Raw genomic sequence first — 55,382 nt, 5'->3', positions numbered from 1 at the left:
CCTTCCGTGCAGGCGGAGGGATGTCTTCTCGGCGTGGGAGGCCCGGCGAACCCACGAACGCGCAATCCACGGAGGCACCCCACGAACGCGAACGACGGCGGAGCGGCCGCACCTGACGGTCCGCCGCCTACGAACCGGACCTCGCGGCGGTCAACGATCAGACCCAGGGCAAGGGGTGGCTCGGCTTCTACCTCTTCTCCTGGCCGACCTCTCCGTACTGGCCCTACCGGGTCACCCAGGGGGTGCACGTCACGCTCGGCGTCGTGCTCGTGCTCCGGGCGCTGTACGCGGTCACCGACCTCGCCGTACAACGCGTCCTGGGAAAACCACCCGGGAGAGGTCCGGGGCAGGCCACGGAACGGGGTCAACCACGTCCGGGTGTCCGCCTTCGCCTTCGGTCTGCCGGCCGACGTCTTCCTGGGGCGGTGGCTGCTGGTCACCGCCTGCCTCTTCGCCGCCTCGGCGGCCGTCCTCGCCGTACGCCTCTGGAACGGCGGCAGGGACGCACGGAAGGCGCAGGCCCGCGCCCGCGCGTAGACCAAGGCCCGGGCGCGGCAGCGTAGAGCCGGGAAGTGAGGGCCTCGATCACTACGGCCGGATGGGGACTGGTGTCCATGTCGAGTTCGCCGGACACGGCCACGACGGTCCGGCCGGAGGAGACGGAAGTGACACGTCGAAGGCGCCAGGCATGGTCTGGTCCGCCGTTCACATCGGATCCCCTTACGGTCGGCTCCCTGAACGGGGCGGAGGAGGCCGTCGAGCGCGCGGCACCGAGTCGTACACAGCCGAGCAGGACCGCCCGCACCCTCCGTCGACCCGGTCCCATGCCGAGAGGGGCGCCCGACGCGTGTTTCGTCTGGTCAGGCTCCCCGGGCCTGCCCCTGGAAGAAGCCGAGCCTCTTCGGCGAGTACGACACCAGCAGATTCTTCGAGTGCTGGTGGTACACGCCTCGTGTTGCCGCTGACCAGCGGAAACGGCCATGATTCGGCCAAACTGCAGGTGGCTGGTCCGCGTATGGCCCGGATCTTGGTCGGCATGGAGGGGGCCTCTGGCCGATGGCCCGTGAGGGCGGCGAGTTGGCACACGAACAAGGGGCGGCCGACAGGTCTCCGCGGAGCATGCCTCGATCCAACGCGCCACGAGAGAGAAAGCCGCCAGGCTTGGACCGCGGAGCGGGCAACCCACCGGCTGTGCTACCGGAAGGCTGCTCCGCTTCACCGCGATCGAACGCAGCTAGGACGTGTATCGAAAACGCTGTTCGCGGTGTTCGTCGGTGACTACGTGCAGGGCTGGATGCACGAGCCGAGGGTCGTACGCGCCACCCACCCAGTCACAGAGTTGAACGCGTTCAACTAGCCTGACAGGGTATCTCTCCACGGCCCACCCCTATCGGTTGGCCGATACGGGCTGAGGGCGGGAGGCCCTGGTGGCGGGCGGAAGCAGGCTGCGTGCGTGGGGGCCCCTCGGCGGCTTGATGGCGGTTTTGGCCGCCCTGACGGCATGTGCCGGCCCCTGTCACTACTACGAGGGAACAGGGATCCACGAGACTACGACGGCCGAATCGCTGGGGGCTGGGAAAACGTCGAGGAGACCCGCGTGGTGCTCCGCAAAGACGGAACGGCTCTTCTCGAAAAGCTCGACGGGCAAGACTTCGACTTCGAGGACGGATGGCGCCTCTCCGGTACGGGAAGCTGGCAACTGACCGACGACGATGGCGGACAGGTCGTCCGACTCGCACTGACAGCCCGGACCCGACTGGAGAGCCGTTCCCCCGCGACGGCCACTGACGCCTCGACTCCCGAACCCCCATCGACACACTCGTGGTCCTTCTGTGTGGACCGCGATCAGCACGACGAGTTGAAGCTGTTCTTCTTCTACGGCGATCCCGACATCGGGAACACATACGTGATGACGCGCGAGACAGGTTCATAGCCATTCGTTGATCGCTGCGACCAGCACAGTCGCCTCATAGCGGACCGTGAGCTTGCCGTAACGCGTGGCGACCGCACGGTTCCGCCTGGTGGACACTGAAAGATCGTTCACGGAAGTGCGGACAGAACCGAATTCGACGAGTCCCATCATCACCAGCCGCTGCTCGGCGCGGGCGAGGCGGCGGGGGGCGACCAGGACGCTGGTTGGGGCGGCGGGGTCAAGTGACTGGGAAAGGGCAGCGAGGGTCTTCACACCGAGGTCGACGCCGGCGGTCCCACGCCGGCGCTGCCGCTGTGACGGCTGCTCGGGGACAGTCATGGCGACCTTGCGCAACACGGAGGCGTACCAGCGGTGGCCGGCCCGGGAGACAGTCGCGGACTGCACGACCGCCCGGCCGCGTTCGACGAGCCGGCCCAGGCGCTTGCCGGAGTCGTGCAGGCGGACCTCACCGATCGTCGGCAGCCGCAGCCTCCGGTACGTCGCCAACCGGATCGACGGCTTCTTCACGTCGTGGTGAAGACGGAAGGAAGCCCGGGCCCGTCCCTTCTTCTTGAACCGCAGGTAGCCGACCCTCCGCCCCGCCCGCACACCGCGCAGCGAATCGAGCCAGTTCCTCCACGCCCGGTCCACGTCCGCGAACGCCGACTGAAACGCGTACGTGCTGACCTCGTGCCACCACGGACACGGCCGCTCCGGACCGGCGTCCGCTTCTGGAAGGCTCTTCTCCGGCGGACAGTCACTCTTGTCGGTGCGTTTTCCCTGTTCGAGGGCAGTGTTGTCGGCGTACACGTAAGAAAAGGTTCGTACGCCGACACATGACTACTGGTGTGCCGGAAACACCGTCATGCCGGGATCGCCCAGGGCCCCATCGGAACGGTGCGGCTGCTGTGTCCGGCGGCGTCGAAGACGCGGCCCATGCGCTTGGCGGTGTGCAGGGCGATGGTCCGGTCCAGCACCGCGAGGGTCGGGCAGCGCGCGGCCAGGTCGACCTCCAGATGGTGCACCTCGTCGACCGAGCGCAGCCACAGAATCACCAGCAGGTTGTGGGTGCCCGCGGTGGTGGCGATGAAGCGGACGCTGGGGACGGCGGCCAGAGAACGGGCGACGCTGCTCAGGTCGGCGGCGGGCACCCGTGTCCACAGCGAGACCGTCACCGGGCGTTCGATCAGGGGCGCGGCCACGTCACAGCGCAGGGCGGCCTCCCCGGTGGCCAGCAGCCGTTCGCAGCGGCGTCGCGCGGTGGCCGCGCTGGTGCCCGTGCGTTCGGCGAGCTGCTGCCACGGCATCCTGCCGTCCCGGCTCAGCTCCGCGAGCAGCCTGCGGTCCAGCTCGGACAAGTGTCTGGCGGCCGGCCGTGCGGCCGCTGCCCCGAAGGAGCGGGGGAGCGCCCCGTGTGCGAGGGCCTGGGACTGGCCCGGGTCGAGCGCGTCGAGTCGCCACCGGCTCGCCTCGGTGACCACGGTGGTGGCGATGGTCACCGTGGACCCGACCACCCCAGGAAGCCGTTCGACCCGGTCCAGCAGATAGCGCGTGAACGCGCCGGGCCCTGGCGTGATCACTTCGACGAGCAGGTCGTGACTGCCCGCGGTGATCTCGACGGTGACGGCGGCCGGGTCGTCGACCAGCGCGGCGGCCACGTCCTCACGTCGCCCGGGCGCGCACCGGAGCGAGACGAACGCGACGAACGCGTCGGCCCGCGGGCCCGGCACAGCGGTCACCCAGGCCGTGCCGCTCGCCTGGAGCTGTTCCCAGCGCCGTGAGGCGGTCGCGGCGGTACAGCCCAGCACGGCGGCCAGCTCGGACCAGGTGGCGCGCGGCTGTACCTGGAGCGCGTGCACCATTGCCAGTTCTTCCTCGCCGATCATGCTCGTTCCTTGCGTTTGTCCGGTCATTTATGACTGATTCGGTCTGTGTGGGCCGTAGATGTGTCGTCACCCACATCATCGTCCCAACCGCCGAGCCCCTCCCCAGGGGAATGCCCGAGGGAACACGATGAACCTTCTTGACGACCTTCTCGACGACACCGGAGACATGGCCGGCGATCTGATCCGGCTGCGCCGGAGTCTGCACCGGGAACCCGAGGTCGGGCTCGCCCTGCCGCGGACTCAGGAGAAGGTCCTGGCCGCCCTGGACTCCCTGCCCGTGGCCGTCACCCAGGGCCGGTCACTGTCCTCGGTGACCGCGGTGCTGAAGGGCGCCAGGCCCGGACCGACCGTCCTGCTGCGCGCCGACATGGACGCGCTGCCGATCGCCGAGCAGACCGGCCTGCCCTTCGAATCGCGCTTCACCGACCGCATGCACGCCTGCGGGCACGACCTCCACACCGCGATGCTGGTCGGCGCGGCGCAGCTGCTCGCCCAACGGGCCGACCGGATGGCCGGCCAGGTGGTGCTGATGTTCCAACCGGGCGAAGAAGGAGGCCACGACGGTGCCGCTCTGATGCTCCAGGAAGGCGTGCTCGAGGCCGCCGGGGACCGGCCGGTGGCCGCCTACGCCCTCCACGTCAGCGCGCGGCACTACCCGCGCGGCCGCTTCGCGACCAGGCCCGGGCCGCTGATGGCCGCCTGCGCGCGGCTGGACGTCACCGTCCACGGCAGCGGTGGCCACGGGTCGGCCCCCCACCATGCCCGCAACCCCATCCCTGCGGCCTGCGCCATGGTCGGCGAGCTCCACGCCTACCTCTCCCGCGGCGTCGACCCGCTGCAGCCGGTCGCCCTGAGCGTGGGCACCATCCACGCCGGAACCGCGGCCAACGTCGTCCCGGCGACCGCGCACTTCCAGGCGACCGTCCGCACCTTCGACCCCGCCGTCAGCGACCAGCTGGCCCGCGCTCTACCGAGGCTGTGCGAAGCCGTCGCGGCCGCGCACGGCGTCCGCGCCGAGGCCCGCTACCTCGTCGAGTACCCGGCGACCATCCCCACCCCCGAGGAGTCGCTCTTCGCCGCGGACGTCACCCGCGAACTGTTCGGGGAGCGGCGCTACCAGGACATGGCCCAGCCGCTCACCGCGTCGGAGGACTTCTCCCGCGTCCTCGACCAGGTGCCGGGCACCATCGTGCAACTCGGCGCCGCACCGGCCGGGCAGAGCCTCGAACACGGGCCCGGCAACCACTCCCCGCACGTCGTCTTCGACGACCACCTGGTCGCCGACGGCGCCGCACTGTACGCCGGGCTGGCCCTGGCCCGGCTCCTCCGGGAACCCGGCCCCGCCGACCGCCCGCTCGGCTGACCCGAACCGCGCCAACCTCCGCCCCGTCACCCCGCCCCGTCATCCTGCTTCGTCACCCCGCCCCGCCACCCCGCCACTCCCACCCCGGTGTCGCCCGGTCGGCCGGCTCCCGGCCGCCCCGTGACACCCTCACCGCTGGAGACATTCATGGAAAGACAGCCCGGCCGAACCACCTCGGTCGAACAGCGCTCGATCGACCACGTCCCCGCCGAGGAACGCCACGGCAAGCCATGGCACCTCTTCACACTCTGGTTCGCCTCCAATGTGCAGATCACCGGGCTGGTCAACGGAGCCCTCGCCGTCATGGTCGGCCTCGACCTGCCCTGGGCAATCTTCGCGATCCTGATCGGCAACCTGCTCGGCGGCGTCTTCATGGCCTGCCACTCGGTCCAGGGACCGAGGCTGGGCATCCCCCAGATGATCCAGAGCCGCGCCCAGTTCGGCTTCTACGGCGCGATCCTGCCGGTGGCCATCGTGCTGGCCATGTACTTCGGCTTCGCGCTCGAAGGCGCGGTCATCAACGGCCACGCCGTCGCCGGCTGGCTGCACATCCCGTACGTGGCCGCCGTCGTGCTGTCCAATCTGGTCACACTCGCCGTCGCCGCCGCGGGCTACAAGCTGATCCACGCCGTCAGCAGGTACCTGTCCGTCGTCTCGGGTCTCGTCTTCGTCGCCCTCTTCGTCGAGCTGGGCACCCACCTGCCCGCGCACTACCACGGCACTTCGGTCAACGCAGGGACGGTCCTGCTGGCCGTCTCCATCTTCGCCTCCTGGCAGATCACCTGGGCGCCCTACGTCTCGGACTACTCCCGCTACCTGCCCGAGGACACCTCACCCCGGAAGACCTTCTGGTGGACCTACCTCGGCGCGGCCGTCGGCGGCTCCTGGGTCATGATCATCGGCGCCATGGCCGCCGTCATCGGGGCCGACGCGCTCGGGCAGGACGCCATCGGATTCCTGGCCCACCAGTTCCCGGCCATCTCCTGGCTGCTGGCCGCCGCCCTGATCATCGGCGGTGTGCCCGGCTCCGCCCAGAGCCCCTACGGCGCCTTCCTCACCGCCCTGAGCGCGGTGTCCCCCCGCGGGCGGACCAACGCCGGCCCGCGCGCCCGGATGGTCTTCACGGTCGTGTTCACCGCCGTCACCACCGTGCTCGCGATCCTGGTCGGCTCGGACACCATGACCCTGTTCGAGAACATCATCCTGACCCTGCTCTACCTGCTGGTCCCGTGGACCGCGATCAACTTGACCGACTACTACCTGGTGCGCCGCGGCGACTACGACATCGAGTCCTTCTTCCTCAAGGACGGCCCCTACGGCCGGTGCGACTGGGGAGCCGTGGTGATCTTCCTCCTGGCGATCGCGATCGAGTTCCCGTTCATCAACAGCACCGTCTACGAGGGCCCGCTCGCAAGCAACATGGGCGGCGCCGACCTCTCCTGGCTCGTCGGCCTCGTCTTCGGCACAGCCGCCTACTACCTCTACGCGGTACGGATCCGCCGGGCAGCGCCCCTCACCACGGCCGCTCAGACGGGATCGGCGGCGCCCGAAGCCGTCGGCCCCGCCGCCTGAACCTCCGACAACCTCCATCGCGGCAGGTCAGGGGCGCGCCGGAACGGCGGGACGCACAGTTCGCCGGTGAGGGCGAGCACCACGGCGAGGAGGAACAGCGCCTGGCCGACGGAGAGGCGGGAGCCGTAGGCCAGGCCGGCGGTCCGGCGACCGCGATCACTGCGGCCGCCACAAGCGCCACCACACGCCGGACAGCGTCAGGCGGAGGCTGAGTGACGCACCGTGGAACGCTCCCGCCAACCGCGCTGCCGCCGCGCTTGGCGCCACCTTTCCACCGCGCCCTGGGTGAGGGTCGCCGCGATGCTGATGCTGGTGGCCTGGGTGGTGTTGCTGGCGAGGCACCTTCTGCGCCGAGCCCGCGACGTAGGTCTTCTGAGTCGCATGAATCTGCACCCCGAAGGACGCCGAGGCCGGGGCCGGCCGCCCTTGAGGGCGGTCGGCCAGCGGTGTGAGATCGGCGGAGACCAGCTGGCCTTGGCGGGTTCCTCGGCTCGGGCCCGGTACTGGCGAGGCGGTGGGCGGTGATTCTTGAGCCGGCAGCTTGGGCCGTTGACCGCCGGCCAGCGACTGAAGCGTGGTCTTTCCTCGCGTATGTCTGGAAGGGTTGCTCAGAGAGTGTGGTGAGCACGGCCGAGTGTGGTTCATCGGGACCGCGGTTGCTCACCACCGCGCTTACCAGGGCAGCTTCCCGTGCCCGCGGGGATGGTCCCTACGACGACAGGCCCGCGTCGGCATGGCGGGGCTGCTCCCCGCCTGCGCGGGGATGGCCGCTGGTCGCGCAGGTTTTGAGCACGCTCCGGCACAGTTCCTGGGCACCGGTCGAGGAGTGTCACCGGGACCACAGCATGAGTTGGGGCAGCCCGCAGGACGGTTTGCCGGGGCAGCCCGAATTTCCGGGCACTCGCGCGAGCCGTGCTGGCATCGTATGAACCATGGCAGCGATAGACGACACATCCGAACCCGACAGCCCTGTCCGCAGCGCCTATCCGCCCCTGGTGGAGGCAGCGTGGCTGTACCAGGTGGACCAGGTGTCTCCGGAAGACCTGCCGATGACCGCCGCCCAGGCACTCGCAAGGGGAGTGGACACACCGGCCCTGTGCGAGCTCGCCGGTCTGCCGCGCCATGCGGACCCACGGGACATCCGTGACACATTCGAGCAGGCTCTCGAGGAACTGGGGATCACTCTGCCCGATCACCACCTGGCCCGGCGATACGCACTGCGCAGGCTGGCCACGCGATTCACCGCCGGGGAGGTGGATCTCGCCGAGTTGGCATCGGACGAGTGGTCGGAGACGGAGGTCGAGACTGCTGAGGAGCAAGCGTTCGTGGCGCTACTCCCGCCATGTGCGTGCTGCATCGAGTACACGCTGGAGCTCGACGCGGCGGCATGGGAAGCACAACTGCAGGTTGCGGCCTGTGCCTTGGTTTCGCATCCCACTGTCGGGCCGTGCTTCTGACGAGTGGGATCAGCCACTCGCGAACAAAGCCGGGGGATGGCCCCGGCAGGGGTGACCACCCCAGCGGACGTCCTGCTGCTCCCTGTCTGCGTCGGGATGGTCCCGGCGTACTGAGCATGCGCATCGCCGACGTCGTCCTCTGGGGCCTGAGCCCCACTTACGACCTGCGTGACCACCTCGACCGGACGGCCTGTCCGGTCGCCGGAGGCGGCCTGGAGCACGACGAAGGGGGCCGCTATCTGTCCACCTCCGGCTACCGGAACACCTGCCCCGACTGACGACCTTTCCAGGGGGCGCCCACCCGTCGCCCGCAGATCGCCGAGCGGACCCCGGGACGCCGGTGCGGTGTGGTGGGAGGGACGCATTCCGCGTGACGTACGACCGGATCCGCCGGAGAGATCGACTTCCTCGCCCATGCCCTCGCCGGCGACACGACCCGCAGGGAGGAGGCGGTCCGCGAGGCTGCCGAGACCATGCCCCGCTTCCGGCCGCTCGGGGCCGCCGACGTCGTCGAGAAGAACGGGCCGCACGACCCCGTCACCGTCGCCGACCGGGCCGCCGAAGGCGTACCTCACCGGCTCTGCCCCCTGCTCCCGCACCCGCGGGGACGGTCCCTTGCTCCCGCATGCGGGAGGTCTCTCCGGGAGGTCTCTCGCCTCCCGCGTTGATGCGCAGTCAGACGGTTCTGCGCATGCATGGTGGTGTCACGGCGCGGTGCCGGCGGGCCTTTGCCTCGGGTTCATGGGGGCCAGGCTCGGGTGAACTATCTTGGGCGGCAGTGAGATGAGAAGGAGACACTCCGTGGCATCCGGGCAGCAGGCGCGTGCACAGGCGGCAGCGATCACGCCGGGCAGGCGCTCGTCCGAGGCGAAGGAGGAGGCCGGGGCGGCCTCTCCCGCCGAGCGGGTGCGGGCGCTGTTCGGCGGGCACCGGCTGTCTCCCGCGCAGCGGCGTATCGCCCAGTTCCTGACCGATCACCTCACCGAGGCCGCGTTCCTGTCCATCACCGAACTCGCGGAGCGCGTGGGGGTCAGTCAGCCGTCCGTGACCCGGTTCGCCTCCTCGCTGGGATTCAGCGGCTACCCCGCGCTCCGGGAGGCGCTCCAGCCCCTCGCGCTCAGCGCGGTCGCCGGTGCACCGGACGAGGGGGAGGAGCGGCATCGTAACGAGCTCCAGTCGGCGATCGACGCCGAGATCGAGAACCTGGCCTCCCTGCGGCGTGTCCTCGCCGACCCCGACCGGATCGTCGGCATCGGCCGTGAGCTGGCCCGGTCCGTCCCCCTGACGGTCGTCGGCCTGCGGATCTCGGTCTCCCTCGCCGAGTACTTCGCGTACGCCGCGCGGCGCATCCACCCCGATGTCCGGGTGGTGACGCGGGGTGGCAGCGTCGCCTACGACGGGCTGCTCCAGGCGCGCGAGGCGGGCGGCACGTGGGTGCTGGCCTTCGCGATGCCTCGGCACGCCAAGGAGACCCTCGCCGTCGTGCGTGCCGCCCGTGGTGTCGGGATGCGCGTCGCGCTGATCACGGACCTGGCGCTCGGGCCGCTGGCCGACGAGGCCGACGAGGTGTTCACCGCGGGCACGGGCTCGCGGCTCGTCTTCGACTCGTACGCGGCGCCGGGGGTGCTGTCCGCGGGCATCCTCCAGGCCATGGCGGACGCGGACCCGGAGCGTACGCAGACCCGGCTCGAGAAGTACGAGCACGCGGCGGAACAGCACGATTTCTTCCTGAACGACTGAGATCAACCGAAACAACCGAAACGACCGAGACGGCTGGGCCGGAGTTCAGGTCTCTGCACGATCATTTGGCATGAAAATTTTCATGCACTTGCTTACTTGGCGGTATATATATTTACTACAAGGGCCCCACGGCCCGAACGGAACATCGAAGGCCACCCCCTCCTCCTCAGATGGCCCCGATGTTCCGACGGCCCGCGCCGCGTCATCGCGGATGCTCTGTGGCGGCTCCGATCAACCCCTGGGTCGGAGCCGCCGCACAGAGTCACACCCGGGCGGCCCCGCTCTCGTGGTGCACGCTGCACACCAAGGCCGGCGCCCTCCGCACCACCGCCCCCAGGGGCGTGTGATCACCCTCCCTGACGATGTTCAGGTCCTCGTCGAGACCTTCCACGACGCGTCGCATCGAGCGGGTGACGGCGCTGTTGCGGCGGGGCGAGCGGCCCGCGATGCGGGGGCGGCGATCAAGGTGAAAGGGGGCGCCGCGGTGCCTGGCGAAGCAGGTCTCCAGACCGGTCAGGAATCGAGAAGCCCCGGCCGCCGCGCAGCTCCTAGTGTGATGTTCATGGCAACCACCACTTCCTCCGCAGCCCACACGTCCCTCGCGTCCGTCACCCTCGAGGTGGCCGACCTCGACTCCGCCCGCCGCTTCTACAGTGCCTTCGGCGTGGACGAGCACGTACGCCTGCGGGCGTCCGAGGCGCACTCCACCGGGTTCCGCGGCTTCACCCTGGCGCTCACGGTGTCCGGCCCGGCCACCGTCGACGGCTTCGTCGGCGCCGCCGTGGACGCGGGCGCCACGGTGCTGAAGCCCGCCGCGAAGTCGCTGTGGGGCTACAGCGGCGTCGTCCAGGCCCCGGACGGGACGATCTGGAAGATCGCGACCTCGGAGAAGAAGCACACCGGCCCCGACACCCGCGAGATCGACGAGGTCGTCCTGCTGATCGGTGTCGAGGACGTGAAGGCCACCAAGGAGTTCTACGTCGGCCGGGGCCTGACCGTGGCCAAGAGCTTCGGTGGCAAGTACGCCGAGTTCGCCGCTGGCCAGGCCGGCCCCGTCAAGCTGGCGCTGTACAAGCGTCGTGCCCTGGCCAAGGACCTCGGCGTCCCCGTCGACGGCACCGGCTCGCACCGCATCGTCCTCGGCAGCACCGCGGAGGCCTTCACTGACCTGGACGGCTTCGCCTGGGAGGCCGCCGCACCGATCGCCCCCACGGCATCCTGACTCCCGGCGGAGCCGGGCGGGCCGGATCCGCGGTGAACCGCCGGCACAACAGATGAACCACCAGAACGACAGGAGAGATCATGAAGTTTCAGTCCCACGTCGAGCCGCCCGAGCCCATGCGGGGCCTGGAGGTCCCGCCCGAGGTGGTGGCGGCGCTCGGCGGGGGCGCGCGCCCGCCGGTGACCATCACGGTCAACGGGCACTCCTGGAGGAGCCGGGTCGCCATCCTGCGCGGCCGCCACCTGCTCGGCCTGAGCAACGCCAACCGGCACGCCGCCGGTGTCGAGATCGGCGAAGAGGTCGAGGTCGAGCTGGAACTCGACACCGAGCCGCGCGTCGTCGAGGAACCCGCGGACTTCGCCCAGGCCCTGGACGCCGACCCGGCCGCCCGCGCCGCGTACGACAACCTCACCCACAGCCGCAAGCGCGAGCACGTCCGCGCCATCGAGAGCGCGAAGAAGCCCGACACGCGCCAGCGACGCATCGAGAAGGCCATCGCCACCCTGCGGGGCTGACCCCCGAAGACAAAGACTCCGCACGGCACCGCAACCGCCGCGCGGAGGCCTGACCCTGCCCGACTCCCCTGAAGGAACAAGCATGTCGAAGCGGCTCATGACCGGTCTGTACTGGTTTTTGGCCTTCGAGTTCGCGCTGGGCGCCGTGACCAAGTACTGGCCGGGCGACACAATATTCAGCTCCGCGTACTCCGCGAAGTTCGTCGAGTGGGGCTACCCCTCCTGGATGCGCTTCGTGGTCGGTGCCCTGGAAGGTGTCGCAGCCGTCCTGCTGGTGATCCCCAACAAGCGAGCCCGCTTCCTGGGCGCCGCGACGCTGCTGTTCGTACTCACCGGCGCGGCCACCACCCACATCGTCAACCACGACCCGGCGGTGGAGAGCTGGGCCGCGCCCACCCACCTCCTCATCATGGGCATCCTCGCGCTGGCCAATTGGCCCGCCGACTGGCGGGACCTCCTGCGGGCTCCTACCGCGCCGACAGCCCGAGCACCACGGCCGTCCGACGAAATGACAAGGGTGCAGCACCTTGGAGGGAATCCCTGACCTGCACCGACCCGCGGTGCGCCCTCGCCGGACTGCCGCCGCACCGGCGCCGCCAGTCGTCGGCGAACCGCTTCCCGCACCTGTGGGGATGACCCTCTGGTCCACGGGTGTGTGCCATGCAAACTGCTGTGCTCTCCGTGGCCGGGGGTGCCCCCGCGTGCCGTCCGTACGCGTGCTCCTCACTCGTGTGGGGGTGGCCCTGAACCGGGGCTGCGGCGCCGTTCATCGAGATCTGCTGCTCCCGGCATCGGGGGGTGCTCCCGGAGTCGGGAGAGCTCAGCAACTTGTTGTTGCGGTGTCGCGGGCATGCGGCCTGTGTGGGGTCGGCTGTTCTGGTTGCCGGCCGGCGGGTTCGGCAGCCACACTCCGTGGGGTGAGGGCTTTGAGGCCGACTGTGAAGTGGAGGGTTGCTGTGTCGCAGGAGGCGCGTGATGCCAGGCTGGGCCTGACGGGCTTGACCGGTGTGGAGAGAGAAGCTCGTATACGGCTGCTGACGGAGCGAGTTGAGCGGGAGGCCGCCGCGGCGAGGGCGGCACTGCAGGCGAAACGAACGGACAGGGGTGCGGCAGCCGCAGCGTCTGCCCCGGCGCACATCACGGCAGAGGGCGCGGACGTGGACGTCTGAGGCAATTCTGGGCTGCGGCCGAAATCAGAGAGTCCGAATATCCGCAGGAACGCACGGCTGCTGCTCGAGGACATGCCACCGCAGCATGATGGGCTCTCCACTTGCGCGGGGATGTTTCGGAACCCGACTCCGGGGCTTTGCGCCCCGCAATGTTGGATGGCTGCGTGGCGAGACGACAGAAGAAGAAGCGACCCCCCTTCGGCCTGCCCAAGAGGATCGTCCTGCTGGCGACACCGGAGGGCTGGCGCCACAGCATCCTCACCGTGGACGGCGGCATGGTCTGCGGGCGTCTCAGCAACGAGTTGCTCGACCCGGAAGTGGCGCTGGACGCCGCTGCCACGCTGCTGAAGGAATGTGCGCGCGACTTCCACGACAACCTCGTTGAGGTGACGTGGGATCCACGCCAGGAACCCTGGACCTGGACTGGCGAAGTCATTCCTGTTTCCGGGGACGAGGCCGTCTCGGCTGACAGCGGAGGTTAAAAGACAAGCGGCCCCGACCCTTCGACGATGACGACGCCCTCGTCGAACTGCTCCCCGCCTGTATGGGGACGTTCCCATCAGGCACCAAGCAGGACGGGGAGGAGCCGGGTGCTCCCCGCTCGCGCGGGTACGGTCCCCCGAACGACGAGCCGCAGCGCTTCCAGGACGTGCTGCTTCCCACCCGGTCCACCTGCTGTGCCACGGACCAGCCCTGACATCTGCTCGGCAAACGTCCGCCGTCCGCATGAATCGTCCGGACAGAAGAACCTGCGGACCCGAGGGCAGAGGGTGACCAGCCGTCCCGCACTGGGTACGTCGGCGGGGAATCGCAGGTAGGAGCTGCGTATTCGGCTCGATCGGCGGCGGTGGCGATGGCGGTCAGCACGTGTTGGACGTGGGTTTTGCGGAGGCCGTGGTAGCGGCAGCGGCGGGCCCGGTGGTTGTCGACGAGTTCGCAGATGGTGCCTTCGACTCCGGACCGGGTGACGTAGAGCCGTTTCCACCGGCGGTCCTGCTGGTCCATTCTGCGCGACGTCGGCCACCGTGCCGGCAGCGAGTCGGGCCGGGGCGCCGAGTGACGTACCGGCTCAGCTTCCCGGCCGACGTCTTCTACACGTACAAACAACTCCCCGATGGCGCGCGCAGGGACCTCGCGGTCTGCCTTGTCGACGCGCAGGAGAACCCGCTGGGGCACTCCGGGCCGTACGGCGAGGGCGACGGCATCATCCGGACGTGGCCCGCGGGCCACGTCACCGCGCGGATGGATGTGGGTGGCGGAGGACAGGCTCCTCACAGACGTCGGCAGGTCGGCTGAGGAGACGCATGCATTCCGATTCCAAGATCCACAACTGGCGGATCGAACCTCGAGAGTACGCCCGGCAGGAGGAACGGCGCGGCAGACGGCACGCTTACGAGAGCCTCGATCCGGCCCGCACCGCGCTGGTCGTGATCGACATGGTGCCCTTCTTCACCGAGGCCAATCCGTACGTCCGCGGCATCGTGCCCAACATCGGCCGCATCGCCGACGCGCTGCGCACGGCCGGGGGCTTGATCACCTGGGTACTGCCGGCGAACAAGGCACCGTTGGGGAGCCTGAGCGGTGAGTTCTACGGGCCGGCGGTCAGTGAGATGTTCGCGGCAACGGGCGGGGAAGGCGCGCTGCGCTCACGCCTGTGGCACGCCCTTGATGTCCGGCCGGAGGATCCGGTGATGGAGAAGAACGCGCACAGTGCCTTCTTTCCCGGTCGCTCGCCGCTGCCCGGGTTGCTGGCCGAGCGTGATATCGACACCCTCCTGATCACGGGAACGGCCACGAATGTCTGCTGCGAGTCCTCAGCCCGCGACGCGGCCACCACGGGCCTGCGCGTGCTCATGGTCGCCGACGCGAACGCGGCCCGAAGCGATCAGGAGCACAACGCCACACTGCACACGATCTACCGCTCGTTCGGCGACGTACGGGCCACTGACGAGGTAGTGGACCTGATCGGACAGCGCTCGAACTGACGACTGCCCGATCGGAGCCCTGCGGTGCTCCGTTACACGGCGATGCCGTGTAACGGGAGGGAACGAGAGGTCTCCCTCCTCCCGGTCTTGCCGGCACGTGGGCACCGGGAGCGGGCTGGTGCGGTGGCGGACTTGAAGTCCGCGCGCCGCCACACCATCGGGTGGGAGTGGATGCCACCGCAGTGTGTGCTGGTACGCAGTGGGTCGCCGCCAACTTGGAGTTGCAGTTCAAAGGGCTGGTGTGGCCGCTTGCCGGGTACTCACGCTGGTCGTGGGTGGCAGTCTGCGGAGTGGATCGTCTGTCAGCGGTTGACTTCGAGGTTCGTCAGGACGAGTGAGGCGAAGACGGTCAGTCGTTGAAGACCGGGCTGAGCGGCGAGGTTGCTGTGCTGGATGCCGTAGACCGCGTACCAGTTGGCGGCGAGGTCGGTCGCCATGATGGCGCAGGCGAGGTCGGTTCCTCGGCGTCTGCCCCTGATCAGGAACACGGCAGCGAGCGTGTCGAACAGCGCCAGCGAGGACCAGTAGAGGTTGAGCCACCCTGGTGCCCAGTCGTAGGGGCGCAGACCGTGGCTGAGGAGGTCGGTGATGTGCGCGGAAGCGCCGACGAAGAGCAGGACGGCTGCGATGACGCAGGCCGATATGACCGCCCAGCGCGGCGTGTGGTGCATCCATCCGATCACGGTGTGGATCGTCGCACCTGGAGGTGCTGCCCGTCAGGTGGTCGGTCTGCGGTAGCAGATGAGGGCGGCTGTGATCCCGGCGAAGGCCAGGAAGTGTTCGGCCTTGCGCTCGTAGCGGCGGTGCAGGCGGCGGCAGCCGCCCAGCCAGGACATCGTGCGCTCGATCGTCCAGCGGTGCCGGCCCAGCCGCGTGGAGGATTCGATGCCTCTTCGCGCGATGCGGTGACGGATGCCGCGCGAGCGGAGCCAACGGCGCAGGTGGTCGTGGTCGTATCCCTTGTCCGCGTGGAGTTTGGCGGGCCGTCGTCGGCGCGGGCCGCGGCGGGACCGGATCGGAGGAATGCCGCGTACCAGCGGCTCAAGCGCCTGGCTGTCGTGGAGGTTCGCGCCGGAGATCCCGACAGAGACGGGCAGACCGGTCCGCTCGGTGATCAAGTGGATCTTCGAGCCTTTCTTGCCCCGGTCGACAGGGTTCGGACCTGTCAGCTCTCCCCTTTCAGGGCCCGCATGTTCACCGAGTCGATCGCGCAGCGCGACCAGTCCAGGCTGCCGCGCGAGCCCAGTTCGTCGAGGATGACACGGTGCAGCTTGGCCCAGACGCGGGCGGTACTCCACTCGGTGAAGCGCCGGTGTGCGGTCGGCCCCGACGGCCCGAAGACCGGCGGCAGCTGCCGCCAGGTGCAGCCTGTCGTGGCCACGAAGACGATCGCGGCCAGCACTTCGCGGTCCCCGTACCGGCGTCGGCCGCCGCCCTGTGGCCGTGCCGGATCGGGTCGGACTCGGCAGGTTCGGCCGGCAGAGGTTCAGTTTTCTTGTGCACCAGCGGTCAACTACGCGCACCGGATGGGCGTCGTCCTACGGCCGGGGCTGGGACCGGACCGGTCCCAGCCCCGGTAGCGGCTGGTCAGACCTTGCCGTTGTAGTACGTGATGTCCCAGTGGTGCTTCTCGCGGGCGTACACGTTGCCGTTCGGGGACTTGTAGAGCCGGGCCCCGTCGCCGCGCGTGCCGGCCTTCTTGTAGTGCTTCATGATGTACGTGTCGAGACAGGACGTCTGTACCGACATGTCGACCTTGTAGCCGCTGCGGTGAGTGTACGTGCCCCGGGTGCTGTGACCGACCTCGGTGCCGCCGGTGATGACCACTGTGCAGCGGCTGGCCTTCTTGAAGGCGATGGCCCCGGCGACGGTCGCCCGGTTGATGTTCGTGAAGGACGTACAGCCCTTCCGGTTCCAGTCCGAGCAGTTCTTGCTCGACGTCCAGGAGACACCCGCCGCGCGGAACTGCTGGGAGGCGGCCGAGTGGGTGTACTTGGCGGGGGCCGCGTCGGCGGATGGCGCGACCACGAGGAGTGGGGCGGCGACCGCGGCGAGGAGGGTGGGGCCGGTCCACTTGCGCATGACTGTGTGTCCTTTCGTCAACAGACCACCTCACCCGTTCAGGTGAGGTGCGGAGATGAAGTCGTCCCCCGCACCGGAACGGCGGCACGCGGATGTACCGCGGCGGGAGCGGTCGGGACGCCGGGAGCGGTGGCACCCTCCCGGCCCGCACACCGTGCCGCCCGAAGGCCCCGCGCCGCTAGCCTCGGCACCCGCCAGCGCTCATGCATCCATGCACGCATGGATGCACCCGGCTGGCCTGCGACGATGCACATGCATAGGGGATGCGACATGGACCGCACACGGGCCGGCGCGGAGGAACCCGCCCTGATCGATCCGGCCGCGGCGCTCACCGCCGTACTCCGGGCGTGGTGGGAGGGGTGCCCCGGGGTGCGTCCCACACAGAAGGCCCTGGCCCGCCGGGCCGGGGTCGATCAGGCGACCATGTCCCGCTATCTGAACCCGGGACGGCCGACGGCCGCCCCGCCGCCGGTCGTCGAGGCCCTGCACGAGGCCCTCGAAGCACCGGACGGCGAGCTGGGGGAGGCGCTGCTGCTCGCCCGCGCGGCCCAGGAGGCGCGACGCGTGCCACGCGCGCGCGTGCCGCAGGCGCCGGGCGAGGCGATGAGCTCCGGTGCCCCGGGCGCGGTTGTGATCGGGAGTCCGGCCGCCGTCGCCGTACCAGTAGCCGTCCCGGTGTGGGTACCCCGGATCCTGTGGTTCCTGTTCGCCTGCGGGGCTTTCGCGGCGGGCCTCTGGCTGAGGCCGTTGATCGCTCCGCCCGGTACCGGCCCGGGCACCGGCGGCGCCGACATGGTGGCCTCGCGCGACGAGTGGCCGGTCGTGCGCCTCGGCGACGTGCTGTGGGAGGCGCGTACGGTGCAGTACCTGCTCCGGGCGAAGGGCCACGAGGTAGAGGTGACCGGCACCGTCGACCACACCACCGTCACCGCGATCACCGAGTTCCAGAAGTCCCTCGGCCTCGTCCGGGACGGCCGCGTCGGCCCCCAGACCTGGCCGAGGCTCGTCGTCCCGCTCGACGGAGGCGACTACGGTCCGGCGGTCGAGGCACTCCAGTCGCTCCTCACCGGTGCCGGCCATCCGACCGTGGTGAGCGGCACCTTCACCGCCGAGACGGAGGACGTGCTGCGCATCTACCAGGCCGAACGGGGCCTCCCCGTCACCGGCAGGGCGACCGACCGCGACTGGCTGTCCCTGGTGAGCCACCAGGGCCCGCGCCTGCACGGCTGAGACAACCGAGCGCCCGGGGGCAGGACCGTCTCGACAGCTGACACGGGCCCTTCCGGACCCCTCGGCGCAACAGGCAGGTTCGGTCAGAGGAACGGGGCGGCGGGGTATGAGCCGGCCCCTTCCTCCATCGCCCGCAGAGCCGGCGCGGTCCGCTCGGCGGCGGCGTCGGCGACGGCGGTGAACAGTTCGATGGCGTGCCGGTACGCTGCGGCTGCCTCGGCCTGCCGGCCGAGCCCCTCCAAGGCGCAGCCGATGACCTGGTGGGCGCCGGCCGGTCCCCAGGCGTCCTCGCGTGCGTGGAACACGCCGAGCGCCGCCCGCGCGGTGGCCAGTGCCTCCTGATGGTGCTCGACAGCCCGCGCGCACCGCCCTTGTTCCAGGCGGGCCAGGCCCGAGCGCGTTGAGTCCGGCGGCCCGCTCCACGTCGCGCTCGGCACGGGAAGCCGCGGCCCGAGTGACGGGCCGGTCCTGCGCGGCGGACTGCTCGGTGGCGTACAGCCGCAGCAGATCGTGGGTCTGCCGGCGGCCGGGCGCAGAGGCGGGGGTGAGCAGCCCGGCCTCGGCCAGGTCGTCGAGCACCGTGGCGGCATGCCGCCCGTCGCGGCCGCGGCGGACTTCGTACCGGTGTGCCGGGCCGGTACGAGTGGGAGGAGGCGGAAGAGCCGCGCCTGCAGGGGCGTCAGATGCCGGTAGGTGCAGATGAAGGCCTGCCGGACGTCGTTGTCCCCGCCCTTGAGCAGGGACAGCCGGGTGCGCTCGTCCCGCAGCTGCGCCGACAGGTGCGCCAGGCTCCAGGTCGGGGAGATGGCCGGCCGGCTCGCCGCGATGCGTACGGCCAGCCGCAGCCTGCCGCAGGTGGCGACGATGTCAGCGGCCGCGTCGGGTTCGCGTGCGATCCGGCCGGGACCGGCGATGGCGGCGAGCAGGGTTCGTGCGTCCTGCTCGGGCAGAGGGGCAAGGGTGAGGCGGTGGACCCCGGCGAGCCCCGAGAGACGCGAGCGGCTGGTGACCAGCGCCCGGGAGCCGCTGCTGCCCGGCAGGAGCGGTCTGACCTGGGCCTCGCTTGCGGCGTCGTCGAGGACGAGGAGCACGTGCCGCTCGGTGAGGAGGGCGCGCAGGAGTCCGGAGCGCGCCCCGATGTCGGCCGGGATCCGCTGGCCCGGGATGCCGAGTCCGGACAGCAGAGTGCGGAGCGCGGCGGCGGGGTCGGCGTCGGCCCGGGTGTCACGCAGATCGGCGAAGAGATGACCGTCGGGGAACCGGTCGGCCGCCGCGTGCCCCACCCACAGAGCCAGGGTGGTCTTGCCGACGCCGGGCGGCCCGGATACCAGGACGGGCGCAGATGCCGGGCCTGTCCGCAGGGTGCGGAGTTCGGCCACGTCGTCGGCGCGTCCGCTGAAGTCGCTCGGCGCGGGCGGCAGGCCGGCGGTCGTCGGGCGGACCGGCGCGGTGCGAGGCGCTGTCGATGCTGCCGGCTGAGTGGATGCCCGAGCGACAGCGGCTGTCTCTGCGGCTGCCGAAGCGACGGCACTGGCGACGTTTCGCACGGCCTCGGCAGCCGGCAGCTCGCGCCGGGCGACCCGTAACTCCCTTCTGGTAACCCCAGGCGACGCTCATAGCGGCCCAGGATGTCGCCGGAGGGTACGCGTCGGGCGTGCTCCCAGTCTCCGACGGACGTGTGTGAACTGAGATGCAGGAGCCGTGCCAAGGCGCGCTGCGGCAGTCCGCGCTCCTGCCGGACGCGGCGCAGGGTGAGGGCGAGGCGCCGGCGCTGCGGGCGGGCGTCGGTCAAGGGCGTGGGCATGGTCGGAGTCTGGTGGGGAGTGGCCGATCCGCTGGTGGCCGACCGGTCCGGCCGGATTCACTTCAAGGCATTCGCCGACAGGCGGGGACGAGGACGTGAGTACGGAGAGGAGAACGCTGATGGGTCGGCGTGTACGAGCGGCCGGAGCCATGGCTGTGGTGGCGGCGTCCCTGGCTTGGTCCGGAGCTCCGGCCGCCCAGGGCAACCGAGAACACGGCGAACGGCGAAGGCCGGCACCGGGGGAACGCCACTGACGGGGTGTTCAAGCGTGAATGGGCGGACTACGGTGCCCGCGTCATCCGATCCGCGAACTACGAATCGATGGTGTACGTGGTCTGCCAGGTGAACAACGGCGGTTGGGACGGGGTCCACACCCAGTACGGCAGGCCGTTCACCCCCTGGGACAGGCTCAGCGACGGCAGCTACGTCTACGACGGGTGGATCGGCACCCCGACCGTCGCCCAGGACGGCTACTCACCCGGGATGCCGGCCTGCGTCTTCGGCCCGTGAGCCGGAGGGCGAGCCGGGCCTGAACCAGAGGACACGGCATGGACTCTGCCCGGTCCTGCTCCGCCGGACAGGCCCTGGCCCTCCGCCCGGGGACCGCGGCCCCCGCGGACTCCTATCCGCTCCTCATGCTCCAGACGTCTCGCCAGAGGTTGTCCGGGATCACCCGACGTACACCACCACCGGCGCGACCTCTCGCGCGAAGCCCTTCCCGGACAGGCGGCCGCCTCTGCCGCGCCGAACGGACTGCCGGTGCCCGGCGGCGGGCATAGTAGGGGAGTGATCACCAAAAGCGACGGGATCGACGGCGGCCGTGGGGGATCTGAAGGCGCCGGTGACGAGGAGGCGCAGGTCATCGTGGTGGGGGCGGGACCGGCTGGTTCCGCTGCCGCGGTACACCTGGCGCGAGCCGGTGTGGACGTGCTGCTCCTGGAGAAGAGCGGTTTCCCCCGGGAGAAGGTGTGCGGTGACGGGCTGACCCCGCGCGGCGTGCACCAGTTGGTGCGGCTGGGCATCGACATCGACGCGCCGGGCTGGATGCGCAACAAAGGAATGCGCTGGGTCTGCGACGGACACCAGGCGGAGCTGGACTGGCCCCGCCTGGGCGCCCTTCCCGACTTCGGACTCACCCGCAGCCGGCACGACTTCGACGACCTGCTCGCCGCCCGCGCGAGCGCCACCGGAGCGCGCCTGCGCACCCACGTGAAGGTGACGGGCACCCTGACCGACCGGGCGGGGCACGTCATCGGCGTGACGGCCTTGCGTGGGCCGGACGCGGAGCCGGTGCGCTACCGGGCCCCGTTGGTGATCGCGGCCGACGGCGCCTCGGCGCGTACGGCTCTCGGCCTCGGGTTCGAACGGGATGTGAAGCGACCCGTCGCGGCGGCCGCCCGCCGGTACTACCGCAGCGAGGCCCGCACCCACGACCCCTACCTGGAGCTGTGGGCCGACCTGCGCTGTCCCCGCACCGGACTCGACCTGCCCGGATACGGATGGGTGTTCCCCATGGGGGACGGCCGCGTCAACGTGGGCCTGGGAGCCCTGCCGCAGCAGCGGCGGCGCCGGCCCGTGGACCTGCGGGCGGCACTGGAACACTGGCTCCCCCGCCTGCCCGAGGAGTGGGGCCTGCACGAAGGGAACGCCGATTCCCCCTTGCGTAGCGCGCCGCTGCCGATGGGCCTGAACCGGCGACCACAGTACCGCCGGGGCCTGCTGCTCGTGGGTGACAGCGCCGGCATGGTCAGCCCGTGGAGCGGTGAGGGCATCGCCCAGGCGATGGAGGCCGCCGAGGTGGCGGCGGAGACCATCGCCCTGGCGCTGGCCCGACCGGCCGGGCCGCGCCGGGAACACGCGCTGCACCAGTACCCGGCCGAGATCCAGCGCCGATGGGCGCGCTACTACCGGCTGGGGAACCTCGCGGGCGATCTGCTCTTCTCCCGGTTCGGCTACCGGCCGATCCTCCACCCCCGAGTGATGGCGTCGCCGCATCTCTTGCGGGTCCTGGCACGCCTGCTGACCCATGTCGGCGACGAGCCCGCGCAGGACACCACCGACGCCGTCCTCCACGCACTCCTGCGCCTCGTCCCCGTACCGCGGCGATAGCCCGTGCAGTGAGCGAGCGGTCCCTTCTCCAACTCCCGCTCCAGCTGAGCGAACTGCCGCTCCCCGAGCCCGGGCGGCGACTGCGGCCGGCCGAACCGCCCTGCCGCCAGGCCTGACGCCACCGCTCCACCGACCGCACGGCGACCCGAAGGCCGGTCGGAACGTTCTGGCTGGACAAGCTGGTCGGCCCGCTGCCCGTGGGCCTCGACCGGTTGCGGCAGGACCGCATCCCGGAGAAGGCTCTCGCCAGCGGTGCGGATCCTCGTTCACTGCAGCGGGATCGCGGCAGAAGTATCTCGACGAGGGGTTTCAGTGAGCCGTTTTCATCCTGGTGCGCAGGGGTGAAATGGGCTTGTCAGTGAGGGCGGTGACGCGGCAGAGCCCCTCGTCGTCGGCGTGGTGACTCACTCGTCACACCGGCGATGGGTCCGGTCGTTCTGACGCCGTACCGCGACAGCGTCCTGGCCGCTCCGACGACGGGTTCGTAGCCGGCACCGACGAACCCGTCCGTCAACCACCCGCGATCGCCCCGTTCGCGCGTCTTCAGAGGGCGTGCGAACGGGGTTGCGCGTCGGGGAGGCCTCATTCGGCGGCCGGCCCATCAACTCGCGAACAGATCGATTTCGGGCAAAGATGTCAAATACGGGCCGAACTTCGGCGCGCCCAGACCTCGGACGCCCCGCCCGCGCCGGCAGCCGACGGCGGGACCATTTCGACCCGTCGAACCGTTTCGTCGACGTCCGCGGGGAACGACCTTCGGAAGGTGTATTCATGTACCCCGCACTCAGCACCGGCGCGCTGGCCGAGCTGCGCCGGCCCCGCCCGTACCCCGCCGTGTCGCTCGTGATGCCGACCCACCGCCGAGAACCGGACAATGCGCAGGACCCCGTACGGCTGCGCAACCTCCTGGCCCGGGCGGAGAAGGAGCTCGAGGACGACCCGGGCGTGACGCGGGAGCGGCGTGCGGACGTGCTGAGCCAGCTGGAACGGGCGGTCGCCGAGATCGACCTCGTCCATGCGGAGGACGGCCTGGTGATCTACGTGGCGCCGGGCGAGCACCAGGTGTGGACGGTGGCCCGGACGGTCCCGGAGCGGGTGGTGATCGCCGACACGTTCCTCACGCGCAACCTCGTCGCCGCCCGGTCGGCCGAGCGGCCCTACTGGGCGCTGACCGTGGCGGCGGACCGCATCGCCCTGTGGAACGGAGGGCCGGAGCGGGCCGTCGAGCACACGGCCGACGGCTTCCCGCTGACCCGGAGCCTGGAGGACCCGGACGCCGAACGCAAGGAACGTATCGGAGATCTCCCGAGCACCTTCCGGGACGAGGACACGCGCACCTTCTTCCGGGAGGCGCACGAGGCCCTGCGGACCGTCCTCGCCTCCGAACCCCGCCCGCTGTACGTGATCGGCGAGGCCCCCGCGGTCTCGCTCCTGGAAGAGACCGGATCGCTGCCGCAGGGTACGGCCACCCTCCATCAGGGCGGTCTCGGACGCGGGCCCGGGGAGGCCGTACGCAAGGCGGTGTCCCCGCTGCTCGCCGCCCACGCGGAGGCCGTGACGGCCACCCTGCTGGCCGAGCTGGACGCGGCACGGGGCCGGCACGAGTACGCCGGCGGTCTCGACGAGGTGCACCAGGCCGCGAAGGAGGGCCGGATCCGTCTGCTCGCCGTCGAGGAGCACTACCGGACCGTCGTGCGCGACTACGGCGACCACCTCGAACCCGCGGACGCCTCCGACCTCGACTCCCGCGACGACATCGTGGACGAGATCGTCGAACAGGCCCTGGAAAAGGGCGCCGAGGTGCGATTCGTCCCCGACGGCTCCCTGGCCGACGCGAACCGCATCGCCGCCGTGCTGCGCTTCTGACGACGACGCAACGGCCATCGCCCACGACCGCGCGCCACAGGAGGAACGCACCGTGAACACCCCACTGCCCCGCGCGGGCCGGCCGGTCCGCGCTCGGGCGGCGAGCGCCGCCGTCGCCGTCGTCGCGAGCGCGCTCGCAGTAGCCGGCCTCGTGTCCTGCGGCTCGGACGGGGACAAGGCCGGGAGACCCGCGTTCAGCGAGCGCCCCACGGCGCCCGACACCGCCTCGTTCTCCGGCGAGCACCCCTCCTCGGTCGCCTCGGCGGCAGAGTCGCGGATCGCATCCGCGCAGGCCTCGGCCTCGTCCGCGGCGGCCTCGGCCTCTGCCCGGGAGGCGTCGCGCCAGGCGTCGATCGGCGCCGAGCTCGAACGCTCCCGGCAGGCGGCGGAGGACGCTCTGAAGGGCGTCGAGGGCAGGGGGAACGCTCTGAACGAGGTCGGGATGACCGGCAAGCCCCGGGCCGACACGAACGGCCTGCTCACCGTCGTCGTCACCATCACCAACAAGACGAACGCGAAGGCGTCCTACGCCGCCCGGGTCGACTTCCTCGACCCGTCGGGCAAGGTCGTCGAGACCCAGTTCGTCGGCGCCGAGGACCTCGCCCCGGGCGAGCGGAAGCAGTCCGTGGTCATCAGCCGACAGCCCCCCGAGCCGGTGCTCACGCCACGGCTCACCGCAGCGCAGAGGTACTGAGGAGGATCAGCGCATGTCCGAACTCATCGTCATCGGCTACGACGATCACGAGGCCGCGGTCAAGGCCTTCGCGACGGTTCAAAAGCTCCGTGACGAACACGTCGTCACACTGAGCGGTCTCGCCGTCGTCAAGGTCGACGACGACGGAGAGACCCATGTCGACACCCCCGCGAGACGTGAGGAGATCGCCGTCTCCGCCACGGCCGGCGCCCTCTGGGGGCTGGTCTTCGGCATTCTGATCCTCACTCCGGGGATCGGAGTGGTGGGCGCGGCCCTCGGAGGTCTCATCGGCAAGCTGACCCAGATGGGTGTCGACAACGGCTTCCGGAAGAAGGTGAGCGATCTCCTCGCCCCGGGTTCGGCAGCCGTCGTGATCATGGCCTCCAAGATCACCGAGGACCGGTTCGCCGCGGCCATGGAACCCTTCGGCGGAACCGTCCTCAAGACCTCCCTCCCGGAGGAGAGCGAGCGGGAGCTCGCCGAGCAGCTCGCCGGTCCCGCCCCCGAGACGGCGGGCTGACCCCAGGGGCCGTGCGACGTACCGCCGGCCGGGACCCGGTCGACGCCCACGGTCCGCCGGCTCCCTTCCGGGGAGTCGGCGGACCGTGGGCGTCGGTACGCGGTGCGTCGTGGTCGGCTCAGAAGTCGACGGCGTCGCGGATCAGCGGGCAGGTCATGCAGTGGCCGCCGCCGCGCCCGCGGCCGAGCTCGGCGCCGACGATGGTGATGACCTCCACCCCTGCCTTGCGCAGCAGGGTGTTGGTCTGCGTGTTGCGGTCGTACGTGAAGACGACACCGGGTTCGAGCGCGACGGCGTTGTTTCCGCTGTCCCACTGCTGGCGCTCGGAGGCGTAGACGTCTCCGCCGGTCTCGATCACCCGGAGTTGCGGCAGACCGAGGCCCTTGGCGACGACGTCGACGAACGGGGTGGTGCCCTCGTCGATGATCTCGACGCCCGGCGCCTTGTCGCTCGGCCGCAGCGAGAAGGTGTGGACGGCGTCCATGATCCTCGGATAGAGCGTGACGATGTCACGGTCCGCGAAGGTGAAAACGGTGTCGAGGTGCATGGCAGCGCGCAGTTTCGGCATGCCCGCCACGATCACGTGCTCGGCGGCACCGTTCCTGAACAGGGCGGCGGCGACCTGGGTGATGGCCTGGCGCGAGGTGCGCTCGCTCATGCCCATGAGGACGACCCCGTTGCCCACCGGCATGATGTCGCCGCCCTCGAAGGTGGCCTGGCCCCAGTCCTGTTCGGGGTCGCCCCACCAGACGGTCGAGCCCTTGAAGTCGGGGTGGAAGGTGTAGACGGCCTTCATGAGGAGGGTCTCGCCGTGGCGGGCGGGCCAGTACAGCGGGTTGAGGGTGAGTCCGCCGTACAGCCAGCAGGTGGTGTCGCGGGTGTAGAGCGTGTTCGGCAGCGGCGGCATGAGGTACTCGCGTGCACCGACACCTTCCCGGGCCAGGGACACGTACCCGGAGCGGAACTCCTCGGGCAGATCGGCTGTGGACAGTCCGCCGATGAGGAACTCGGCCAGCTCGCGCGGGGCGAGGGAGTCGAGGAACGCGCGGGTGTCGTCGACCAGTCCCAGGCCGACTTCGTTCGGCACGATCTTCCGGTCGAGGAGCCAGGCCTTCGCCTCGGGGATCGCCACGGTCTCGGCGAGCAGTCGGTGCAGCTCGACGACGTCGACGCCGCGCTCGGTGAGCTTGTCGACGAAGTCGGCGTGGTCCCGCTGGGCGTTCTCCACCCACATGACGTCGTCGAAGAGCAGGTCGTCGGAGTTGGTCGGGGTCAGACGGCGGTGCGCGAGCCCGGGGGCGCAGACCAGGACCTTGCGCAGCCGTCCGACTTCGGAATGGACGCCGAGCGCGGACGGGGCGGAGCTGGTCTCGGTGCTTGTCATGGTCAACCTTTCCGAGGGAAGCCGGACATGTGTCCTGACGGGTTCAGAGCTCGATCCAGCCGGCGGCGAGGGCGACGACACCGACGACGGCCCCGACGACGGAGACCGCGCAGATGACGGCCTCGGCCGGGGAGAACAGACGCCGGTTCTGCTCCCTCCTGGCCTTGACGAACAGGAAGGTGGCCGGGGCGTAGAGGATGAAGGAGACGAGGACGAACTTGAGTCCGGCCGCGTAGAGGAGGAACGCGGTGTAGAGGGTGGCGAGGACGGCGACGACGAGTTCGCCGCGCGTGCCGTTCCCGGCGGTCTGCTCCGCCCGCGGCCGCAGCGCGATCTTCACGGCGAAGGCGGCGGCCAGGAGGAAGGGGATGAGACTCAGGGAACTCGTCAGGTCGAGGGCGAAGTTGAACGCGTCGTCGGAGAAGGCCGTGACGACCAGGACGATCTGGCTGAGGGACGTCGTCATCAGAAGGGCCGGGACCGGGACGTCGTCGCCGCTGGACCGCCCGAGGAAGCGGGGCATGTCCTTGTCCTTGGCCGCGACGAAGAGCACTTCGGCGGCCATCAGCGTCCAGGCGAGATAGGCGCCGAGGACGGACACGATGAGGCCGACGCTGACGAAGACCTTGCCCCAGGTGCCGACGGCGGCCTCCAGGACGCCCGCCATGGAGGGCTGCCGGAGTTCGGCGATCTCGCTCATGGGCAGGATGCCGTACGACACGATGGTCACCGAGGCGAAGATCGCGAAGACGCTGAGGAAGCCCAGGATCGTGGCCCTTCCCACGTCCTCCCGGCGCTTGGCGTGCCGCGAGTAGACGCTCGCGCCCTCGACGCCGAGGAAGACGAAGACGGTGGCGAGCATCGTGCCGCGGACCTGGTTGAACAGTGAGCCCGCGTAGTCGGCGCCGCCGAAGTTGTCCGCGAAGACGGACGGCTCGAAGTAGAAGAGCGCCAGGATGATGAAGACGATGATGGGAACGATCTTGGCGACGGTGACGATCCGGTTGATCGCGGCCGCCTCCTTCACTCCGCGGCGGACGAGCAGGAAGAAGCACCAGAGTCCGGCGGAGGACAGGATGATGGCGAGGGCGGTGTCACCGTCGCCGAGTGCCGGGGCGACGGCACCGATCGTCGACATGATCAGGACCCAGTAGGTCACGTTGCCGACGCAGGCGCTGGCCCAGTAGCCGAAGGCGGAGAAGAAGCCGAGGTACTCGCCGAACCCGGCCTTGGCGTACGCGTAGACGCCGGCGTCCAGGTCGGGGCGCCGGACCGCGAGGGTCTGGAAGACGAAGGCGAGCATCAGCATGCCCAGGCCGGCGACCGTCCAGGCGATCAGCGCGCCGGCGACGCCGGTCTCCTGTGCGAACCGCCGCGGCAGGGAGAAGACACCGGCCCCGACCATGGAGCCCACGACCATGGCGGTGAGTGTCAGAAGGGTCAGCTTGGCCGCGGGCGGGGAATCGCCGGAGAAGGCCTCGGTCTTGCTTTCCGCATGGGTCATGGCGTACCTCGTCGACGGGGTCTGTCGGTTGCCGGAGCGACTCCCGACCGGCCGGGGACCTGCTGCGGGCCGGGAGTCGACGGCGCCACCGGCCTGCCGGGACGGCACGAACCCCGCAGGCGCTGCCCTGCTCGTCGGACTCCACCGATGCCCCCTGCCCAAGGAAGTGACGGTCGTCGATGCCGGACCGCCCACTGGAAGAGGAATCTAATGCCAAGAGTGTTATTTTGTCCTGATTTGCGCATCCATTCACTCGGGAAGGCCGGGACGGACGGCACGTGCCGGTTCGGTGTCACTCGCACCTGCCCGTGGGCGGCGAGGGCGTACAGTCACCCCGAGCGAGCCGAGGCCCGCCACGGCACCGAGAACGGGCAGCGGCCGGCGATTCCGCTTCAACACCTCGACGTCATGCTTCAGCTCACCGATGTCCTTGCTGAGCTGGTCGCCGCGTTGGACGAAGAGCGCGAGCGCGCCGTCGACCTCCGCCAACCCCGTACGGATCTCACCGCAGGACTCGGCCGGCTGTTCGCCGACGTGCGTCGACCCGGTCGGCGTCACGAGCGGCTCCGGGCACCCACCCGACGGTGGACCGGTCACCGATTGGCGACCCCACCGCGGCCTTCACCACGGACAAGGCGCCCGGGACGGGCGGAATCGCGGCGACGCTCGTGAGGTCGAAGCCGTCCGCTGCTCCCCGCACCGGCGGGGATGGCCCCGCGGCACCGCCGGCCCTAGGCCTGCTCTCCAGGAACTCCGGCGAAGTGACACTCGGCGACGCCGATCGGCGCGCGCTGGCCCCGCTGTTCTGGACCCATGTCAACCTCTACGGCCGGTTCGAGTTCGACATGGGCAATCGGATCGATGTCCACCCGGCTGTGACCATCCCAGGTCGGCGGTGGACGAGCCGCGGGCGACGCTCGCCGGGGAGGCCGCGGAGCAGTGGTGGTACAGGGGTCTGGGCCGAAGTCATCTGCCGTGGCTTCGACCCAGACCCCTTGGTCATGGCCGGGCGGTGAGGAGGGCCGGGCCGCCTCCGTCATGACCGTGTTCCCGGCGGGAAGGGTCTTGCTACCTGTCGACGGCGCCGGTCACGTTCTGCCAGCTGTCCAGGTCTGCGATCCGTGCCTCCAGAGCGGGGCGCATGGCCGTCGCGCTGGCGGTGCCGAGGGCGAGGCGCAGCGGAGGGTTGGGGCTGTCGACCGCGGTTCGGATGCCTTCGGCGATCCGCGCGGCGGCGGAGAACGCGGACGGCGGCAGCTCTCCGATGGCCTTCTGGACCTCTCGAACGGTCTGATCGTAGTCGGAGAGGCCGGCTGCGACGTCGAGGTTGGCGAGGAAGGGAGTCGCGGTCATCCCGGGCTGGATGAGGGTGACCTTGATGCCGAGCGGTGCGAGTTCGGCCGCGAGCGCGTCCGACAGCCCCTCGACGGCGTACTTGGTGGCGGCCAGCAGGCCCACGCCGGGATGGGCGGACTGCCCGTAGACGGACGAGCCCTGGAGGACGTGGCCGGACCGCTGGGCGCGGAGCACCGGCAGGGTTGCGCGGAGCACGTTGAGCACTCCGAAGACGTTGGTGTCGAACACGGCACGCACCTGGGCGTCGGAGGCCTCTTCGACGGCTCCGAACAGTCCGTATCCCGCGTTGTTGGCCACGACGTCGATGCGGCCGAACCGTGCGAGCGTGCCGTCCACTGCGTCCCGGACGGCCTGCTCGTCACGTACGTCCGCCGGGATGAGGAGCAGGCGCTCACCGTGCGCTTGCGCCAGTTCGTCCAGGGAGGAGGTGTCGCGGGCGAGGGCCGAGACGGTGTCGCCGTTCGCCAGCGCCTGGAGCGTCAGTTCGCGGCCGATGCCGGACGTCGCGCCGGTGATCAGCCAGGTGCGAGGGTGGGTCTGGTGGTTGAGTTCTTCAGTCATGTTGCGACCGTAAGTCGTTAGCTCGCAACAGGTCAACTCGGTTGCACGCCTAGGTTGCCTCCTAGAAGGATTAGCCCCGATTGCCTTGATGTAGGGTGGACCTATGAGCAATGCGGCACCCGAATCCTCCAAGCCCAGCCCGCGCACCGTGGCACCGACGGTGGAGACCGTTCTCGCGTTCGTGAACACCCGCGCGGACGGATCGGGTCGCCGAGAACTGTTCGAAGACGGGCGCTCGTTCGCGGCGTGGCTGGCGGAGCGCGACGAGTTCGACGGCGAATCCGTGGTGACCGACGCCGACGCCGCGGTCGCGCGCGAGTTGCGTGACGCCCTGGTGACGGTGCTGCTCGCGCACTCGGGCGACGAGGAAGGCCTGGGCGAGCCGCTGCTGCACGCCGAGCGGCACCTGCGACGTGTGGGGTCGCTCTACCCCCTGGCGGCCGTGGTGACGGCCGACGGCGCAGAGCTTGCCTCGCCGCAGACCGGTGTGCCCGGCGCATTCGGAACCGTACTGGCCGCGGTGACGACGCTTGCCCAGGGCAGCGACTGGGGACGCATCAAGGCCTGCCGGAACCCCCCATGCCATTTCGGTTTCTTCGACCGCACCCGAAACGGAGCGGGGCTGTACTGCAGCACCGGCTGCGGCTCGCAGGTGTCCATGCGCAAACACCGCCAGCGGCAGCGCCATGGCAGTGGTGCGCCGTCCAAGGCATGAGGCCGCCCCTCCAATGAGGGGGGTGCAACTGGGGGCGCCCGGTCTGGGACTGGTGCTGGCCCCGACGTGGTCAGCACCAGTGGTCGTTGGCGGCCGCGGCGGGGCGAATTTGATGGCTACTGCGTGGCGATCGCGATGAGCGAGTCGGGGTTGGCCCTTCACCGGCGCTAGTAGTGCTTCGTCACGTCGGGTGATCTTTCCTGGTGGTGGGCATCTTCCGGCCATGAGGCTTGGAGAGGTGGAACGGCTCAGGGATGAGTTGTCGGAGTTCGTTGCCGATGTGTTCGCCTCACTTCCGCGGCGGGATCAGCGCCGGTGGAGCGGGTGTTGCCTGCGGGGCCTGGTGCTGGACAGGCGGCGCAAGTCGATCCAGCCGATGGCCGAGCGGCTGCCGGACGGGAACATGCAGGCCCTGCAGCAGTTCGTGAACCAGTAGCCGTGGGGATCCGCTGCCAGCGCGGCGGCGGATCGCCGAGCGGTTGAGCAGGGCGGTTGAACCCGAGGTGTGGGTGATCGAGGATGTGTCGTTCCCCAAGTGCGGCACCGCGTCGGTGGGAGTGGCCCGGCAGTACTGCGGAGCGCTGGGCAAGCGGGCGAACTGCCAGGTCGCCGTCAGCATCCAAGCGGCGACCGACACCGCCTCATGCCCGTTGAACCGGCAGCTTTACCTGCCCCGGGAGTGGACGGCGGGCTCGGACCACCGACGCTGCCGCGTTGTCGCACCCCGCCACAAGCCTTGCCCAGGCTGGCTGCCGACGCGTCTGTCTCCGCTTTCCGTGAGGTCACCTGGCGTGAAGGCAGCAAGGGGCTGATGACCTCACGGTTTGCGATGCTGCGGGTGCGACCGGCGGGCAAGCAGGCCCCGCGGGCCGCCCAGGACGCCGGCGGAGGGCACTACCAGTGGGACGGAGTGCTGCCGGTGCGGACCGTGCTGGTCGAGTGGCCCGCCGAGGAGACCGTCCCGGCCGGGTACTGGATCTCCGACCTGCCGCCGGTCACACCCGTCGAGGACGTGGTGCGGCGGGCGAAGATGCGGTGGCGGATCGAGCACGACTACCGCGAGCTCAAACACGGCCTGGGCCTGGACCACTTCGAGGGCCGGACCTGGCGCGGCCGGCACCGCCACGTCACCCTCGTCACCGCCGCCCAGGCCTTCCTCACCCTGCGGCGGCTCGACCCCAAAGCACCCATGCCGGCCTGACCCTCTACCAGGTCCTCGAGGCCCTCCAGGACCTGCTGCAGTACTGGACCGGCACCTGCACCACCTGCGGCCGCCGCCTGCCCCGCAACACGACCGGACTCAGAACCTGACGGAGCACTACTAGGAGCTGTGCAAGCTGTGGGTGGCGATCGGCGCGGTCGGCGCGGGCGCGGCGGGCGGCGCCAGCGGCTCCCCCGTCAGCATGACGGACGGCGTCGCGCTCTCGTTCTGCGTGGTCGCCGTGCCACCGGCGCCGGCCCAGGCCGCGCCGACCGCCACCAGCATCGCGGCCGTGACGATCCCATACTTCGCCTTCATCTGCTTTCCCTCCCGCACGAACTCATGATCGACACCGTTCTAGCACGCCCGTCACGGCTGGAAGAGGGCAGGACGGCCTGGCGGCGCCGGGGGGACCGGCCCGAGGCCGGTATGTGGCCGTGCCTGTATGAGGTTCTCCTTGCCGAGCTACGCAAGGCTGGCCTGCTGGACATAGACGATGCCGCGATCGACGGCTCGCATGTACGGGCCCTGAGAGGGAGGCTCACACCGGACCTTCGCCGGTCGACCGCGCGCGGCCGGGCAGCAGGCACCACCTGATCGTCGACCGGCACGGCACACCCCTCGCCATCACGATGACCGGCGGAAACAGGCACGATGTCACCCAGCTGACGCCCCTGCCGGACGCGATCCCTCGCGTCCGTGGAGTCCGGGGGCGCCCCAGGCACCGGCCAGGCTGGTTGTTCGCCGACCGCGACTACGACAAGTACCGCCGCATCCTCAGGACCCGCGGCATCACACCCGAGATCGTCCGCCGAGGTGTCCCACACGGCTCCGGACCGGGCAAGACCCGCTGGGTCGTCGAGCGGACCTTCGCCTGGCTCCACCAGTTCAAACGTCTGCGCATCCGCTACGAGATACGTGCAGACCTTTACCTCGGCCTGCTCCAACTCGCCTGCAGCATCATTTGCTTGCGACGCCCCCGAACCTGAGTGAGCCGTTTTCATCCTGTCTCTGTGGGGTGAAATGGCAGGTCAGCAGAGGTGCGCAACGAGGCGAGGCTCCTGGTCGTTGCGGTGGTGTTCTCTACGCACCACGCATCGTCCGAGGAGCCTCGCTTGGTCCCGTATCGTGCCATGGTCGACGTCCCGCATGAGCTGGTCGAGCATGTTTCCTGGCTCATCTATGCACGAAGGTGTGAACGCCGTTCGCGGTGGCGGAAGCTGGGATGCTTCCAGCAGGCCCTGCTCGTGCTGGTGCACCTGCGCAAGAACGAGACGCTGCCCGCCCTGGCGGCCGGCTTCGGGATCTCGACAGCCACTGCCTGGCGTTATGTCGACGAGACGATCCAAGTGCTCGCCGCCTGGGCGCCGGGTCTGCACGAGGCCCTGACCGGGCTGGGTGAGGGCGACTTCGTCATCGTGGACGGCACCCTGATTCCTATCGACCGCATCAAGGCGGACGAGCCGTACTACTCGCAAAAGCACCGCAAGCACGGCATGAACGTGCAGGTCATCGCGCGGCCCGACGGCACACCGCTGTGGTTCTCCCGGGCGACACCCGGCCGCACCCACGACCTGACCGCGGCCCGAGCTCACGGCATCGTCCAGGCCTGTCTCACCCGGCATGTCCTCGTCCTCGCGGACCGCGCCTACCAGGGCGCCGGCGCCACCGTCCGCACCCCGTACTACCGCCACCGCGAACATCCCGAGCACTACCAGCAGTTCAACCGCGACCACGCCCGACTGAGGGCACCCGGCGAACGGGCCTTCGCGCAGCTCAAGACCTGGCGAATCCTCCGACGAGCCAGATGCTCCACCCGCCGCATCAGCACCATCGTCCAAGCCGTCCACATGCTGCTGACCTGCAGCTATTCAGGATGAAAACGGCTCAGTAAGGATCTTCAGAGTGGTCACCGATCGGGTGACGGTCGAGGCTGGATAGCAGGCGAGGCCTTCGGGCAATGGTTCGAGATGTCTGACGTCTCAACCGCTGCGACCGGAGGCCTCGTTGGTCACCTATCCTGCCGCACTCGACCTGCCGCACGCGCTCGTGGAGTGGGTCACGATGCTGATCGTCACCCGCGAGGGTGACCGCCGCTGCAAACTGCGGCCCTCGCAGCGCGCGGTCATCGCCTTGGTCTACCTGCGCGAGCACACCACCTATGCCAAGCTCGCCGCGGGCTTCCGGATCAGCGAGGGCACCGCCCACGCCTACGTACAGAGCGTGATCAAGCTCCTCGCCGCGAGGGCACCGTCCCTGACCCAGGCACTGCGCCGGGCGCGTCCCGCATACGTGTTGGTGGACGGCACCATCGCCGAGTGCGACCGGGTCGGCGATCGCGAACGGGACTACTCGGGCAAGGCCCGACGGCATGGCGTGAACATCCAGGCCGTCACCGATCCGGCGGGCGAGCTGATCTGGTACTCGCCGGCACTGCCCGGCCGCACCGTCGACATCACCGCCGCCCGCACCCACCGCATCGTCACCGTCTGTGAACGACTGCGGATCCCCGTCCTCGCCGACAAGGCCTACGCAGGGGCCGGCGGAACGTTCCAGGTGCCGTTCAAACGCCACCTCGGACGCCCCCTCACCATGAGACAAGCAGCCGTCAACCGTGCACACGCACGACTCCGCTTCCCGGTCGAGCGGGCCTTCGCCCGCCTCAAGGCCTGGCGGATCTTCCGCAAAGCCCGCATCAGCTCCAACCGACTCACGTCAATCACCAAGGCCGTTCTCACCCTCGAGCGGCGACGCTGAAGATCCTTACTGATGTCGATTCAACAGGACCACTTCGGGCTCTCATCATGTAGTGAGGGCCCTTTGCCTCCTGCACGGCAGAGGGAGGGCCTCGCCGGCCCGGGCGGCGAGAGCCGGACGGACAGCTTGAGATGCAGGCGCACGCGTGAGGCCCGGATCCACAGGATCCGGGCCTCACGTCACTTCAGTAGCGGGGACAGGATTTGAACCTGCGACCTCTGGGTTATGAGCCCAGCGAGCTACCGAGCTGCTCCACCCCGCGTCGGAAGGTCCAACTGTACGCCATCCACAGCACCACCCAAGACCAGGCCGCCGAAGCCATCCGTGCTGCCGCGATCCAGCGGGCCCGCGCCGGTGTCGGGGTCGGCGGCGGCTCTCCCGGGCTGGCTGACCCGCCGCGCGGACGGACACGACCTCACCCTCGATCCGCTCGGTCCGCTGCCGGACGTGCCCACCTGGCGGAGCCGACCGGGCGTCCGGCCGCCGAGCGGCGGCGGGCACCGCCGACCAATCTCCAGTTCCCCATGTTTGCCTGGACGGTCGACTGAACCGCGTAGTACGTGCAAGAGATTTCATGGCTGAGAGCGGAGTGACAGACTTCAGGGACAGCGCTCCGTGCATGCGTAGTTCGAGAAAGCAGACGATGTCCGATCCGATACCAGGACCTCCGCACCGCACCCACAACTCTTGGGCGCCTCCGCCGCAGGACGGAGTGCCCGCTGCACAGCCATGGCCCACTCCACCGGGTGCGTGGAGCCTGCAGGGTCCCATGCCGCCGGCCCGCGTACTTGGACCGACGACCGTGCCCCCAGGGGCCGCTTACCACGAGCAAGGGCGCAATGGGCGCCAGCGCACTTGGGCGCGAACTGGGGAGTTCTTCCTCGTCCTTGCCCTGATGGTGGCCGGGATGATCTTTGTGTTCATCGGCTCTGCCGTCGCCGGCACGGTACTGAAACTGGGGTGGGCTCCGGACGACAGCGACAGATTCTTCGCCGATCCGCTGCTCGACAATGCTGTCCTGCTGGTGGGCCTCGCCTTGTGGACCCCGGCCGTGCTCCTTGCCGTCCGTGTGTGCGGGAAACGGCCTGCCGGCACCCTCGCGTCCGTCACCGGACGGCTGCGGTGGGGGTGGCTGGGATGGTGCTTCGGGCTGGCTGCGGTCGTGCTCGTTGTCCAGAACCTCGTGCTGATCGTTTGGGACCTGTTCCAGGAGAGCTCTGAGACCGTGACCGGGGAGATGCCCGGCTGGTCCGAACTTCTGCTGAGTCTGTTGGTGCTGTGGGCGCTCGTTCCATTCCAGGCTGCTGCCGAGGAGTTCGTTTTCCGCGGCTGGTTGGTCCAGCTGTTCGGCGGGTTTCTTCGCTCGCCATGGCCCGGGGTGGCTGTGGCCTCGCTGCTGTTTGCCTTGGCCCACGGCTTCGGGCAGATGTCAGGGTTCCTGCTGCTGTGCTACTCGGCAGCCTGGTGGGGCTGGCTCACCATCCGTACGGGTGGTTTGGAGGCGGTCATCGCCGTTCATACGGTGAACAACTTGATTGCCTTCTCGCTCTCTGCGGTATTTGGAGAGCTGGCCGATGAGAGCACCGCCGCGGATGCACCCTGGCAAGCTCTCGCGGCCGAGCTGCTGTTCGCACCGGCGTTCTGCCTGATAGCTGCTCGACTCGCCGACCGACGCGGAATCCCCACTCGTACACCGAGCCCGACAGCCTGACCGTGGTCCACCGGTGTGGTCCGAGCCTCTGAGAGCTCTCGATGCCTCTACAGGCGATGCGGCGCCGGACGCCTCGGCCGAAGAGCCATCGTCGCAGGTGGCGGCAGTCGCAGCCTTTGTCGGTATGGAGCTTGCCGGGCTTGCGTTGACGTCGGCCGCGGTGTGAAGGGGCCGACGGCATGCCCTGGACCAGCGGGATGAGGGCCTGGCTGTCATGGAGGTTGGCGCCGGAGCTCCCGACCGACAGAGACAGACTGGTCCGCGCCGTGGACGCAGCGCCTGCCCGAGCTCGCCGCCCGCCCGCTGGACCCCGCTGGACGGCGAGAACCTGGAGGTGATCGCGTGAGCCCCATACCGGAGACGAGCGGTGTCGACCTCACCCGTCAGGCACTCCTCGCCGCCCTCGAGGCGGCCAAGGCGCGGAAGACCGAGACCCGGCAGAAGCCGAAGCGGCGAACCACCACCCTCGTGCGCGACGGCTGCGCGCCGCTCGCGTTAGGTACGGCGATCGGCATGATGATGACCGTGCGCGGCCTGGTTGCCCCGGCCGACGGCGGCAGCGTCCTGGTCCAGTGGGAGATCATCCTCACTGCGGCCGCGCCCGAGCTCGCCGGACACGTGAAGGCCGTGGCGTACGACGGCGGGTCCGGCCGCCTGGACGTTGTCCCCGACGCCCCCGCGTACGGCACGAAGGTTCGCTGGATCGCGCCGAAGCTCATCGAGGCCGTCAACAAGGCGGTGCCCAACGTGAATGTTCAGACCGTGCGCGTCCTGGCCCTCACCTCCCGCGCCGCCACCACGGCTACGTCCTCGGCGGCCGCCGACGAACCGGCCCCGCGGCCGGTTGTTCTGGCCGGGCCGGTGAAGACCAGGGAGAGCGCGTCGGCCGGCTGCCACCGCGCGGTCGTCCCGCCCCACCAGGAGGACCCGGCCCTGGCCGCCGCCGTCGTACGGCAGGAACAGGCCCGCCGCGACCTTGCCGACCGTGTCTTTTCCGACATCGAGCAAGACCAGGAAAGCGAGGCGTCGGCGTCGCTGGGGAAGATCCGCGCCCAGCAGCGCCAGGCCGCCGAAGCCGTGCGCGCCGCCGCGATCCAGGGGGCCCGGGTCGAACGCGCTGCCGGGCGGAACAGCGCCGGCCGTGTGGGAACCGAGACAGCACGCCCGCGGGTTGCGTGACGGGCCTCGATGCCGCAGCACCTCAGAGGTGGCCGTCCAGGAACTCCCGTACCTCGGCGACGGTCATGAGCCCCGTGCCGTGCGCCACCACCGCTCCCTCCTTCAGCAGTACGTAGGACGGGGCTCCGGTGACCTCGTATCGCTCGGTGGCGACCGGACAGCGCGTGATGTCGGTGCGGACGACCGTCAGGCGGCCCGTGTACTCGTCGGCGATGACGCCCACGACGAGGTCCATCGTCCGGCAGGGCTCGATTGCCTTCGGCCATGTCCCGATGAAGTATGCGAGGACCGGGACCCCGCTCATCCCGAGGATGAAATCGAACTCCGCGTCCTCACGCGGCTGGTGAACCCGCTTCGCCATGGAAGCTCCTGACCTCGCGTTCCGTCATTCCCTCCCCATCATCCCCCGCGCTGCAGAGGAGCACCGAGTACGACCGTCACGTTGTTCTCCTTCACGTGCGGAGGGGTGGACACGATGATCGGCTGCGGAGCTAGTGGGTGTGATGGCACGCTGAATTGGAGGGGAAGGTGGGGGGCATGCGGGGTGACAGGCGGCAGATTCAGACGGCGGTTCTGGGCGGCGCGTACTCGGAAGAGCCGCTGATGCTCCCGCTGGAGGCGATCGAGCTGGATGTCTTTCGCCAGCAGCACGAGCACGACACGTTCTGGTGCGGGCTGCTGCTCGGAGGCTGTGGCTTGCAGCTGACCACCAAGCTGTACACCGATCGGGTCTGCCACTTCGCCCAGCACCCTGGCCCCGACGGACACCCTCACCTGTGCGGCCATCGCTCTTGCGGTGTGGCGAGCGCCGATCACCTGTACGTGAAGGCGGCTGCCGAGTCTGGCCTGCCCGTCGGCCCCGAGGGAGGATCCCGAGTCGACGACGACCGCGCCGTCATCACGGCGACGTCCTTCGCGGCTGCCGACGACCTCGCGCCGACGGTGCCGGAGCAGCGCTGGCGATGGTGGCGGGCGGCATGAGTCCCGTGCCCTGTCGCGGCCGGCTTCGTTGAGCACGGCATGACGATCTTCAACCGCCGCTTCCTCGGCTCCGCCGCTGTCGCCGTCACCGCCGTCCTCGCCTCGGCCGGGGCGGCGTCAGCCGACAGCGTCGGTAACAACCTTCCCGGGCTCGGACTCCTGTCCCAGAGCTTCGGAAACGGCGATCAGCAGGACAATGCCGCCCACACCCTGCCCACCCACAACGCTCTCAACAACGTCACCCTCCCCTGATCGAAGCTGTCCCTACGCCCTTTCCAGCAAGGCACTTGATTGCAGGCTGGGGCGCCCCGGGGCGTGGGAACTCTCGGACCGCGGGGAGGACGGGACTACCGGCTGTGTAAGGCGTGCCGACCGGGCGAGCCGTGGCGGCCGAAGTGCGCCGCGCATTATTCGGCCAGGTCCGATGGCTTTGTGCCATTCGTCGGCAACCCGCCTCCAACATCACCGAGGTGCCGCTACACAAGAAGGCTGGCGGCAACATCCAGCCGTCCGTGGGTGAAGTTGGTCGGCGGGAGGTCGGGGCGGTTGGTGACCATCAACGTGGCGGTGCTGCTCGCAGTCGTCGTCATCTGGCGGCTTCGGCGACGCACGGAGGCCCGCAGCCGCTTCGACGAGAAACTGACCGTCGTCATCGTCCTGGCACTGGGAGTCCTGCTCGCCCCCACCCCGGCCGGTCAGGGGATCTTGAACATCCTGGGGCAGTTCACGAGTGGCGTTTCTCAGGCCAGCCGATGAGCCCCCGCCCACACACCGCCCGGACAGCACCCGTCGGCGCGCACTGCGGATCACGGCTCCAGGGGGCGGGGGAGTGATGGCGGCACGTCGACGGCGCTGGCGCTTGAAGAAGCAGACCCGCAGGCAGCTGCAGGGCTGGGGCGCGGTGGCGGCGCTGGCCGCAGCGGTGTGGGTCGCCGCGAACTGGTCGACGGTGTGGCCCGTCCTGGTGACGGTGCTCGCCGCGGCCGCACTGGGCGGGGCTGGCTGGGCGCTGCTGCGGGCGCACCGCCGGGCGGTCAGCCGGGACCACGCGTGGCGAGCACAGGAGGAGGCCCGGGCGCGCGAGTTGTCCATGGCTCAGGTTGACGCCCTGACGTGGCAGGAATTCGAGAAGTACATCGCGGAGCTGTGCCGACGGGACGGCTGCACAAAGGTCGTCGTCAGCGGCAAGAGCGGAGACCTGGGCGCGGACGTCGTCGGCTACCTGGCCGACGGCCGCAAGCTGGTCATCCAGTGCAAGAAGTACGCGCCGCACCGAAGCGTGCCCTCGCAGGACATGCAGAAGTTCGTCGGCACCGCCCGTCTCGAGCACGGCGCGGACGTCGCCCTGTTCGTCACCACCTGCCGCGCGTTCACAAAGGACGCGCTGGGCCTGGCGTTGCGCCAGGACATCGTGGCCCTGCACCGCGACCTGCTGGGCTCCTGGGTCAAGGGCGCTCACCTGGAGACCCTGATCCCGCTGAACGGCAGCGGCGGCGGCACCAGGCGGCGCCCCTCCGCCTGACCACGACGCGCTGCTGTAGGTTTCCGGTCTGCTCCGGCGGATTCGTCGGTGTGGGCGATGAAGGCCCGGCTGAAGCAGACCCGCATCATCGCGGCCGCCAACAAGGCGCCGGGCCGCACCGTCGTGAACTCCCTGCGGATCCTGACGCTTGGCGCTTCCCCCCGTCGCCGGTTCGGCCGATGTCGCCCTCGGCAGACCTGGCCCGGCGGTGCCCACCGGCCCGGCGAAGACCAGGGAGACCGCGTCCGAGGGCTACCGCCGCGCTGGGCTTTACCCTGAACAGTGGACACTTCTGAGAACCGGATCTTCGGGTTCGTGGAGAGGATGTCCTCATGGGTACTGCGAGGTACTCGGGGGAGTTCAAGCGGGACGTGGTCGCGCTGGTGGAGTCCGGTGGGCGGCGTATCGGGGCGGTGGCGCGGGAGCTGGGCGTCAACCCGGAGTCGCTGCGTCAGTGGGTCGCGCGCTCGCGGGCGGAAGCGGCCACGTCCGGTGAGGGCGGTGAGGGCCCGTTGAGCCCGGCGGAGCGCGAGGAACTGCAGCGCCTGCGCAAGCAGGTCCGTGAGCTGGAGCTGGAACGCGAGATCCTGCGGAAGGCAGCCGCATATTTTGCCAAGGAGACGGGCCGATGACCGGCCGCTGGCGGTTCATCTCCGATCATCGTGACCTGTATGGAGTACGGCGGCTGTGCCGGGTGCTGGATGTGTCGGCTTCCGGGTTCTACCGGTGGGTCGCCGCGGCGGCCGTGCGGGCCGCGCGCAGGGCCGTTGACGAGGACCTGGGTGCGCGGATCGAGGAGATCCACGGCGAGTCGAACGGCGCCTACGGTGTCCCGCGGATCACCCGGGAGCTGCGGGAGCGGCACGGACCGGTGAACCACAAGCGGGTCGCCCGGCTGATGCGCGAGCGCGGGCCGGCCGGGCGGCACCTGCGGCGCAGCGTGCGCATGACGGTCGCGGACAAGGCGGTGCCGCCGGCACCGGACCTGGTGGGACCCGTCTTCGACGCTCCGGCACCGGATGTCCGCTGGTGCGGGGACATCACGTACCTGCCGGTCGGCGGGTCGCGGATGTACCTGGCCACGGTGATCGACATGCACTCGCGGCGGGTCGTGGGCTGGTCACTGGCCGAGCACATGCGCGCCGATCTGGTCGTCGACGCGGTCAGAGCCGCCGTGGTTGTGCGGGGAGGTGACGTGCGAGGCGTGGTGTTCCATTCCGACCGCGGGACGCAATACACGTCGACGGCGTTCGCCGAGGTGTGCCGGGCACCTGGGATACGCCGCTCGATGGGTCGGGTCGGCTCCAGCTACGACAACGCCCTGGCGGAGTCTTTCTTCGCCACGTTGAAGCGTGAACTGCCCTACGGCTCACGCTGGATGACCCGCCCTCAGGCCAGCGTGGCGGTCTTCGCCTGGTCGGCCTGGTACAACCGCAAGCGGCGACATTCCGCCCTGGGCTACCACAGCCCTGTCGACTACGAACGGCACAATGTCACGAGCGTCACTAACCCAACGAGCTCGTGCACGGTAAGCGGTGCGGCGTCGAGGGCTCCGGCGGGCCTGGTGCTCACCTCTGCCGTCGTGGGTTCAGGTCTGCGGTCTGCTGGAGGGAGAGCAGGCCGGCGACGGCCTGGCCCGTGTCACTCATGTGCTCGCGGCGGCCGAAGTGGCGGGCGAGAGTCCGCCAATTCTTGAGATGGGCGATGCCGTGCTCGACGCGGATCCGCCTGGAGGAATGCGCTTTGCGCTGCCGTTCGTGCATTTCCTCATACCAGTCCGGGGCGTTCTTCTTGAACTTGCGATGGGGTGGCGTCACCACGCGCCCGCCGGTTTGGGCGCCCAGACCCTGGTAGCCGGCGTCCGCGAGGATTTCCACCGCTGGACCGTCCGCCAGGAGCTTGATCAGCCCTAACTGGCGGGCATGGGTGATGTCCGCGCAGCTGCCTGGTGTGGCCGGGCTGCTGAACAGCATCCTTCCGTTCTGGTCGGTCAGGACCATGGTCTTGACAGCGTTCTGCTTGTTCTTCCCGGAGATGTAGGTGTCCCGGTCCTTGCGTCCGGCTGCGGGCCTGCGGACGCGGATCTCGGTGCCGTCGATGATCCCGGTCTGTCCGCTGGCGCCGAGGTGGTCGATGACCTCGGCGAGGGTGCGGAGCCGGATGCCGTTGGCGACGGTGCAGCCTCGCTCGGCGAGCAGCGGCCGCACCTCGCCGATCGTCCGGGTGATCGTGGAACGGTCGACCCCGAACCAGCAGGCCAACATGTCGTGAGTGGCCCCGTGACGGAGGTGCACGAGCGTGGCCAGGAGCCGGTCGACGAAGACCAGCAGATGCTTCGCACCGGCGCCGACGGCCCGCTTCCGCGGCCTGGACTCCAGCCTCGCCCGGTGCCGTTCGTGCCACAACGGACCAACCTCAGCGACGAGTTCGGCGATCACATCGACCGACAGCCCTGTGATCCTCCGATCGCTGATGATCGCTGCACGGGACCCGTTCCTCACCACACGAACATGATCAGGCATCGAGACCCGGCTCCCACCGCCAACCATGCACGAACTCATCAGTCGGAGCGGATAGCGACCTCGCCGCCGCTCTTCCCCGCCTTCGCCCGGATCGTCGGCCAGACCTCCTCGTGCTGGCGGCACACGGCCTCCGGGTCCTGCTCCACGGCCCGCTTGTCCGGGCGCTGGAAGGACAGACCCCACCGCCCCCGCGGGCGCATGACCAGCGCCTCACGGCCGCCGGCCTGCACTTCACCCCAGATGTCGACCGCCTTCAGCGACGCCCTCGAACACCGCCGCCGCAGGGCCTTCTGCGCCGACGGCGACAGATGCCGCGCGTGCCCCATCAGATCACTAACACCCCGCCAACGACCCAGAATCCGAACCTTTTCTGATCAGTAGTGATTCATTAGCGAGTCGATAGCAGAGAATGGAAAAATTGGAGCACTCGCCGCACCACGGAAGATGAAGTGTGAAGTTTTGCTTCTTGCGGGGGAGGGGGCGATTCAATTGCCATTGAATTATGTCGAGAGTCGGCGGTCCTCGGTATGGCGAGCCGACGTGATTTTATGAAGGAACTGAAATGAGAATCCCCAAGCGTCGGGCGGATCGCCGACGCGGATCACTTCTCCCCCTGGTGGTAGCCACCATCGCCGTTACCGTGCTGGCGACGCTGGGTCTTACGGGGACATCCACGAAATCTGGTGGCCAGGCACTGACGACCGCGTCGTATGTCACGAGCCAGCCCTCCTATGATTCTGATTTCATGCTGCTTGAACCAACGTACACCACCGCGCAGATCCATCAGAAGGGTCTCAACATTCCTGACGATGACACCGGCGTCGTGGTTCCCTACTACGGCCCTTTGGGGTGGAATCCCGGTGCGCAGAAGAACAGGGACTGGATCGGGATTTACGAGAAGGGTCAGTTGGACACCGCCCACCGCATCGACTGGGACTGGGTCTGCCCCAATGAGATCGGAAAGTGCGCCTCGTTCGGAGCGGCGGTCGTCCCGGCTGGAAACGACGGGCTGGCGTCCGGGAAGACGTACACCGTCGCTTACTGGGTCGGCGCGGCGAATGAATCCAAGGGTAAGCCGGCGGCCACGGTCGATTTCGTCATCCCCTGGTAACCCTCAAGGAGAAAACAATCTCATGCGAACGCGAACGCGTTTCTTCGGCCGCTGGAAAGACTTCCGGCGCAACCTTCTTGTCGCTGCCCTGACCGCAGCCGTCACCGCCGCAGCCACCCTGAGCGTGCAAGCCTTTGCAGCGAACGGCGAGACCGTGCAAGGTCACAAGTTCATCCTCGTGGACGCCCTGTGGACCACCGCGCACATTCGCGAGAAGGGCGTTCTCCAGGCGCTGGATACCGGACTGGTCGTCACCTACATCACTCCCACCGGCCGGGTTCCCGCCAACAGCAAGGACTGGATCGGGATCTACGAGAAGGGTCAGTTGGATACCGGCCACCGCATCGACTGGGACTGGGTCTGCCGTTCTGCCGAACGGTGCACCTCCCACGGCTCGGCGGCGATCCCGGCCGGTGACGACGGGATGCTGCCCGGCAAGGCGTACACCGTGGCCTATTGGGCCGACGGGGCCAAGGAGTCGGACGGCCCGCCGGTAGCCACGATCGACTATGTCGTGCCGTGGTCGGGGATCGCCCCGCCCGTGCACGACGAAGGCTGAGAAATCCGATGTCCGGAAGAGATCACCACATGTTCCTCAAATTCATCCGTGGCCTTCTCGCGATGGTTCTCGGAGTCTCCCTCCTCCCGGCCCTGGCCAGTCCCGCCTCAGCCGTCGAAGAAGATTTCATCTCCAACTACAGAAACCTCATCCAGGACATCCGGAACGGAGTGGCCAGGGACGGGGCACACACCACCGGAGCAAGTTCGGCACAGACGGAGCCACGTGAACTCGGCGACGGCATGGTCGTCGTGTCGCTCAGGGACATCACCCCCGATTACGCCCCTGAAGTGCGACTCGTCATCAATCGGACGAACACGTATGTGCAGGGCTACTACCTGCCGGCCCAGAACCGGTACTACAGGTTCCCGAACTCGTCCACGGACGACATCAACGCTCTCCCGGCCGGCACCAACCCGCAGGTGTCCACGCTGAATTTCGGCGAATCGTATCCGGATATGGGATCCAGCAGGCTCACCCGAGCGATTCCGGGCAGTTCGGACCGTCGGCCCATCAACATCAGCTGGCCGGGTCTCCAGCAGGCGATCGCTACGCTCGGCGCGACGCAGCCCGACTCCCTGCGAAGCGACAACCTGGGCGAGCCTCTCACGGTGGTCATCGTGGCCCTGGTGGAGGCAGCCCGAAACCGCCACATCGAAGACCTGCTGATAGAAACCTTCAGGACCTGGGATTCGCTGGACGCCAGCACCATCGCGGTGTTCGTCAACAACTGGGCCACGATGTCCGACATCTACGCTCAGCGGAGTGAGACGAACAACCTCTATTTCGAGTACACCTATTACGACGCCGGGCGCCTGGTGACGCAGTTCGTCAACCGGGTCTGGCTGGCCGCCTGGCTGGCGCTCCTGGCGCGCCCGAACGTGAGATCGATGCCCATGTGCTCCGACGACCCTTCACTCCCGCCCTCGCCGGAATGTGCGCAGCCCACCCCGGGGACATCTGTGGCGAACGCTCCGGCGGCGTCGACGCGGGCCGCCTACAGCTACATCGCCGACACGCAGGACGAGTTCGGTACGGGCATCGGCGTCCCCCGCAGCTACACCGGCGGTTTCTTCGGCCCCGGCACCAAGTTCGGGACCGAGGGCTACCAGTCGTCGTTCACCTACGACAACGCCGTCACCGTCATCGCCCTGACGAAGGGCGCCCGTCGTGACCTGACCCGCGCGGTGCGGCTGGGCAACAGCCTGCTGTACGCCCAGGACCACGACCCCGAGAACGACGGCCGGATCCGGGCTTCGTACCTGCCCAATCCGTTCATCACCACGCTCGGCCGCGACTACCCGGCCGGCACGCCCTACATCGGCGGCTGGTCGGTCTACACCGGGAACATGGCCTGGGCAGGCATGGCGTTCTGCCATCTCTACAAGGCCACCGGCGACGGCAGGTACCTCGACGGAGCGCTGCGGGCCGCGAATTGGATCCAGACCAACTCGGCCGACGACCGCGGAGCGGGCGGGTACATCGGCGGATACGCCGACACCTCCACCGCCGAGGACGGCAGCGGCATGGTCAAGCGGACCTGGAAGGCCACCGAGCACAACATCGACGTCGGTGCGTTCTTCTCCATGCTGAACCAGCTCACCGGCGATCAGGTGTGGAAAGCCCGGTCGGACAACGCGTTCGCCTTCGTCAAGACGATGCTGAGCGCCGACCGCAACCACCTGTGGACCGGCACCGGCCTCGACGGCGTCACCACCAACGAGGACGCCGTGCCCGAAGATGTTCAGACCTGGAGCTACCTGGCCACCCTCGACCCCGCCTACGAGCGCACCGTCGACTGGGCGGCGGGACGCATGGCCGCCACGGACGGCCCGGTGGACCCCGGCACCAATGAAAAGCTGTTCAAGGGTGTCAGCTTCGGCGCCATGGACACCACCAAGGTCTGGTTCGAAGGCACCGCTCACCTCCTGGCCGCCTACCACGTCCGCAACAAGACCGGCGATGCGGCCAGCGCCGCTGTCCTCCAGAAGACCCTGGAGAACGCCCAGACCTCGGCCCCCAACAACGACGGCCGGGCGATCGTCGCCGCCTCCGACGACGGCCTCGACACCGGCCAGGGCGACCTCTACTACGCCTCCCGCCACACCGGCGCCACCGCCTGGTACCTCCTGGCCGGTGTCGGAGCCAATCCCTTCCGCCTCTGACCACCCTGGTCAGGCGTCGTAGACGGGTCTTGACCAAGATCCACCGCTGGCCAGGAGCTTCGTATGCCTGTTTACCGGGCTACCGGGCTCCCCGGCTACCTGGCCGACTTGGTTCTCATCGAGCTCCTTCGAGTCGGCCACCGATCGTGCGGCAGACCCGGGTAGGGGGCCGTCACGCGCAATGAGCGAGGCCCCCGGGTTGTTGATCGAGACGTGTGAAGTCTCCATCACGTTGCTCGGGGGCCTCGTTGGTCGTCCATCCTGCCGCAGTCCACCTGCCCCATGCACTCGTGGAGCGGGTCACCAAGCTCATCGTCATCCGCGAGGGCGACCGGCGGTGCAAGCTCCGTCCGTCCCAGCGCGCGATGGTGCCACTGGTGTACCTGCGCGAACACACCACCCTGGCGAAGATCGCTGCCGGTCTCGGGATCAGCGAGTCCACCGCTCACGCATACACCAGCACGATCATCGACCTGCTCGCCCCGCGTCCGTCCCGATCGCATGCGGGCCGGCAAGGCGTACGCCTCCCGGAAGAACCGCGTCTACCTGCGTCGGCGAGGGATCCGCTGCACGATCCCGGACAAGGCCGACCAGGCGCGCAACCGCCGAAAGCTCGGCTCCCGCGGCGGCCGGCCTCCGCATTTCGGCCCGGTCGACTACCGTCGAGCGCTATGCGGTCGAGTGCGGGATCAACCGCCTCAAGAGGAACCGTGCCGTCGCCACCCGGTGCGACAAACTCGCGGTCCGCTACGAGACGACTGTGCTGGTCGCAGCCATCATCGAATGGCTGTGACCAGCACGTGGCCACGTCTCAAGCCCACACCGCTTTGACCACGGCGGCCGCCCTGTGCCCCACAGCGCCGGCGGAGCATGAAGACTCCCTGGGGCCGGCAAGCCCGGGGCGAGTCTTCTGCAGGCGTGGCGGCGTCAGAGGGCGCTGTCCCCGGTCTCAGCGCGTAGAGCCTGCGCCACGCGCTCCTCGACGACGCGGGCGACGGCCCAGCAGCCCGCCGCGTCGAGCTGCTTGTGCGTGGTCGCCGGACGCGCCTCCACGACGGCGGCCGTCTTCTTTGGTCCGGTCGTGACGCGGACACGCACGAAGACCGTCGTGTCCGACGGTCCGCGCAGGGTCAGGTCCAGGATGCCGTGCCCGAACGCGGTGACCTCGTCCACCCGCAGGACGGGGTCCTTCTCGACCACGTGCCGCACGCTGTCCGTCAGCTGGAAGGCGGTTCTGCCCTCGATGGCGGGCACCCGCACTTCGCGGACGGAGGGCAGGGCCACGGCTTCGGGGCCGAGCGTGAGCCCGTACCGGCGAGCCGTGCGGGCGGCGCCCACCGCTGTGGTGATGGTCAGTACGGCGGCGAAGGCGAGGGCGACCGCCGCGCCCGCGGCCAGGGCCTGGGGAGCGGCCCCGCTCCACGGTGTGCCGTCGCCCAGGACCAGCGCGGCGGTCATGGCTGCCGCGAACACCGTGCCGGTCGCCAGCGCGGGCAGGGCCAGTCGGCGGAGGACCGCCAGGCAGTAGCCGAGCATCGCATCGTTCCTCTCACAGGGGGGCGAACCACAGGTGCGGGGGCTGCCGCCGCGTCCACACCTGCGGACGACCCGGCTTGATGCCCCGCGGCAGCAGCAGCGGCTCAAGTCGGGCACACTGGCCGTTTGTCAGAGATGTTGCGGCGCCGGTAGGTCTCGGGGTCGAAGGCCGGCGAGCGGCCGCCGAGACGGCCTCGCCGTACCCGGTTTCGGATCTGGTCGGCCCGCTCGGGAATGGTGTGGGCGATGCCGCGGCCCCTGAGCCAGGTGCGGATGGCCTTCGAGCTGTAGCCCTTGTCGTCGATCACGTGGTCGGGCCTGATGAGAGGTCGGCCCGGCCCGATCCGGGGGACCCGTATCGCGTCCATCACGGTGGTGAACTGTGTGCAGTCGTTGGTGTTTCCGCCGGTCAGGACGAAGGCGAGAGGGCGGCCGGTCCCGTGGCAGGCGAGGTGGGTCCTGCTGGTCAGTCCGCCTTTGGGCCGGCCCAGGGCCGGGCTTCGGCGCCCCCTTTTCGGGCACCGGCCGCCTGCTGGTGGGCGTGGACAACGGCGGATAATGGTGGAGTCGACCGACACCAGCCACTCGATGTCTCCTGCCGCATCAGCCTTCGCCTGCGCGGCCTGGAGCATCCGATCGAACGTGCCGTCCGCCGCCCACCTGTGGAAACGGGTGTGAAGGCTGGTCCAAGAGCCGTACCGCTCGGGCACATCCCGCCAGGCGATCCCGGTCCGGAACTTCCACACGATCCCGTTGAGGACTGTGCGGTCGTCCAGCCGAGGCCGCCCCAGCACAGGCCGGGGCAACAGCGGCCGTATGAGTTCCCACTCGGCATCGGACAGTTCATGGCGGCGTATCACCCCTCCATGATCCACAACCAAGATCACTTTGACGACAAGCTCTAGGGGGTGGGCGCCCGGGCGGTGAGCAGAGGGAGGAGGCGGTCGGGGGTCAGGGGGAGGTCTCGGAGGCGGACGCCGCATGCGTGGTGGACGGCGTTGGCGATCGCCGCCGCCGTGCCGACGATGCCGATCTCTCCGATGCCCTTGCTGCCCATCGGGTTGAGGTGGGGGTCGTGCTCGTCCACCCAGTGTGCCTCGATGTCCGGTACGTCGGCGCAGGCAGGGACGTGGTAAGAGGCCAGGTCGCGTTCGCGGAAGTCGCCGAAGACGAGGTCCATGGTGCTGTGTTCGGTGAGCGCCATCCCGAGCCCCATCGTCATGCCGCCGATGAACTGGGAGCGGGCGGTGCGCGCGTTGAGGACCCGGCCCACGGCGTAGACGCCGAGCAGCCGGCTCACCCGGACCTCGCCGGTGACGGTGTCGACGCGGACCTCCGCGAAGTGGGCGCCGAAGGCGTGGCGGGCGTAGGGGGACGTCCGCCCCGCTTCCTCCTGCGTGTCCGCCTCGACCGTGATGCCCTCGGGCGGCAGCGGACGGCCGGGGTCGGCGGCCAGGGTCGCGCGCAGCGTGGCACAGGCCTTGTGCACGGCCCAGCCCCAGGACGCGGTCCCGGAGGAACCGCCGGCGACGGGAGCGTCGGGCAGTCGACTGCTGCCGAGTTCGACGCGTACGGAGTCGAGCGGGGCGCCGAGGGCCTCGGCGGCGATCTGGGCGAGGACGGTCCGCGCCCCGGTGCCGATGTCGGTGGCGTCGACGCGGACGACGAAGCGGCCGTCCGGGGCGGCGTGGGCGGAGGCGCGGCACGGGCTCAGGAGTACGGGGTAGGTGGCGGCGGCGACACCCGTACCGGCCAGCACGTCCCCGTCCCGTCGGACGCCGGGGCGCGGGTCCCGGTCCGCCCAGCCGAACCGGCGCGCGCCGTCCCGCAGGCAGGCGGCGAGGCCCCGGCTGCTGAACGGTTTGCCGCTGTCGGGCTCGGTGTCGGGTTCGTTGCGCAGCCGGAGCTCCACCGGGTCGACGCCGACCGTCTCGGCGAGTTCGTCCATGGCCGCTTCGAGGGCGTACATCCCGGACGCCTCGCCGGGGGCGCGCATCCACGACGGGGTGGGCACGTCCAGGGCGACCACCCGGTGGGTGGTGCGGCTGTGAGGAGAGGTGTACATGGTACGGGCCGGGACGGCGGCCTGTTCGACGAACTCCTTCACCGTGGACGTCTGGGTGACCACGTCGTGGGCGAGGGCCGCGATCGTTCCGTCGGCGGCGGCGCCGATGCGGACGCGCTGGATGGTGGGCGCGCGGTGCCCCACGGTGGCGGGCAGGTAGCGGCGGGGCAGGGCGAGCCGGACGGGCCGGCCGGTGTGCCGGGCAGCCATCGCCGCGAGGACGGCCGGCGGCCGGGGGGTGCCCTTGGAGCCGAAGCCGCCGCCCACGTAGGCGGAGACGACGGTGACCTTCTGCTGGGGCAGCCGGAACAGGCGCGCGAGGACGTCCCGTACGGTCGTCGCGCCCTGGCTGGAGTCGTACACGGTCAGGCCGTCGTCGTCCCACCAGGCAGTGGCGGCGTGCGGTTCCATCGGGTGGTTGTGCAGGGCGCCCATGGTGTAGGTGGCGTCGATGCGGACCGGGGACGCGGCGAAGGCGGTGTCGAAGTCGCCCCGCTCGCGTACGGCCGGATGGCCGCCGTTGGCCTTCTCGGGCGTATAGAGACGCGGGTGGTCGGCGCTCAGCCGGACGTCGTGCTCGCTCGGCGCGTAGTCGATCCGCAGTACGTCAGCGGCGGCGCGGGCGTTCTCGGGCGTGTCGGCGACCACGACGGCGACGAACCAGCCCCGGTGGGGGACCCGGTCCTCCTGGAGCAGCGCGAGCGTCGGGTCGTCGGCGTCGCCGAGGCGCGGGGCGTTCTCGTGGGTGAGGACGGCGTGCACGCCGGGGCGCTGCAGGATCTCGTCGGCGTGGACGGCGGTGACCCGCCCGCGGGCGACGGCGGCGGGCACCGGGCAGGCGTGGAGGCAGCCGGGCGGCGTCCGGTCGACGGCGTAACGGGCCTCGCCCGTCACCTTCTGGCGGGCGTCACGCCTGACGGCCGTCGAAGGCTGCGCGGTCGCGGGTTCATGACGGGTCATGGCGTGGTGCCTCCTCCGGTCGGCGTACGACGGGGTGTGGGCGGTCGGACGTTCGGCGGGCGGACGGATGCCGGGCGGGCGGGGCGACGCCGGGCAGGACGTCAGGGGGCGTGGCAGACGGGTGCGGGCGCGTCATGGTTGTCACGGGGCGGCCGCGGCGGCGCGGGACGCGAGGTCACCCAAGAGGCTCACGGCGAGGTTGCGGGCCAGCGGCACCTTGAAGCCGTTGTCGCGGAGGGGCTCGGCGGCGGCGAGTTCGGCATCGGCGGCCCGCCGGAAGGTCTCGGCGGTGGCCGGCGCGCCCCGCAACACCTCCTCCGCCGCCTGCGCCCGCCAGGGCTTGTGGGCGAGACCGCCGAAAGCGAGGGCGGCGTGCCCCACCCGGCCGTCCTCGACGGTCAGGACGAGGGCGACGGAGACGAGCGCGAAGGCGTACGAGGCGCGGTCGCGTGCCTTGCGGTAGGCGCTGAGCGCGCCGGGCGGCGGCGGGGGGAGCGTCACGCCCGTGATGAGTTCGCCGGGCGCGACGACGGTGTCCAGGTCCGGGCGGTCGCCGGGCAGCCGGTGGAAGGCGGCGACGGGCACCGTCCGCTCGCCGTCCGCCCCGCGCAGCCGGACCTCTGCGTCGAGGGCGGCGAGGGCGACGGCCATGTCCGAGGGGTGCGTGGCGACACAGTGGGTGGAGTGGCCGAGGACTGCGAGGTCCCGGTGGACGCCCTCCCGGGCAGGGCAGCCGGAACCGGGCAGACGCTTGTTGCACGGAGTGGACGTGTCCTGGAAGTAGGGGCAGCGGGTGCGCTGGAGGAGGTTGCCTCCGGTGGTGGCCGCGTTGCGGAGCTGGGGCGAGGCGCCGGCCAGCAGGGCCTGGGACAGCACGGGGTAGCGGGTGCGCACGTCGGGGTGGGCGGCGACGTCGCTGTTGCGCGCGGTCGCCCCGATCAGCAGGCCGCCGTCGGGGGTCTCCGCGACGCCGTCGAGGGGCAGGGCGCCGAGGTCGACGAGCAGCGGCGGGCCGATGACGCCCAGTTTCATCAGGTCCACGAGGTTGGTGCCGCCTGCCAGGAAGCGGGCGCCGGGGTGGGCCGCGAGGAGCGCGATGGCCTCCTCGGCGCGTTCGGGGCGCACGTACGCGAAGGGCTTCACCGTGCGACCTCCTGGATCGCGGCCACGATGTTCGGGTAGGCGCCGCAGCGGCAGATGTTCCCGCTCATGCGTTCCCGGATCTCGTCCGGTGTGAGGGCGACGGGCTCACCCGGCAGTCGTTCCGGCGGTGTCACGTGCGAGGGTTCGCCGCGCGCTGCCTCGTCCAGCAGGGCCACGGCCGAGCAGATCTGGCCCGGTGTGCAGTAGCCGCACTGCAGGGCGTCCCGGGCGACGAACGCCTCCTGGACCGGATGGAGGCGCTCGCCGTCCGTGAGGCCCTCGACGGTGGTGACGGAACGGCCAGCGCACGCGACGGCGAACAGCAGACAGCTGTTCACGCGCCGGCCGTCGAGGAGGACGGTGCAGGCACCGCACTGTCCGTGGTCGCAGCCCTTCTTGGTTCCGGTGAGGTCGAGGTGGTCGCGCAGCGCGTCAAGCAGGGTCGTGCGGTGGTCGAGGGCGAGCGAGCAGTCCGTTCCGTTGACGCGCAGCGCCACTGTGGACGCGCGCTCCGGCAGGGTCTGGTCCACCGGTCTTCCTCCTCACCTCGGGGTCTTTGCCGACGCGGGCCCGAACGTCCGCCGCGTGGCGGTACGTGGGCGGGCCCGACCGACCGGTCGCCGCTCGACACGCCCGCCGGCCTGTCCGCCCGCCGGCCCGTCCGCACACGGGTGCGGACTCGTGTCCGTCGGCGTGTCCATCCGTACGCGCCTGCGTCGACGCTATGCGACGACCGCCTCCCCCGCCTCCCGCGAGCCAAGCGTCTGGCCCTAACGAGCTCGTGCACGGTTAGCGGTGGGACGTCGAGAACCTCGGGGTGGTCTGTGTTTACCTCTGACGTTTCGAGCTCAGGTCTACGGCCTGCTGGTGCGACAGCAGGCCGGCGACGGCCTGGACGGTGTCGCTCATGTGCTCGCGGCGGCCGAGGCGCCGGGCCAGGGCCCGCCGGTTCTTCAGGTGTGCGATGCCGTGCTCGACCCGGATACGGCGCGAAGAGTGTGCCTTGCGCTGCCGCTCGTACATCTCCTCGTACCAGTCCGGGGCATTCTTCTTGAACTTGTGGTGGGGCGGCGTCACGACGCGTCCGCCGGTCTGTGCTCCGAGTCCTTGATAGCCGGGGTCGGCGAGGATCTCGACTGCTGGACCGTCGGTCAGGAGTTTGACCAGTCCTCATTGACGGGCGTGGGCGATGTCCGCGCAGCTTGCCGGACCGGCCGGGCTGCACCACAGGACGCGGCCTTCGCCGTCCGTGACCACCATGGATTTGACGGCGTTCTGCTTGTTCTTGCCGGAGATGAACCTGTCCCGGTCCCTGCGGCCGACGGCCGGGCGGCGGACACGGATCTCGGTGCCGTCGATGATGCCGGTCTTCCCGGCCGCGCCGAGACGGTCCACAACGTCGGCAAGGGTCCGGAGTCGCACGTCGGGGCTGATGGTGCATCCGCGTTCCGCGAGCCGGGGCCGCACCTAGCCGATGACCCGGGTGATGGTGGAGCGGTTCACGCCGAACCAGCAGGCCGGCACGTCACGAGTAACCCCATGGCGAAGATGCACGAGAGTGGCCAGGAGCCGGTCGACGAACACCAGCCGGTGCCTCGCGCCGGCTCCCACAGCACGCTTCCGCAGCCGAGAGGCAAGCCGGGCCTGGTGCCGTTCATGCCATAACGGCCCTACTTCGGCCACAAGTTCAGGGATCACAGCAGCAGACAGGTCCGTGATCCTCCGGTTGCTGATGATCGCTGCGCGCGCCTCATTCCCCACCACGCAGCCATGATCGACGATCCAGAACTCGACGTCTCACCGCTTACCGTGCACGAGCTCGTTGGCCCAAGCTCTTATCAGATCACGAAACGCTTGTCCGACCGTGTGCATCGTGGACCACCACAACGAGCCGGCAGATCCTCTACACGACAACCCTTTTGGGTGTCAGCCCTGTTGAGGGTCAGACCGGCGGTGAACCGCGGCACCATCATCACTGCCCTGTTGGTTCCGTATCGAGCCATGCGCGACGTCCCGCATGAGCTCGTTGAGCATGTCGCCTGGTTGTTGTACGAGCATCGCCGGGCTCGCAACACACGTTGGCGTAAGCTCGGCTGCTTCGACCAGGCGTAGCTCGCGCTGGTGCACCTGCGCAAGAACGAGCCGCTGCCCGCCCTGGCGGCCGGCTTCGGCGTCTCGACAGCCACTGCCTGGCGGTACGTCGACGAGACCCTGGACGTCTTCGCGTCGTGGGCGCCGGGCCTGCACGAGGCCCTGACCGGGCTGGGCGAGGACGACTTCGTCATCGTGGACGGCCGCCCCGATCCCCACCGACCGCATCGCCGCCGACGAACCGTACTACTCGCAAAAGCACCGCAAGCACGGCATGAACGTGCAGGTCATCGCCCGTCCCGACGGCACACCGCTGTGGTTCTCCCGCGCGACACCAGGCCGCACCCACGGCCTGACCGCGGCCCGCGCCCATAGCCGTCGTCCAGGCCTGCCTGATCCGGCAGGTCCTCGTTCTCGCGGACCGGGCCTACCAGGGCGTCGGCGCTACCGTCCGCACCCCGCACTACCGTCACCGCGAACAGCCCTCGCATCAGCAGCAGTTCCACCGCGACCATGCCCGGCTGAGGGCTCCGGGTGAACGCGCCTTCGCGCAGTTGAAGTCCTGGCGAATCCTCCGACGAGCCAGATGCTCCACCCGCCGCATCAGCACCATCGTCCAGGCCGTCCACACCCTGGTGACCTGCAGCTATTCAGGATGAAAACAGCTCAGTGATGCGGTGTTCCTCGGTGCGGCATACACGGCTCAGGGAGCGCCGTCGAGGAATTCCGGTCGAGGAAGTCTGAACACGCCGGCCGGGGGAGAGCCAGAACCCCACGTGGTGCTGCCGGGGTCAGGGGTGGGAGACGGCTTCGGTGAGGCGGTCGGCCGCGTCGACGGCGGCCTTCGCGAGCCGGGCGCCGGGGTGTCGGGTGAGGCGTTGGATCGGGCCGGTGACCGTGACGGCGGCGACGACACGGTGGGACGAGTCGCGGACCGGCGCCGAGACGGAGGCCATGCCGGGTTCGCGCTCTCCGATCGACTGGGCCCAGCCCCGGCGCCGTACGCCGCTGAGGGCGGTGGCCGTGAAGCGAGCACCCTGCAGACCTTCGTAGAAGCGCTCGGGTTCCTCCCAGGCCAGCAGCACCTGGGCGGCGGAGCCGACCTTCATGGGGAGCGTGGACCCCACCGGCACGATGTCGCGCAGGCCGGAGGTGCGTTCGGCGGCAGCGACGCAGACGCGCATCTCGCCCTGGCGCCGGTAGAGCTGCGCGCTCTCGCCGGTGGCGTTCCGG

At 69.8% G+C, this 55,382-nt stretch carries 52 protein-coding genes, 1 tRNA gene and 10 pseudogenes (1 of these 63 running past the window's edge); 37 read left to right on the top strand and 26 right to left on the bottom strand.

Annotated features, from left to right (window positions below; all coding sequences use genetic code 11):
* Positions 1–122 precede the first annotated feature (122 nt).
* From SVTN_RS46495 to SVTN_RS00560, 3 genes and pseudogenes are all read left to right on the top strand, one after another.
* Positions 123–362, top strand: a pseudogene (locus tag SVTN_RS46495) (molybdopterin-dependent oxidoreductase); the annotation flags it as partial.
* Positions 363–378: 16 nt separating this feature from the next.
* Entirely contained in the window at positions 379–537 is a 159-nt protein-coding gene (locus tag SVTN_RS44095) for a hypothetical protein (RefSeq protein ID WP_159026398.1), read from the top strand.
* A 1,060-nt stretch (positions 538–1,597) separates the two neighbouring features.
* Positions 1,598–1,933, top strand: a complete 336-nt coding sequence (locus tag SVTN_RS00560; RefSeq protein ID WP_245727405.1) for a hypothetical protein — start codon at positions 1,598–1,600, stop codon at positions 1,931–1,933.
* Here the strand turns inward: SVTN_RS00560 and SVTN_RS00555 are convergent.
* Complete coding sequence (locus tag SVTN_RS00555) at positions 1,928–2,722, bottom strand: hypothetical protein (RefSeq protein WP_159026397.1); 795 nt, start codon at positions 2,720–2,722, stop codon at positions 1,928–1,930. The two genes, SVTN_RS00560 and SVTN_RS00555, sit on opposite strands and share 6 nt — an antisense overlap.
* A 53-nt stretch (positions 2,723–2,775) precedes the next feature.
* Positions 2,776–3,798, bottom strand: coding sequence for an Lrp/AsnC family transcriptional regulator (locus SVTN_RS00550; RefSeq protein ID WP_159026396.1), 1,023 nt, complete (start codon positions 3,796–3,798; stop codon positions 2,776–2,778).
* A gap of 127 nt (positions 3,799–3,925) precedes the next feature.
* Here SVTN_RS00550 and SVTN_RS00545 point away from each other — a divergent pair, with 127 nt between their 5' ends.
* The 9 genes from SVTN_RS00545 to SVTN_RS44085 all read left to right on the top strand — a co-directional run bounded on the left by SVTN_RS00545 (position 3,926) and on the right by SVTN_RS44085 (position 13,318).
* A complete protein-coding gene (locus SVTN_RS00545) occupies positions 3,926–5,161 on the top strand; it encodes a M20 metallopeptidase family protein (protein ID WP_041127327.1) in 1,236 nt (411 codons plus the stop codon).
* Positions 5,162–5,308: 147 nt separating this feature from the next.
* A complete protein-coding gene (locus SVTN_RS00540) occupies positions 5,309–6,733 on the top strand; it encodes a purine-cytosine permease family protein (RefSeq protein ID WP_052498809.1) in 1,425 nt (474 codons plus the stop codon).
* 932 nt (positions 6,734–7,665) lie between these two features.
* Entirely contained in the window at positions 7,666–8,190 is a 525-nt protein-coding gene (locus tag SVTN_RS44950) for a hypothetical protein (protein ID WP_052498808.1), read from the top strand.
* A gap of 116 nt (positions 8,191–8,306) precedes the next feature.
* Positions 8,307–8,468: a hypothetical protein gene (locus SVTN_RS44090; protein WP_159026395.1), complete on the top strand. Its 162-nt coding sequence runs from the start codon at positions 8,307–8,309 to the stop codon at positions 8,466–8,468.
* Positions 8,469–8,991: 523 nt separating this feature from the next.
* Positions 8,992–9,930 (top strand): MurR/RpiR family transcriptional regulator, encoded by a 939-nt coding sequence (locus tag SVTN_RS00530; protein ID WP_041127326.1) that lies wholly within the window; start codon positions 8,992–8,994, stop codon positions 9,928–9,930.
* A gap of 556 nt (positions 9,931–10,486) precedes the next feature.
* Positions 10,487–11,152, top strand: coding sequence for a VOC family protein (locus SVTN_RS00525; RefSeq protein ID WP_218922672.1), 666 nt, complete (start codon positions 10,487–10,489; stop codon positions 11,150–11,152).
* A gap of 80 nt (positions 11,153–11,232) precedes the next feature.
* On the top strand, positions 11,233–11,667 hold the full coding sequence (locus SVTN_RS00520) for a YdeI/OmpD-associated family protein (protein ID WP_041127324.1): 435 nt from the start codon (positions 11,233–11,235) through the stop codon (positions 11,665–11,667).
* Positions 11,668–11,749: 82 nt separating this feature from the next.
* The gene (locus SVTN_RS00515; protein WP_218922671.1) at positions 11,750–12,211 is read left to right on the top strand and encodes a DoxX family protein; all 462 of its coding nucleotides are present in this window, start codon (positions 11,750–11,752) and stop codon (positions 12,209–12,211) included.
* A gap of 789 nt (positions 12,212–13,000) precedes the next feature.
* The gene (locus tag SVTN_RS44085; protein WP_159026394.1) at positions 13,001–13,318 is read left to right on the top strand and encodes a hypothetical protein; all 318 of its coding nucleotides are present in this window, start codon (positions 13,001–13,003) and stop codon (positions 13,316–13,318) included.
* On the opposite strand, the gene SVTN_RS43550 is transcribed toward SVTN_RS44085, so the two are convergent.
* Positions 13,269–13,841, bottom strand: a complete 573-nt coding sequence (locus SVTN_RS43550) for a transposase (RefSeq protein WP_107072726.1) — start codon at positions 13,839–13,841, stop codon at positions 13,269–13,271. The two genes, SVTN_RS44085 and SVTN_RS43550, sit on opposite strands and share 50 nt — an antisense overlap.
* 51 nt (positions 13,842–13,892) lie before the next feature.
* Here SVTN_RS43550 and SVTN_RS00500 point away from each other — a divergent pair, with 51 nt between their 5' ends.
* Both SVTN_RS00500 and SVTN_RS00495 read left to right on the top strand, forming a co-directional pair.
* On the top strand, positions 13,893–14,132 hold the full coding sequence (locus SVTN_RS00500) for a hypothetical protein (RefSeq protein ID WP_052498807.1): 240 nt from the start codon (positions 13,893–13,895) through the stop codon (positions 14,130–14,132).
* An 8-nt stretch (positions 14,133–14,140) separates the two neighbouring features.
* Positions 14,141–14,821 (top strand): cysteine hydrolase family protein, encoded by a 681-nt coding sequence (locus tag SVTN_RS00495; RefSeq protein WP_041127321.1) that lies wholly within the window; start codon positions 14,141–14,143, stop codon positions 14,819–14,821.
* 302 nt (positions 14,822–15,123) lie between these two features.
* Here the strand turns inward: SVTN_RS00495 and SVTN_RS00490 are convergent, their stop codons facing one another.
* The 3 genes and pseudogenes from SVTN_RS00490 to SVTN_RS00475 all read right to left on the bottom strand — a co-directional run bounded on the left by SVTN_RS00490 (position 15,124) and on the right by SVTN_RS00475 (position 16,903).
* Positions 15,124–15,504, bottom strand: a complete 381-nt coding sequence (locus SVTN_RS00490; protein ID WP_245727404.1) for a hypothetical protein — start codon at positions 15,502–15,504, stop codon at positions 15,124–15,126.
* A gap of 33 nt (positions 15,505–15,537) precedes the next feature.
* A pseudogene (locus SVTN_RS00485) lies at positions 15,538–16,277 on the bottom strand (IS5 family transposase); the annotation flags it as partial.
* 131 nt (positions 16,278–16,408) lie between these two features.
* Positions 16,409–16,903, bottom strand: a complete 495-nt coding sequence (locus SVTN_RS00475) for a hypothetical protein (RefSeq protein ID WP_041127320.1) — start codon at positions 16,901–16,903, stop codon at positions 16,409–16,411.
* Between the two features lie 270 nt (positions 16,904–17,173).
* Between SVTN_RS00475 and SVTN_RS40815 the strand changes: the two genes are divergently transcribed.
* Positions 17,174–18,133: a peptidoglycan-binding protein gene (locus SVTN_RS40815; RefSeq protein ID WP_052498806.1), complete on the top strand. Its 960-nt coding sequence runs from the start codon at positions 17,174–17,176 to the stop codon at positions 18,131–18,133.
* Positions 18,134–18,216: 83 nt separating this feature from the next.
* On the opposite strand, the gene SVTN_RS00460 is transcribed toward SVTN_RS40815, so the two are convergent.
* Complete coding sequence (locus tag SVTN_RS00460) at positions 18,217–19,512, bottom strand: tetratricopeptide repeat protein (protein WP_052498805.1); 1,296 nt, start codon at positions 19,510–19,512, stop codon at positions 18,217–18,219.
* A 227-nt stretch (positions 19,513–19,739) separates the two neighbouring features.
* Positions 19,740–19,937 (bottom strand): annotated as a pseudogene (locus tag SVTN_RS46490) (helix-turn-helix domain-containing protein); the annotation flags it as partial.
* Positions 19,938–20,195: 258 nt separating this feature from the next.
* Here SVTN_RS46490 and SVTN_RS00455 point away from each other — a divergent pair.
* From SVTN_RS00455 to SVTN_RS00435, 5 genes are all read left to right on the top strand, one after another.
* Positions 20,196–20,447 carry a hypothetical protein gene (locus SVTN_RS00455; protein ID WP_041127318.1) on the top strand — a complete coding sequence of 84 codons (252 nt, stop codon included), beginning with the start codon at positions 20,196–20,198 and terminating at the stop codon, positions 20,445–20,447.
* 276 nt (positions 20,448–20,723) lie between these two features.
* Positions 20,724–22,046, top strand: a complete 1,323-nt coding sequence (locus tag SVTN_RS00450) for a geranylgeranyl reductase family protein (protein ID WP_425428936.1) — start codon at positions 20,724–20,726, stop codon at positions 22,044–22,046.
* Between the two features lie 771 nt (positions 22,047–22,817).
* Positions 22,818–23,912: a baeRF3 domain-containing protein gene (locus SVTN_RS00445; protein WP_041127317.1), complete on the top strand. Its 1,095-nt coding sequence runs from the start codon at positions 22,818–22,820 to the stop codon at positions 23,910–23,912.
* Between the two features lie 52 nt (positions 23,913–23,964).
* Positions 23,965–24,606, top strand: coding sequence for an FxLYD domain-containing protein (locus tag SVTN_RS00440; RefSeq protein ID WP_052498804.1), 642 nt, complete (start codon positions 23,965–23,967; stop codon positions 24,604–24,606).
* Positions 24,607–24,619: 13 nt separating this feature from the next.
* A complete protein-coding gene (locus tag SVTN_RS00435) occupies positions 24,620–25,126 on the top strand; it encodes a DUF1269 domain-containing protein (RefSeq protein ID WP_041127316.1) in 507 nt (168 codons plus the stop codon).
* 118 nt (positions 25,127–25,244) lie between these two features.
* On the opposite strand, the gene SVTN_RS00430 is transcribed toward SVTN_RS00435, so the two are convergent.
* The 4 genes from SVTN_RS00430 to SVTN_RS00415 all read right to left on the bottom strand — a co-directional run bounded on the left by SVTN_RS00430 (position 25,245) and on the right by SVTN_RS00415 (position 29,931).
* On the bottom strand, positions 25,245–26,510 hold the full coding sequence (locus SVTN_RS00430) for an arginine deiminase (RefSeq protein ID WP_041127315.1): 1,266 nt from the start codon (positions 26,508–26,510) through the stop codon (positions 25,245–25,247).
* Positions 26,511–26,553: 43 nt separating this feature from the next.
* The gene (locus SVTN_RS00425; RefSeq protein ID WP_041127314.1) at positions 26,554–28,014 is read right to left on the bottom strand and encodes a basic amino acid/polyamine antiporter; all 1,461 of its coding nucleotides are present in this window, start codon (positions 28,012–28,014) and stop codon (positions 26,554–26,556) included.
* Between the two features lie 249 nt (positions 28,015–28,263).
* The gene (locus SVTN_RS00420) at positions 28,264–28,572 is read right to left on the bottom strand and encodes a hypothetical protein (protein WP_052498803.1); all 309 of its coding nucleotides are present in this window, start codon (positions 28,570–28,572) and stop codon (positions 28,264–28,266) included.
* A 510-nt stretch (positions 28,573–29,082) separates the two neighbouring features.
* On the bottom strand, positions 29,083–29,931 hold the full coding sequence (locus tag SVTN_RS00415) for an SDR family NAD(P)-dependent oxidoreductase (RefSeq protein ID WP_041127313.1): 849 nt from the start codon (positions 29,929–29,931) through the stop codon (positions 29,083–29,085).
* A gap of 103 nt (positions 29,932–30,034) precedes the next feature.
* On the opposite strand from SVTN_RS00415, the gene SVTN_RS00410 reads away from it, so the two are divergent.
* Positions 30,035–30,646 (top strand): CGNR zinc finger domain-containing protein, encoded by a 612-nt coding sequence (locus tag SVTN_RS00410; RefSeq protein WP_041127312.1) that lies wholly within the window; start codon positions 30,035–30,037, stop codon positions 30,644–30,646.
* Between the two features lie 223 nt (positions 30,647–30,869).
* Positions 30,870–31,847 (top strand): annotated as a pseudogene (locus SVTN_RS00405) (IS701 family transposase).
* A gap of 120 nt (positions 31,848–31,967) precedes the next feature.
* On the opposite strand, the gene SVTN_RS00400 reads toward SVTN_RS00405, so the two are convergent.
* Complete coding sequence (locus SVTN_RS00400) at positions 31,968–32,165, bottom strand: hypothetical protein (protein ID WP_041127311.1); 198 nt, start codon at positions 32,163–32,165, stop codon at positions 31,968–31,970.
* Positions 32,166–32,231: 66 nt separating this feature from the next.
* Here SVTN_RS00400 and SVTN_RS41620 point away from each other — a divergent pair.
* The 3 genes and pseudogenes from SVTN_RS41620 to SVTN_RS00385 form a co-directional block, all read left to right on the top strand.
* Positions 32,232–32,836, top strand: a pseudogene (locus SVTN_RS41620) (IS5 family transposase); the annotation flags it as partial.
* Between the two features lie 144 nt (positions 32,837–32,980).
* On the top strand, positions 32,981–33,727 hold the full coding sequence (locus tag SVTN_RS00390) for an IS5 family transposase (protein WP_041127310.1): 747 nt from the start codon (positions 32,981–32,983) through the stop codon (positions 33,725–33,727).
* Between the two features lie 127 nt (positions 33,728–33,854).
* Positions 33,855–34,604 carry an IS5/IS1182 family transposase gene (locus SVTN_RS00385; protein ID WP_041127309.1) on the top strand — a complete coding sequence of 250 codons (750 nt, stop codon included), beginning with the start codon at positions 33,855–33,857 and terminating at the stop codon, positions 34,602–34,604.
* A 188-nt stretch (positions 34,605–34,792) separates the two neighbouring features.
* Here SVTN_RS00385 and SVTN_RS00380 read toward each other — a convergent pair.
* Positions 34,793–34,866, bottom strand: a tRNA-Met gene (locus tag SVTN_RS00380).
* 645 nt (positions 34,867–35,511) lie between these two features.
* On the opposite strand from SVTN_RS00380, the gene SVTN_RS00375 reads away from it, so the two are divergent.
* Positions 35,512–36,315 (top strand): CPBP family intramembrane glutamic endopeptidase, encoded by an 804-nt coding sequence (locus SVTN_RS00375; protein ID WP_245727403.1) that lies wholly within the window; start codon positions 35,512–35,514, stop codon positions 36,313–36,315.
* On the opposite strand, the pseudogene SVTN_RS45220 reads toward SVTN_RS00375, so the two are convergent.
* Positions 36,311–36,577 (bottom strand): annotated as a pseudogene (locus SVTN_RS45220) (IS5/IS1182 family transposase); the annotation flags it as partial. The gene SVTN_RS00375 and the pseudogene SVTN_RS45220 sit on opposite strands and share 5 nt — an antisense overlap.
* An 80-nt stretch (positions 36,578–36,657) precedes the next feature.
* Here SVTN_RS45220 and SVTN_RS00370 point away from each other — a divergent pair.
* On the top strand, positions 36,658–37,494 hold the full coding sequence (locus tag SVTN_RS00370; RefSeq protein WP_063782228.1) for a DciA family protein: 837 nt from the start codon (positions 36,658–36,660) through the stop codon (positions 37,492–37,494).
* 22 nt (positions 37,495–37,516) lie between these two features.
* Here SVTN_RS00370 and SVTN_RS00365 read toward each other — a convergent pair whose 3' ends face one another.
* Positions 37,517–37,855, bottom strand: coding sequence for a thioredoxin family protein (locus tag SVTN_RS00365; RefSeq protein WP_041127307.1), 339 nt, complete (start codon positions 37,853–37,855; stop codon positions 37,517–37,519).
* A 176-nt stretch (positions 37,856–38,031) separates the two neighbouring features.
* Between SVTN_RS00365 and SVTN_RS00360 the strand changes: the two genes are divergently transcribed.
* From SVTN_RS00360 to SVTN_RS41615, 5 genes and pseudogenes are all read left to right on the top strand, one after another.
* A complete protein-coding gene (locus SVTN_RS00360) occupies positions 38,032–38,475 on the top strand; it encodes a hypothetical protein (protein ID WP_041127306.1) in 444 nt (147 codons plus the stop codon).
* A 39-nt stretch (positions 38,476–38,514) separates the two neighbouring features.
* A complete protein-coding gene (locus SVTN_RS00355; RefSeq protein WP_041127305.1) occupies positions 38,515–38,727 on the top strand; it encodes a hypothetical protein in 213 nt (70 codons plus the stop codon).
* A gap of 294 nt (positions 38,728–39,021) precedes the next feature.
* Positions 39,022–39,231: a hypothetical protein gene (locus SVTN_RS00350; RefSeq protein ID WP_041133342.1), complete on the top strand. Its 210-nt coding sequence runs from the start codon at positions 39,022–39,024 to the stop codon at positions 39,229–39,231.
* Positions 39,232–39,307: 76 nt separating this feature from the next.
* Positions 39,308–39,997: a restriction endonuclease gene (locus SVTN_RS00345; RefSeq protein ID WP_063782227.1), complete on the top strand. Its 690-nt coding sequence runs from the start codon at positions 39,308–39,310 to the stop codon at positions 39,995–39,997.
* A gap of 332 nt (positions 39,998–40,329) precedes the next feature.
* Positions 40,330–41,504 (top strand): annotated as a pseudogene (locus tag SVTN_RS41615) (IS3 family transposase); the annotation flags it as partial.
* 61 nt (positions 41,505–41,565) lie between these two features.
* On the opposite strand, the gene SVTN_RS00330 reads toward SVTN_RS41615, so the two are convergent.
* A complete protein-coding gene (locus tag SVTN_RS00330; RefSeq protein WP_245727402.1) occupies positions 41,566–42,558 on the bottom strand; it encodes a transposase in 993 nt (330 codons plus the stop codon).
* Positions 42,558–42,845: a helix-turn-helix domain-containing protein gene (locus tag SVTN_RS00325; RefSeq protein WP_041127302.1), complete on the bottom strand. Its 288-nt coding sequence runs from the start codon at positions 42,843–42,845 to the stop codon at positions 42,558–42,560. The genes SVTN_RS00330 and SVTN_RS00325 overlap by 1 nt, the downstream gene beginning before the upstream one ends.
* A 236-nt stretch (positions 42,846–43,081) precedes the next feature.
* Between SVTN_RS00325 and SVTN_RS00320 the strand changes: the two genes are divergently transcribed.
* The 4 genes and pseudogenes from SVTN_RS00320 to SVTN_RS41610 all read left to right on the top strand — a co-directional run.
* Complete coding sequence (locus SVTN_RS00320) at positions 43,082–43,630, top strand: hypothetical protein (RefSeq protein WP_041127301.1); 549 nt, start codon at positions 43,082–43,084, stop codon at positions 43,628–43,630.
* 22 nt (positions 43,631–43,652) lie between these two features.
* Positions 43,653–44,189, top strand: coding sequence for a hypothetical protein (locus tag SVTN_RS00315; protein WP_041127300.1), 537 nt, complete (start codon positions 43,653–43,655; stop codon positions 44,187–44,189).
* 29 nt (positions 44,190–44,218) lie between these two features.
* A complete protein-coding gene (locus SVTN_RS40810; protein WP_052498801.1) occupies positions 44,219–46,354 on the top strand; it encodes a ribosome-inactivating family protein in 2,136 nt (711 codons plus the stop codon).
* A gap of 248 nt (positions 46,355–46,602) precedes the next feature.
* Positions 46,603–46,842 (top strand): annotated as a pseudogene (locus SVTN_RS41610) (helix-turn-helix domain-containing protein); the annotation flags it as partial.
* A gap of 439 nt (positions 46,843–47,281) precedes the next feature.
* Here the strand turns inward: SVTN_RS41610 and SVTN_RS00305 are convergent.
* The 7 genes and pseudogenes from SVTN_RS00305 to SVTN_RS45205 form a co-directional block, all read right to left on the bottom strand.
* On the bottom strand, positions 47,282–47,890 hold the full coding sequence (locus SVTN_RS00305; protein ID WP_041127299.1) for a hypothetical protein: 609 nt from the start codon (positions 47,888–47,890) through the stop codon (positions 47,282–47,284).
* A gap of 104 nt (positions 47,891–47,994) precedes the next feature.
* Positions 47,995–48,750, bottom strand: a complete 756-nt coding sequence (locus SVTN_RS00300; protein WP_159026393.1) for an IS5 family transposase — start codon at positions 48,748–48,750, stop codon at positions 47,995–47,997.
* 41 nt (positions 48,751–48,791) lie between these two features.
* Complete coding sequence (locus SVTN_RS00295; RefSeq protein WP_041127298.1) at positions 48,792–50,915, bottom strand: xanthine dehydrogenase family protein molybdopterin-binding subunit; 2,124 nt, start codon at positions 50,913–50,915, stop codon at positions 48,792–48,794.
* A gap of 141 nt (positions 50,916–51,056) precedes the next feature.
* Positions 51,057–52,058 (bottom strand): FAD binding domain-containing protein, encoded by a 1,002-nt coding sequence (locus tag SVTN_RS00290; protein WP_041127297.1) that lies wholly within the window; start codon positions 52,056–52,058, stop codon positions 51,057–51,059.
* Positions 52,055–52,588, bottom strand: coding sequence for a 2Fe-2S iron-sulfur cluster-binding protein (locus tag SVTN_RS00285; protein WP_041127296.1), 534 nt, complete (start codon positions 52,586–52,588; stop codon positions 52,055–52,057). Before SVTN_RS00285 ends, SVTN_RS00290 begins: the two co-directional genes overlap by 4 nt.
* 298 nt (positions 52,589–52,886) lie before the next feature.
* Positions 52,887–53,453 (bottom strand): annotated as a pseudogene (locus SVTN_RS46335) (transposase family protein).
* A 72-nt stretch (positions 53,454–53,525) separates the two neighbouring features.
* Positions 53,526–53,642 (bottom strand): helix-turn-helix domain-containing protein, encoded by a 117-nt coding sequence (locus SVTN_RS45205; RefSeq protein WP_281192704.1) that lies wholly within the window; start codon positions 53,640–53,642, stop codon positions 53,526–53,528.
* 417 nt (positions 53,643–54,059) lie between these two features.
* On the opposite strand from SVTN_RS45205, the pseudogene SVTN_RS41600 reads away from it, so the two are divergent.
* Positions 54,060–54,808: pseudogene (locus SVTN_RS41600) on the top strand (transposase family protein).
* Between the two features lie 132 nt (positions 54,809–54,940).
* On the opposite strand, the gene SVTN_RS00275 reads toward SVTN_RS41600, so the two are convergent.
* A protein-coding gene (locus SVTN_RS00275; RefSeq protein ID WP_041127295.1) for an IclR family transcriptional regulator crosses the window boundary here: on the bottom strand, positions 54,941–55,382 show its 3' portion. The gene runs 281 nt beyond the window's last position; 442 of the gene's 723 nt are visible here — the last part of the coding sequence; its start codon lies off the right edge, out of view — the gene reads right to left on this strand; the stop codon is at positions 54,941–54,943.

This window comes from Streptomyces vietnamensis (genome assembly GCF_000830005.1).
Classification (GTDB): domain Bacteria; phylum Actinomycetota; class Actinomycetes; order Streptomycetales; family Streptomycetaceae; genus Streptomyces; species Streptomyces vietnamensis.
The sequence above is the reverse complement of the archived record's forward strand: the minus strand, read 5'-3'. Positions and strand labels throughout refer to the sequence as shown.

Excerpts from the sequence above, each read along its gene's own strand:
- SVTN_RS00550 (WP_159026396.1), bottom strand. The coding sequence starts at position 3,798 with ATGATCGGCGAGGAAGAACTGGCAATGGTGCACGCGCTCCAGGTACAG.
- SVTN_RS00545 (WP_041127327.1), top strand. The coding sequence starts at position 3,926 with ATGAACCTTCTTGACGACCTTCTCGACGACACCGGAGACATGGCCGGC.
- SVTN_RS00540 (WP_052498809.1), top strand. The coding sequence starts at position 5,309 with ATGGAAAGACAGCCCGGCCGAACCACCTCGGTCGAACAGCGCTCGATC.
- SVTN_RS44950 (WP_052498808.1), top strand. The coding sequence starts at position 7,666 with ATGGCAGCGATAGACGACACATCCGAACCCGACAGCCCTGTCCGCAGC.
- SVTN_RS44090 (WP_159026395.1), top strand. The coding sequence starts at position 8,307 with ATGCGCATCGCCGACGTCGTCCTCTGGGGCCTGAGCCCCACTTACGAC.
- SVTN_RS00525 (WP_218922672.1), top strand. The coding sequence starts at position 10,487 with ATGTTCATGGCAACCACCACTTCCTCCGCAGCCCACACGTCCCTCGCG.
- SVTN_RS00520 (WP_041127324.1), top strand. The coding sequence starts at position 11,233 with ATGAAGTTTCAGTCCCACGTCGAGCCGCCCGAGCCCATGCGGGGCCTG.
- SVTN_RS00515 (WP_218922671.1), top strand. The coding sequence starts at position 11,750 with ATGTCGAAGCGGCTCATGACCGGTCTGTACTGGTTTTTGGCCTTCGAG.
- SVTN_RS43550 (WP_107072726.1), bottom strand. The coding sequence starts at position 13,841 with ATGGACCAGCAGGACCGCCGGTGGAAACGGCTCTACGTCACCCGGTCC.
- SVTN_RS00495 (WP_041127321.1), top strand. The coding sequence starts at position 14,141 with ATGCATTCCGATTCCAAGATCCACAACTGGCGGATCGAACCTCGAGAG.
- SVTN_RS00475 (WP_041127320.1), bottom strand. The coding sequence starts at position 16,903 with ATGCGCAAGTGGACCGGCCCCACCCTCCTCGCCGCGGTCGCCGCCCCA.
- SVTN_RS40815 (WP_052498806.1), top strand. The coding sequence starts at position 17,174 with ATGGACCGCACACGGGCCGGCGCGGAGGAACCCGCCCTGATCGATCCG.
- SVTN_RS00445 (WP_041127317.1), top strand. The coding sequence starts at position 22,818 with ATGTACCCCGCACTCAGCACCGGCGCGCTGGCCGAGCTGCGCCGGCCC.
- SVTN_RS00435 (WP_041127316.1), top strand. The coding sequence starts at position 24,620 with ATGTCCGAACTCATCGTCATCGGCTACGACGATCACGAGGCCGCGGTC.
- SVTN_RS00430 (WP_041127315.1), bottom strand. The coding sequence starts at position 26,510 with ATGACAAGCACCGAGACCAGCTCCGCCCCGTCCGCGCTCGGCGTCCAT.
- SVTN_RS00425 (WP_041127314.1), bottom strand. The coding sequence starts at position 28,014 with ATGACCCATGCGGAAAGCAAGACCGAGGCCTTCTCCGGCGATTCCCCG.
- SVTN_RS00415 (WP_041127313.1), bottom strand. The coding sequence starts at position 29,931 with ATGACTGAAGAACTCAACCACCAGACCCACCCTCGCACCTGGCTGATC.
- SVTN_RS00410 (WP_041127312.1), top strand. The coding sequence starts at position 30,035 with ATGAGCAATGCGGCACCCGAATCCTCCAAGCCCAGCCCGCGCACCGTG.
- SVTN_RS00400 (WP_041127311.1), bottom strand. The coding sequence starts at position 32,165 with ATGAAGGCGAAGTATGGGATCGTCACGGCCGCGATGCTGGTGGCGGTC.
- SVTN_RS00390 (WP_041127310.1), top strand. The coding sequence starts at position 32,981 with ATGGTCGACGTCCCGCATGAGCTGGTCGAGCATGTTTCCTGGCTCATC.
- SVTN_RS00375 (WP_245727403.1), top strand. The coding sequence starts at position 35,512 with ATGATCTTTGTGTTCATCGGCTCTGCCGTCGCCGGCACGGTACTGAAA.
- SVTN_RS00365 (WP_041127307.1), bottom strand. The coding sequence starts at position 37,855 with ATGGCGAAGCGGGTTCACCAGCCGCGTGAGGACGCGGAGTTCGATTTC.
- SVTN_RS00360 (WP_041127306.1), top strand. The coding sequence starts at position 38,032 with ATGCGGGGTGACAGGCGGCAGATTCAGACGGCGGTTCTGGGCGGCGCG.
- SVTN_RS00355 (WP_041127305.1), top strand. The coding sequence starts at position 38,515 with ATGACGATCTTCAACCGCCGCTTCCTCGGCTCCGCCGCTGTCGCCGTC.
- SVTN_RS00345 (WP_063782227.1), top strand. The coding sequence starts at position 39,308 with ATGGCGGCACGTCGACGGCGCTGGCGCTTGAAGAAGCAGACCCGCAGG.
- SVTN_RS00330 (WP_245727402.1), bottom strand. The coding sequence starts at position 42,558 with ATGAGTTCGTGCATGGTTGGCGGTGGGAGCCGGGTCTCGATGCCTGAT.
- SVTN_RS00325 (WP_041127302.1), bottom strand. The coding sequence starts at position 42,845 with ATGGGGCACGCGCGGCATCTGTCGCCGTCGGCGCAGAAGGCCCTGCGG.
- SVTN_RS00320 (WP_041127301.1), top strand. The coding sequence starts at position 43,082 with ATGAGAATCCCCAAGCGTCGGGCGGATCGCCGACGCGGATCACTTCTC.
- SVTN_RS00315 (WP_041127300.1), top strand. The coding sequence starts at position 43,653 with ATGCGAACGCGAACGCGTTTCTTCGGCCGCTGGAAAGACTTCCGGCGC.
- SVTN_RS40810 (WP_052498801.1), top strand. The coding sequence starts at position 44,219 with ATGTTCCTCAAATTCATCCGTGGCCTTCTCGCGATGGTTCTCGGAGTC.
- SVTN_RS00305 (WP_041127299.1), bottom strand. The coding sequence starts at position 47,890 with ATGCTCGGCTACTGCCTGGCGGTCCTCCGCCGACTGGCCCTGCCCGCG.
- SVTN_RS00295 (WP_041127298.1), bottom strand. The coding sequence starts at position 50,915 with ATGACCCGTCATGAACCCGCGACCGCGCAGCCTTCGACGGCCGTCAGG.